Consider the following 57671-nt stretch of genomic DNA (forward strand, 5'->3'; position numbering starts at 1 on the left):
ATCAAGAGTACGGGATCAGGAAGTATGGTTTCCATGGTACTTCTCACAAGTATGTATCAGAGCGTGCCTCTGAAATGCTTGGGCGCCCTGTAGACCAGCTGCGTCTGCTTTCCTGCCACCTGGGTAACGGAGCAAGTATTGCGGCGATCGAAGGCGGGAAATCTATAGATACGTCTATGGGATTCACTCCACTTGCAGGGGTAACAATGGGCACACGTTCTGGTAACATTGATCCTGCTTTAATTCCTTTCATTATGGATAAGACAGGGAAGACAGCAAACGAAGTCATGAACGTATTGAATAAAGAAAGTGGCATGCTCGCTCTTTCCGGATTCTCCAGCGATTTAAGGGACATTGAACAGCGTGCAGAAGAAGGGGATGAGCGGGCCGAGTTAGCACTGGAAGTATTCGCCGCGCGTATCCACAAATATATTGGATCATATGCTGCAAGAATGCATGGAATCGACGGAATCATTTTCACAGCGGGGGTCGGTGAAAATAGCACTTCTATTCGTGAGCGTGTATTGAAAGGTTTAGAGTTCATGGGTGTTTATTGGGACCCTGCTCTTAACCAAGTACGTGGTAAAGAAGCGTTCGTCAACTATCCGCACTCACCGGTTAAAGTCATGATCATTCCGACGAATGAGGAAGTCATGATTGCTCGTGATACAGTTGAAAAAGGACTATAATGTAGTAAAAGCAATTGCTCTTTGTTTTGACATCGAGCAATTGCTTTTTTTTAAGCTTTCAGGCTACAATATATGGTAAGACACAAAGTCCAAGGGGGAAGCGCTTTGTCACAAAAACGTATACGTGCGGAATTGGATATATGGCTGGAACAATATCAAAATTACCAACCGAATGATTTTGAAATGATGTACGATGATTGGATCCGTCAAAGCTTCACCAACATAGACCCTGGAGTCAGAAAGAAGCTCTTTTCCAAGTTAGATGACTGGTTCTTCCATACACATGCTTTTTTACAAGGTACCTCCTACCAGTATGAAGCAAGAGAAAGAATTTTGATGGTAGGTAGGATTTTTTCTCCCCGTATTGAGCGGATTGAAGATATGGAAAGGGAGCTGACGGTCGAACAGTTAACTTACATAGCAGAACAACAAATGGCGAGAGGCCGTCTCTATTCTTTTGCCCAAGGGGGACTGACGGGTGCTGGAGGGTGGTTTTTACTCGGTATCGATTACCCGCTGATGATGCTTATGAACATTAGGGCGATCCAGTTAATCGGGTTAACATTTGGCCACGAGATGAATCATCCTTATGAGATGATGGTATCCCTGAAAGTTTTTCACGCAGCGACTTTGCCGAAGCGTCTTAAAGCAGGAGCCTGGAATGAGTTGATGCGGGAAGTTAATGAGAAACAACACCCCTATATTTTTGAAGGGGATGATCAATTGACGGACGAAGCATGGCTTGAGCAACCGATGAAGCAATGCTTCAAGTCTATGTTCATTCTTATGTTTCGGAAAAAACTTGTTCAGGGATTGCCATTTATCAGCATTGCTATAGGTGCTTATTCGAATTATCATCTAACCAGACAAGTCACTGAATTTGCTATGAAATTTTATCAATATCGCCATCTTATCAATCAGGAAGGTGAAAATTAATGTCACAAGAACATCTTACGACACACCTCAGGGACCCTATAGGGTGTATGGTACTTACAGTAAGCGATTCCCGAAACGAAGAAACAGATAAAAGCGGTCAAATAATGATAGAAATGTTGAAAGCGCAAGGGAACGAACTTGTGCATTATAATATTGTTGCGGATGATAAGCAGGAGATACAGAAATGGGTGAAAGCAGGTAAGAAGCATCCTGAAGTGGAAGTTATCTTATTAAATGGCGGAACTGGAATAGCAGGACGTGACGTCACGATAGAATCACTCTCAGAGTTGTTGGAAAAAGAGATCCCTGGTTTCGGAGAGCTATTCAGAATGTTAAGTTACAATGAAGATATTGGTTCAGCGGCTATTCTATCACGAGCAATGGCAGGTAGCATCGCAAATACAGCTGTTTTTTCTACTCCTGGTTCTTCAGGCGCTGTAAAACTTGCAATGGAGCGTTTGATTTTACCAGAACTTCCTCATGTTGTACATGAATTGAAAAAAGATCAATAAAAAGGGAGCCCGAAATTCGAAGGGCTCCTTTTGTCAATCATTCTCAATTGTTGCAGGGCTGTCCGGTCTAACGACAAGCACATCACAAGTAGCGTAACGGGTAATGTGTTCAGAAACACTTCCAATGAAGAAACGTTCCATAGCATTCAACCCGGTCGCACCACATATGATTAAATCGGCTTTGTATTTCGGAGCGACATCTTTAGCAATTTTCACTTTTGGTGATCCATATTCGATATCGACAACAACGTTAGTTACTCCTGCCTTTTCTGCTTTCTGCTGGTAATCATTTAATAGCTCTGTTGCATATTGCTCTGCCCGAACCGCTAGTGAGCGGTCGTAAGCTTCTACAGTAGCAAAAGCACGGGTATCAACGACATGAGCTAAGATCAACTTGGCATTATTTCTATTGGCAATGTCAATGGCTTTATTAAACGCGACCTCTGCTGTTTCTGATCCATCCACAGCGACTACGATATCTTTATATTCAAAAGTCATGCTTGATGCCCCCTTCCTAATGGTTACTTATATTATATCATGCTAAAAAGCTTCATAGATATATGATCCATGCATAATTCAAAGAATTTTGTGAATATTAAAGAAGAGGTGATGATTTGGAAAAGCCAAAAGACCAGCTGCAAAAAGAGGATGAGAGGTCACAGAAGGTGTTGACATCCTTAAACGAGAGTTATCAGTCAGGTCAAAAGAAAAAAGATGACCATTAATAACATACCCCGACAGCCTGAAAATTTGTCGGGGATGTCAAAATCGGATCGTTGTGTTCATAATCCAAGTAAAAGAGATGAAGACTGAGGGGAATTGTATGCTTCCTACATATTGATAATAGCTGATTTGCCTTGGGACTACATTATAGATGACCATAGAAAATCCTCAGGATGAATCCCCAGCAGTGAAACCGATTGGTGTTTTATAGTAAAGTGAATATAAGAAGAGATTTCTATAGATGGCAGGAAGTGGAGGGGCGGTCAATGAGACATGCAATTATTACAGCCGGGACGAAAGGTTTGGGGCGAAAAGTCACAGAACGCATGTTGGCCCGAAATTGTTCTGTTACTGTGACTTATTTGAATGACGAAAAAAAAGCCTTCTCATTACTGGAGGATTTTCCTTTGAAGAAAAACCGGATACAACTTGTAAGAGCTGATGTAACGGATCAAAAAGATGTAGGAAATATTGTCCGACGTGCAATTGATGAGTTTGGCCGTATTGATTACTTAATCAATAATGCCGGTCCATATATATTCGAACGTAAGAAATTGATGGATTATTCTAATGATGAGTGGAACGCTATGATCAGAGGAAATTTGGACGCAGTTTTTCAATTATTGAAACTTACTGTGCCTTATATGAGAAAACAGCAATTCGGGCGAATCATAAATTACGGCTATCAAGGGGCATCATCTGCTTCAGGGTGGATTTACCGCTCTGCATTTGCTGCAGCTAAAGCAGGCTTAGTTTCCTTGACTAAGACTATTGCCTATGAAGAAGCAGAACATGGCATCACTTCCAATATGATTTGCCCTGGTAACATCGTAGGACAGTGGAAGGAAGCCTCTATTGAAGAAAGCAGAGGGAGCGAAGATCTAGAAACACCTATTGGACGACCAGGGACTGGAGAAGATATTGCAAGAATGATCGAGTTTTTGTGTCATGAAGATTCTGACATGATTACCGGGACAATTCATGAAGTAACTGGTGGGTTAGATGTCATTCACAGACACAGGTAAAAGCCTGTAAAGTCTTAAGTGCAAGGAAAAACTATAGTTTTTCAGTTGTGTTTGATACAATGAAAGGGCTTTCATTGATTTTCTATCAATATAATTTTGGATCATTCACGCTCTAATCGGATGGTCATTCATAGTGGAATGGAGGTTGGCTCATCATGAAAATCGGAGTACCAAGAGAAATTAAAAACAATGAAAATCGTATAGCTATGACACCGGCTGGAGTTGTTAGCTTGACGAACGCAGGACACCACGTTTTCGTTGAAACCAACGCAGGAAACGGCTCAAGTTTTACAGACGAGCAATACCAAGAGGCAGGGGCAGAAATTGTGGGCTCAGCTAAAGAAGCCTGGAGTCAAGAAATGGTTATGAAGGTAAAAGAACCACTTCCGGAAGAGTTTGGATATTTTTATGAAGGACTGATTCTATTTACTTATTTACATTTAGCACCTGAACCGGAATTGACAAAAGCTCTTGTAGAAAAGAAAGTGATATCGATTGCTTATGAAACAGTGCAACTATCCAATGGTTCTTTGCCATTGCTCACACCCATGAGTGAAGTGGCAGGGCGTATGGCATCACAAATCGGTGCACAGTTCTTAGAGAAGTCGCGAGGTGGAAAAGGGATTCTGCTTGGAGGAATTCCAGGTGTACGTCGTGGTCGCGTCACTGTAATTGGCGGGGGTGTCGTAGGGACTAATGCTGCCAAAATTGCTATGGGATTGGGGGCAGACGTTACTATTATCGATGTAAACCCTGAGCGATTGCGGCAGCTTGACGACATCTTCGGGTCTGATATCAATACATTGATGTCCAATCCATTAAATCTCCAGGAATCTTTGGAAGAATCAGATCTTGTCATAGGAGCTGTGCTTATCCCTGGTGCTAAAGCGCCAAGTTTAGTGACAGAAGATATGGTCAGATCAATGAAAGAAGGTTCTGTGATTGTGGATGTAGCAATTGATCAGGGGGGATTTTTGCTACCACTGATCGGATAACCACACATGATAATCCAACATATGAGAAACATGGGGTGCTGCATTACGCTGTAGCGAATATGCCTGGAGCTGTTCCTCGGACTTCTACAATCGGGCTGACGAATGTCACCGTCCCCTATGCCTTGGAGCTTGCCAATAAAGGTTATATGAAAGCCTGCCAGGATAATGAAGCTTTGTTTAAAGGAATTAATACACTTGAAGGTTATGTCACCTATAAAGCAGTGGCTGAAGCGCAGGGGCTTGCGTTTGCAGATGCCAGTGAATTGATTAATCGATAAATAAGGAGGTTGTACCAAAAGAATTTTCCCGCTAGAAAACCCGACAATTCGTCCGGGTTTTCTTTATGAAGCAATAAACATACGCCGCTCCGGCAACATACATCGCTTGCCGCGGGTACGGCCTCAGCCTCCTCAAAAAGCAAAGACCGCTTTCTTCCGGGATCTTCGCCTCGTGCTGTTGCCTACGCTCCATTTGATCCATTCCGCCCTATTGTTCGTCTTTCCAGTGGCAGGTAGTGTTTTGCCCCAGCCCCCTTATTTTTTCGTGCCCATGACACATATGCCCTCGCCCATCCTTTTTAAGCAGAGTTTCTGTGTTGTTCCTGAGTTGTTTCATTTTGCTTTTGTTTACGAAAATATAAAGCTATAATCGGTCTGGGAATGTTATGCCAAACACGGAAAATAGCACTTGGTACAGCAGCCGGTGGACTGAAGTGTACCGCCGTGAGAGAAGGATCCAAGCATGAATGATATTGGTTATACTCGATTTTCTGAATTATCAAAGTTCGTTTGAAGGAAAAAAATGAAAAAAACGTGTTATCCTAAGAATAGAGTGTAAATAAGGGGCATGATTTGAGTTTCCTCAAGATAATCCGTAAAATAAAAGAAAAAGTGAAACCTTTAAATAAAGTCAGCCGTATATACAGTTACACAAGGTCATAGTTGAAGGAGAGGTGAGGATTTGGGATTCTTTTCAAAGTTGTTTTCAAAAAATGAACAGCAAAAACCGGAAGTGGAAGAACGACATGCATTGAACATTCAAGTAGGAGACATCGTTACTTACGATCTTGTGGATTATGAAGTTGTCGGTAAGATCACCTACAGAGATGGCTCCTATGAATGGTTTTCTTATCAACTATTAGAAGGCAATTCTACCAAATGGTTAGCTGCTGAAATGGATGATGAGCTGGAATTAGGGGTTTATGAAACCATTAAATTGCCAGTGAGTATGCCTTTTCCGAAAGAATTGACCCATGACGGGAAAACCTTCCATAAAGACGAAGAGGGGGAAGCTCGTGTCACAGGGGAAGGCCGAAGCAGTAATATTAATGGACGCACGGCGAGGTATGCCGAATATGTTTCCGAGGATGAGGAAATGTACCTTAGCTTGGAGTCATGGGGAAGCGAAATAGAAGCAAGTATCGGTTATGATATCGAACCATTCGAAATTAAAATTATTGCAGGTTCTAAATAATAAGGAGGAAAAATAATGTTCAAATTTTTTAATCGTGTCAAAACAGTTGTAGGTTCAGAATTGAATTCAATGTTAGATAAAGCAGAAGATCCAGTGAAAATGTTGGATCAGTTTATGCGCGACATGGAGAATGATATCCGTGAGGCTGAAAGTGCAGTAGCTAAGCAGATTGCTAACGAGAAAATGCTGAAACGTAAATATGATGACTCCCAAGCTTTAGTCGATAAGCGAATGCAGCAAGCAGAAAAAGCGATTGAATCCGGGAATGAAGATTTAGCTAGACGCGCCCTGGAAGATAAGAAAAATCATCAAGAACAAGCGGATCAGTTCAAAGCTTCATGGGAACGTGCACAACAAGATGCGGGCAACCTCCGTCAAAAACTTGATGAAATGAAAAAGGAATATCAAGAAATGAAACTGAAAAAAGATTCCTTGAAAGCTCGTGCCGAGTCTGCTAAAACCCGTACGAAAATGAATCGTACGATGTCCAGCATCGGAGGAGATGAATCCCGTCAAGGCTTTGAACGTATGGAAGAAAAAGTTATGCATTATGAAGCAGAAGCAGAAACAAGTGAAGACATGTCCTCTCAAAGTCGTTCTTTGGATGACGAATTCGATGAGTTGGACAATAAAGATAGTGTAGATAGCGAACTGGATGCTTTAAAGAAGAAAATGAATAAAGAGTAAGATCACCCTGTGATCAAACGTGCCTAACTCATCAGTTAGGCACGGCTATTTTTTGCGAAAGGAGGATGTGTCGTGAAAGATTTTGCGGGGATCATAGTTGTCGGCATCATCGCTTTCTTTTTATTATTCAATATGTTTGGAAGTGGAGACGACCAAAGAGGAATGTCCGGCTCTTATACAGAAGATACATATGAGGAGCTTCCTTCAGAACCCAGCCGTTCAGAAATACTGAATACGATAGAAAGTTCGGATGCAAATTCTATAGAATCGCTGGTTAAAGAAAGCTTTCCGCTGCTGGATACGGTTCGTTCAGATCAAGGGCTTTCCCGTATATATATGACAAAAGAGCTTACACTGCCAGAAGTCGCTGATTCGCTGTCCGAAGCGATTAAACCTGAAGAAATAAGTGAAAGGCAGGAAGAGAAACAAGTATTGATTTATCCGGATCATTTTGTCATTGTTCAGGAAAGTGAAGAAGAAGCAGGTGTGGTTACAATTGAACTTGCTTCTGATGAGTTTGTCAGGAATAATTATTCTCCAGGCTTTTTTAATGGCTTGTTTGCGGGTTATCTCTTGAACAGAATGTTAGGATCAAATGATTGGTATGATCGAAGAAGGGCTAACTGTCAGCAAACAGGAAATTGTTATGGTGGTTATGGGATGTATGGCAATTACAATTCCGGAGGATCAGGTTCAATCAGAGGTTCCTCTAATCGTGGTGGAGGACCAGGTACAGGAAAATAAAGGAGGTAATAGAATGGAACCATTTTTGGCTACTTTAGGTTATTTTGCGATTGCAATTATTGTTGTTGTCATCGGTTTAGTTATTTTTGAGTGGTTGACAAGACAGTATAAAGATTGGGATGAGGTGAAGCAGGGAAACCAAGCGGTTGCGATGTCCATCTCTGGTAAAATTATTGGAATATGTATTGTACTTTCGTTTGCTATCTACCATAGTTTTACTGTGTGGGATACGTTGATTTGGGGAGCTTTCGGAATGGTTTTACAAATGATCGCTTACTTACTGTTTGAGTTATTTACCCGTAAATTTTCAGTGGAGACGAAGCTTAAAGAAAACAACACTGCTGTGGGAATCATTTCCATGGGTGTATCGATCGGTTTAGCGTTTGTCATTGGTGCTTCTATAACCTAATGACTTTGCATGACTGAGAAAAGCCACTATGATGAGCATAGTGGCTTTTCTGAATATTGAGATTCATAAAAAGTGGAGTGAACATATTGGAAGCAAATATTAAAAAAAGCCATTTCATATACTGGGCCTCAGGCATTGTTTCCATTTGCGGCATCATATTTGAGGTATTGTTCGGTGCGTTAGGGTCTTACATATTGGGAGATGGTGTTAAACAGTATACACTCACAATCAGTTTATTTTTAACTGGAATGGGAATCGGAGCTAGTATCAGTGAACGTGTGATGAAAAACTTGATCGTCACTTTCATATGGATTGAATATCTCGTAGCATTGATTGGTGGTTTCTCGAGTTTTACAATGTTCGGTATGACCGCTTTTGCACCTTCAGGAACGGATGCCTTTTTCTTGTACTTAGTGACTTTCACCATCGGTGCGTTAACAGGATTGGAATTGCCTATCTTAATTCGTAAAGCCAATGAAATAGGAGTAGAGTTGAACCGGAGTACAGCTCGAGTGCTGTTTTCTGATTATGCAGGTGGCTTGATAGGTGGTTTGCTTTTTGCATTTTATTTACGTCCTCAAATGGGGATGGTGAAAAGTGCTTTTTTTGTTGCATGCATCAATTTAGCTGTAGCTGTAGCGGTCCTGTATTTATTCCGCTCAGAGATTAACCGATACTTTATTCATGTAACAGGAGCTGTCGTGATTGGTGCTCTTTTAATAGCAGGTTTATTTTTTGGTGAAGAGATGGCCTTTTCCTTTGAACAGAAACTTTATAAAGATCCGATTATCCATATGGAAGATAGCGCTTATCAAAAAGTCATTCTAACCAAAGAACAAGGAGATACACGCTTGTATTTGAACGGTTCCCTTCAATTCAGTTCAACAGACGAGCATCGTTATCACGAAACGCTCGTTCACCCACCTGTTTCGTATGCCGAAAGCAGGGAGGATGTGTTGATACTGGGTGGAGGAGACGGTCTTGCCGCAAGGGAGTTATTACGTTATGAAGATGTGGAAAATATCACACTCGTGGATTTAGACCCGGCGGTCACAGATCTGGCCATGAACAATTATCATTTGCTGCAAATCAATGAGGACTCATTGTCAGATGAGCGTGTCGATGTGTTAAACCAGGATGCTTTTAAATTTCTGGAGCAGTCAGATAAGTTCTATGATGTCATTCTTGTAGATTTGCCGGACCCCAATAATGAGAGTTTGAATAAGCTTTATACAAAGGAATTTTATTCATTATTAAGAAATCATTTAATACCAGGTGGAGCTGCGATGATTCAGGCCACCAGTCCATTATTTGCAACTGATGTTTATTGGACTATAGATGAAACGGTAGCATCAACAGGACTTTATACAGAGAATTTCCACGTGGATGTCCCTAGCTTCGGCAACTGGGGATTTGTTATGGCCAGCCGTTCTCCTATTGAGGTGGATGATATAGAGCTTTCTTTAGAAACACGTTTTTTGACTGAAGATGTACTTCAATCAATGACTGTGTTTGGAAAAGATGAAGACAGGGAAATCTTGAATAATGAAGGCGAACCTATTCCATTGGAGCCTAACACATTAATCGATCCTCATTTAATCCAGAAGTACGAGAAAGCATGGCAAAATTATTGAATGAGGAATCTTTATTAGAGGAGTGGTATGGATGGAAGTATCTTATCATGGTCATTCAGTAGTAAAAGTGAAAGCGAATGGTAAAACGATTTTATTTGATCCGTTCATTTCAGAAAATGGCAATACGGATTTGAATGCAGATCAAGTGGAAGCAGATGTCATCTTGCTTACCCACGGTCACAATGATCATGTCGGAGACACTATAGATATTGCAAAACGAAATGATGCCCAAGTAATTGCACCGTTTGAATTAGCTACTTACTTAGGGAATAAAGGGTTGAACGCTCATCCTATGCATATTGGTGGAGGGCATGAGTTTGATTTCGGTCATGTCAAATTCACCCAAGCCTTCCATGGTTCTGCATATACAGAAGAGGATGGAACGATCGTTTATACAGGTATGCCCACAGGAATTCTTCTTACCGTAGATGGAAAAACCATCTATCATGCTGGAGACACTGGGCTCTTTTCTGATTTGAAGTTGATTGGTGAGCGTAACGATATAGATTTAGCCTTTTTACCAATTGGAGACAATTTCACGATGGGACCAGAGGATGCTTTGACAGCTGCTGAGTGGGTTGGAGCAAAACAGGTGGTTCCTATCCACTACAACACATTTGATTTAATCAACCAGGATGGTGAAGCGTTCGCTGCCAAGGTAAAACCTGGAAAAGGGACAGTACTGGAACCGGGTGATTCATTAGAACTGTAATTTAGGATTATAGAAACCGTCTGTCTTCTAAAGACAGACGGTTTCTCTATTTGCTGGCCAATGAGAGGCACTGGAAAATAATTCATGAATTTGGTGGAGGTTTGTGTGTTAAGTTGATGTACTATATGTCGTACAATTCTATCATGGAAGAAATTGCAGAAAAACTGTATCAGTTGTATAATAACAATAACAGAGGATTTGATTAGTACAGTTAGAAAGATTGGTGGACATATGGCTACAAAACACGAACAAATACTTGAGCACATTGAGTCGCTTTCTGTTGGAAGTAAAATTTCTGTCCGACGCATTGCTAAGGCATTGAATGTCAGTGAAGGTACTGCCTATCGGGCAATAAAGGAAGCGGAAAATCAAGACCTGGTCAGTACCATGGAACGTGTAGGGACCATCAGAATTGAAAAAAAGAAAAAGGAAAACATCGAGCGTTTGACGTTTGCAGAAATCGTCAATATCGTTGATGGTCAAGTCCTAGGTGGTAGAGAAGGCTTGTATAAAACATTAAGCAAATTTGTAATTGGTGCCATGAAGCTTGAAGCCATGATGCGATATACAGAAGCGGGTTCATTACTTATTGTCGGTAACCGCACAAATGCTCATGAACTCGCCGTTAAAGAAGGTGCGGCTGTCTTAATTACTGGTGGATTTGATACAAGTGAGGCAGTTAAAAAGCTTGCAGATGAGAAACAACTGCCTGTCATATCTACAAGCTATGACACTTTTACTGTGGCAACAATGATAAACAGAGCGATCTATGATCAACTGATAAAAAAAGAAATTGTACTTGTGGATGATATCTATACGGCATTTGACGACTCGAAATATTTGTTGACCACAGATCCTGTAGCTCGCTGGCACAACTTCAACGATGAAACAAACCATAGTCGATACCCGGTTGTAGATCAACAAAATCGGGTGGTAGGGATTGTTACATCTAAAGATGTGATCGGTAAAGACAAAGAAATGAAAATAGATAAAGTGATGACTCGTAATCCGATGACTGTGCACGCAAAAACATCCTTGGCTAATGCCGCCCATGTCATGGTATGGGAAGGGATCGAATTGATGCCTGTCGTGGATCCATCACAAAAATTACAAGGAATCATTTCGAGACAGGATGTTTTGAAAGCATTACAAAATATTCAACGCCAACCACAAGTGGGTGAAACCATTGATGACCTGGCTACGAACAGGATGGAAGCAATTGAAACGGAAGAAGAGGCTCATAAATGGAGCACACGAGTGACGCCGCAAATGACGAACCAATTGGGGACGATGTCTTACGGTGTTTTTATATCATTAATCACAGAAGCATCCAGTCGGTTACTTAGGAAATATAAAAAAGGGGATTTAGTAGTAGAAAATATTTCTGTTTACTTTATCAAACCTGTGCAAATCGAAAGTGAAATCGAAATTAAGCCGCAAATTTTAGAGGTTGGTCGTAAATTCGCTAAAGTCGATATTGAAGTCCATCATGGTAAATCTATTGTAGGTAAGGCTCTCTTGATGGCTCAATTGATCGATCGATAAGAAAAAATACGAGAAGCCTCGTCCAACCTCGACAAGCTTAAGAACGTCCGTAAAGTGAAGTGGTTGATCTTCACGGAAGGGACGGACTTAAGACCTCGAGAGGTCAGGCGCTGTAGCTGGAAGATTCAAATGCGAAAGCGCCTCGTTCAACCTCGACAAGCTTAAGAACGTCCGTAAAGTGAAGTGGTTGATCTTCACGGAAGGGACGGACTTAAGACCTCGAGAGGTTAGGCGCTGTAGCTGGAGGGGATGGGCAGCCTGAGGTGCAACCGTGTTTTATTCTGGACCAAAAAAAGTCGCTGAGAGAACAGCGACTTGAGAAAGGCCTTTACGATTGCGGACTTGCTTGCTGCTTTTGATATTCTGCTTGATAATGTTTACTTGCTTTCCATCCTAAGCGTGATTGGGATATGCCTATGAGAATGAACAAGATTCCGATAAACAAAGAAATTTTTGTTTGGTAGAATACATATTGGTTGATACCAAAAAAGAAAATGAAACTACCTAGAAATATCTTTGATTTGCTATTCAAATATTGTTGTGTCAAAGAGTCTTTGGATCGAATAATCATCACTTTGTAGTAAATATAAAGCAGCAAGGACACTAATATAAGGATTGGAAAAATAATCATATTTAATCGACTCCTGAAGTTAAAGATTTTCTATCTTATTGTAGCTTGTTTGAGGTAAAAAGGCTACCAGTGTGCTGACTTATATAATTTAATATCGACTAATAATAGAGAGGGAGCGCTTTTCTATGTGTAAACAATCAATTGTAAAGGCCATTAAAGGTCACTCAACCATCGTCATACATCGTCATGTTCGCCCAGACCCTGATGCTTATGGGTCTCAAGCCGGTCTTGCGAAATTAATTCAGGCTACATTTCCAGAGAAAGACGTCTATATCACAGGAGCAGGGGAGCCTACTTTAGATTTCCTGGTCACTATGGATGAAGTTCCAGATGAAGCATACAGTGGTGCGCTTGTGATCGTATGCGACACTGCCAATCAAGCTCGGATTGATGACCAGAGATATGATAAAGGGGATATGCTTATAAAAATCGACCACCACCCCGTGGTTGATGATTATGGAGATATTCAATGGGTCGATACAAATGCAAGCTCTACATCTGAAATGATTTTTCAGTTATATACGGAAATGTCAGACGCAGGTTTTGTATTGCATGATGAAGCAGCCCGTTTGATTTATGCTGGAATAGTCGGAGATACAGGGCGCTTTTTGTTTCCAAGCACGACCAAAAGGACGTTATCCTATGCTGCAGAATTAGTGAATTATAAATTTGACCGCCCTTTTCTTTACGACGAAATGTACAAAACCCCTATCCATGTAGCAAAACTGAAAGGATATGTACTCCAAAACTTTACGGTTCACCCAGAAGGTTATTCCACGGTACGTTTAGATAAAGAAACATTGGATAAATACGGCGTCGCTCCTTCTGAAACAAGTCAGTTAGTTGGTCTACTTGGCGATATTGAAGGGATTTTAGCGTGGGCATATTTTGTAGAAGAAGAAGATAATATACGGGTAAGGTTACGTTCTAAAGGCCCCGTCATCAATACCGTGGCGGCTAATCATAATGGTGGCGGGCACCCGATGGCTTCTGGGGCTTCTGCTTCTTCCTGGGAGGAAACAGAGGAAGTTGCCGCAGAGTTAAAAGAAGTGTGTATTCAATACAAAAAAGAGCAGGGTTAATTGTCCATCCTGCTCTTATCATTACTTATCTAACTAATTTAATCTCTAAATTCAAAGTTACAACTTCTGAAACAATCAACCTGGTGACTTTCAATTCATAAGTGAAGTCGTCTACCACATAATTTTTATTTTCTACGGTAGAGATCATCAAATCCACCTGATCGGCTATAACCGTGATGTCTTTGCCTGGTATAGTAGAAAGTTGGTCTTTGACCAGTGTGGTAAGTTGATGTTGTGTCAGTAAATCGACTTCAAGTTTTTTAGCATTTGTATAAGAGACGGCCAGGTCTGTTACAGTCAAAGGCTTCTGGTCTGTCCCTTGTTCTTGATTATTTAGTAACCCTTCGTATTTCGCCTCCAATTCACTCATTTTTGCTGTCATTTCGATATGCTCTTCTGTGTATTTTTCTTGAAGCTCGCCGTGGATGTAAATAAAGACTGCATACCCGATTACAGCTCCCAGTACTATTCCTGCAAATAAGCGTCTCCATTCTTTTTTTTTGTGATAATGAGGAAAATGCAATTAAATCACCTCATCCCCCAACAACCATTCAAAAAGAAGCAATGCTGCTTTTACTCCACCCATTGCTGCTACGATAATCATAATTTGTTTAAAAATATCAAATGTGGAACCATCAAAGATCCCCTTCTCAAAATTACTGATTGCATCGAAAGTCCCCCCGATTGCCGCTACAATTGCCCAAATTCTCAAACCTTTAGCTATACGGAACATAGAAGTAAGGGGGGCTTCTCCTGTGATATAACTCCCGATACTTCCGATGATTGTTCCTCCTACAATGACGCCGAAAGCGATAAAGAAGCATTGGATCATGGATATAACTAAACGATCTTCCATCTTGTCCCTCTTTTCGCCAGCTTGATTTGGTCCTCTATAGTAAGAATTATTCTTCTCTCTCTCTATTTATGCAGAAGTCTTTCATCATGACTCAAGACTAGCTATAATTTAAATGAAAGAAGGTGTACGTAAATGACTTTTACCCATTTGAATGTTCAAAGCGGCTATAGCCTGATGAATAGCACGGTAAAAACCCGCTCATTGGTGCAGAGGGCTAAAGAATTAGGGTTTGGTGCGATTTCTTTGACCGATGAAAACACCTTGAGCGGCGCGGTGTCTTTTTATCAAGAATGTAACAATCAAGGTGTCAAACCAATCATAGGTTTGAAAACAACGGTCGAGGATCGATCTCTTCTTTTCCCTGTGATTATGTTGGCTAAAAACTCACAGGGATATCGAAATTTATTGAAAATCACCACTTATGTTCAAACAAACGCCACAAACATATCTCTTGAAGAACTGGGTTCACGGAAAGATGGTTTGATCGTCATCCAAATGACTGCCTCATCACCGTGGGCAGACACCATAGCTAATCGGATGTTTTCAAGGATTGACGATTCATTGATTCGGTGGTTAGACATGTTTGGAGAAGACCATTTTTATATGAGTATTCAGGATCGTGATTTGCATGCTGAACGACAAATGCATCAGCCTTTGCAGGAATGGGTAGAATCTAAGGGGATCCGTGTGGTTGCTATTGGAGATGTGCGTTATTTACATAGCGAAGACGCAGCAGCTTATCAATGTTTGAGAGCAATCGATGAAGGGGCTCGTTACAGCCCGCAGGTTAACCGCAGCTATCAGTATTTGAAATCTGGCGAGGAAATGGAAAATTTCTTTGGTGAATGGTGGCCGGAAGTTTTATCAGCCACACAAGAGATTGTGGAGCGTTGTAACTTGGAATTGAACTTGAATCAACAACTCCTTCCAGCTTACCCCACCCCATATGGCGAAACCCCGGATGCGTATTTGCAAGATTTATGTGAGAAGGCATTGGTGAAAAAATTCGGATCTGAAGATGAGAAAGCTGTAGAGAGGCTTAGTCACGAGCTGAATGTGATTCAATCAATGCAATTCAGTGACTATTTTCTCATTGTCTGGGATTTTATATCCTATGCAAGAAAGCAAGGAATTCATGCAGGTCCAGGACGTGGCTCTGCGGCTGGTTCGATTGTCGCTTATTTATTGGATATCACTCAAGTAGATCCATTAAAGTATGGCTTGTTGTTTGAACGGTTCTTGAATCCTGAGCGTGTTACTATGCCGGATATTGACATTGATTTCCCCGACTATCGCAGAGATGAAGTGATCGCATATGTGAGTGAAAAGTACGGAAAAGATCACGTAGCTCAAATCAGTACATTTGGGACTTTTGCTGCGAGGAGTGTTTTGAGGGAATTATTTAAAGTTTTGGCGGTTGATGAAAGTGATGCCTCCTTCATTCTTTATCAAATTCCTAAAAATACCAGTGATACACTAATTGAAATCGTAAAAAAGTCGGAGGAATTGAAAGATTATATCCGAAATTCAGATCAGCTTCAGTTTCTCTTTAAAATTGCGACAAAGTTGGAGGGGCTTCCGCGTCATATATCAACACACGCAGCAGGTGTTGTATTAAGTGAAGAGCCGTTAACTGAGTACACTCCTCTTATGAATGGCCAGGGGGACGTTCATCTTACTCAAATGGCTATGGGTGATTTAGAAAAGATCGGTTTATTGAAAATTGATTTTCTGGGTCTCAGGAATCTTTCGTTTATAGAGAAGTTGGAAAATACAATCAGGAAATATAGTAAACAAAAGTTTTCAGTGAAAGATCTCCCTCTTAATGATGGGAAAACATTCGATTTACTTAAACAAGGCCGTACAAATGGTGTTTTTCAATTAGAATCCAAAGGAATGAAAGGGGTTCTAACCAGACTTAAACCCTCACACTTTGAAGATGTTGTTGCCGTGAATGCTTTATATAGGCCGGGCCCTATGGATTATATACAAGACTATATCAAGAGGAAACATGGAAATATGGAATATGGTTTTCCACATCCTGACTTAAAAGGGATATTAGGTCCGACTTTTGGGGTGTTGATCTATCAAGAGCAGATCATGCAGGTAGCCAGACGAGTTGCAGGGTACTCATTAGGTGAAGCGGATCTATTAAGGAGAGCTATCAGTAAAAAACAAGGGGATATATGGTCGAACGAGCGGGATAAGTTTATTGCCGGTTGCAAAAAGAAGGGTTATGAAGAATCTGTTGCCACCGAACTTTTTGATTGGATTGTGAAATTCTCGAACTATGGTTTTAACAGGAGCCATGCGGTGGCATACAGTTTGATTTCATATTGGTTAGCTTTCATTAAAGCCCACTATCCTTCTCATTTTTTAGCAGAGTTGATGAATGCTAATATCGGAGACCGGGATAAAGGGACTATATATATTCGAGAAGCCCGGGAGATGAATGTGAAGGTGAACGCTCCCTCGATCAATCGCAGTCATATCTTGACTCGGGATGATAAAGGAGAGATAAGAATGGGGCTCTTGGCCATCAAAGGACTCGGCTACCAAGCTGCTCAGGCTATCGTTGATGGAAGGGTTGATGGACCATACAAAAGCCTGAACGACTTCTGTCTAAGGCTGGATGATAAAGCTGTTTCAAGGTCAGTCATCGAAGCATTGATCATATCCGGCGCCTTTGATGAATTGCATCAAAATCGGGCGAGTTCTCTGGCAAGTATTGATCAGGCCCTCGAGCAGGGGGAATTATTTAAAGAATTTCAAGATCAACCAGGCTTTTTCGGTACAGATATTGAGATGGGGATGGTAGAGGTGGATCCATTTCCTCCTTTGAAGGAGTTATCGATGGAAAAAGAAGTGCTTGGTGCTTATATGTCTGAACACCCATTGGGACATCACCGCAATGCGTTACGCAGCAGAGGAATGATTTCCCTCTATAAGGCCGATCAGTTGAAATCAAAGAGGAAGTTAGTCACAGCTGTTGTTCTCGAAAGTTTCCGTGAGATCAGAACAAAAAGAGGAGACTCGATGTCCTTTGTAACCATTAGTGATGAGACTGCTGAAATGGAGGCTGTTTTGTTTCCTGAGGCATATCGAAATGTGAAACCGTGGTTGAAGGAGCAAATGCTTGTTATTGCAGAAGGGAAAATTGAAGAGAGGAACAACCGTAAGCAAATGATTATCAATCAGCTTAAGCCGTTTGAATTGAGTGAAAGAGAGAATAAGGCAGAAAGGCGTCTATTTGTGAAGGTAACAAAGGATACGGAGCATACAGCTATTGATAAGCTGAAAGAGGCAGCAGAATATTTCCCGGGGAATACACCTGTGTTGATATTTCGATCAGAAGACCGAAAAATCTACCATTTAGATCAGGACTATTCATTAGAAGTCAGCAGGGAATGTCTGAATATGTTGAATGACTTTTTCGGTTCTCAATCAGTGGCTTTACGCACACAGGATAAACACATGGATGTCTAAAAAGTCAGTCCATGGTTTTGAAGTTCTTTACACACTATCTTCATCTGTTATAATTAAGAAGTTAATAGGTGGTCAGACCACCTAGGTCGGTTAAATTAATAGTTTAAAGGAGCGTGTCGTCGTGTCTAATTTGCGAGATGAAGCATTGCATATACACCGTGTCAATAAGGGTAAGCTGGAAACTCATTCGAAAGTTCCTATAAGAAATGCAAAAGATTTGAGTTTAGCATACTCTCCGGGAGTAGCAGAACCATGTAAAGAAATTTATGATCATAAAGATACTGTCTATGATTATACGATGAAAGGCAACATGGTAGCAGTAGTCAGCGATGGATCAGCTGTTCTGGGACTTGGTAATATCGGCCCTGAAGCCTCATTGCCTGTAATGGAAGGTAAAGCGGCTTTGTTCAAAAGTTTTGCTGGTGTAGACGCTTTTCCTATCTGCCTGAACACAAGAGACATCGACCAAATAGTGCAAACTGTAAAATTAATGGAACCTACATTTGGTGGAGTGAATCTGGAAGATATCGCTGCTCCTAACTGCTTCATCATCGAGGATCGTTTGAAGAAAGAAACGAATATCCCGATTTTCCATGACGATCAACACGGGACAGCTATCGTTACTGTTGCGGGTTTGATGAACGCATTGAAAATAACAGGGAAGTCGTTTTCAGAGATTAAGGTTGTAGCGAATGGTGCAGGTGCAGCAGGAATTGCCATTATCAAACTGCTTTATCATTTCGGTGTAAGAGATATCATCATGTGTGACTCAAAAGGTGCGATCTTCGAAGGACGCGACTATGGAATGAATGACGTGAAAGATGAAATAGCTAAGATTACGAATAAAGAGCGGGCAGAAGGCAAGCTTGAAGAAGTGATGGAAGGCGCTGATGTTTTTATTGGAGTATCTGTTGGCGGGTTGCTGTCTAAAGAAATGGTTTCTCGTATGAATGACGACTCTATCATCTTTGCCATGGCCAACCCAGAGCCGGAAATCATGCCGGAAGATGCCAAAGAAGCAGGGGCGCGTGTGATCGGCACCGGGCGTTCAGACTTCCCTAATCAAGTGAATAATGTCCTGGCTTTCCCGGGAATCTTCCGAGGAGCTCTTGATGTAAGAGCAACACGAATTAATGAAAAAATGAAAATAGCAGCAGCCGAGGCTATCGCTTCACTTGTAGGTGAAGATGAACTTAGTGAAGATTATGTCATCCCTGCTCCATTCGATCCCCGGGTAGCACCGGCAGTGGCAGCCAGTGTAGCCAAAGCAGCAATGGAGTCCGGAGTGGCACGTCACCATGTGGATCCTGAAGAGGTAGCTGAAAAAACAAGACAACTCACTCTAATTGATGAAGAATAATGCTAAGGAGAAAAGCGTATGCTTTTCTCCTCTTACATAACGCCCTGGATGGGAAAGGAAAGAGGTGTTCATTAAACGTGACCCGAGTGCAACAAGAAAAAGTCTACGAAGGTGTTCTTTACCAATTGAAATCATATATAGAGGAGAATCAATTGAAACCTGGTGATAAGTTGCCATCTGAACGGGAACTAAGTGAACAGCTCAATGTTGGAAGGTCCTCCATCCGAGAGGCTTTCAGGGCGATGGAGCTCCTTGGACTGATCGAAACCCGACGTGGGGAAGGTACCTTTATGAGAGCTTATCGTCCATACCATATGGTTGAATTATTATCTAACTTCTTACTTAATGAAACACGGACAAAAGAAGAATTGATGACAGCTAAACAAATGATTGAAAAAGAAGTATTATTAATTGTAAAAGGGAAGCTCTCAGACCATCAATTTACTGAAATCAGAAAAATATTAAAGAACCATCCTTCAGGAGAACGCCACCAACAGCTGTTTCAATATTTTTTTGAAATAGGTGATCAGCCCTTGCTGTTATCCATGTGGCAATTCATCTCCGGCTTTACCCACACGGTTCATAATATCCATTATGAAGATGAATGGTATGAGGAGATGCTTAAAGCTCTTGAAAGAAGAGAAGCCCTTGAGATCCTGCAATTATTTCGATGAGAGATGCTGTCAATAACACTTTCGACAAAAACAGTGATATTATCTTAATGGATATTATGTATATTGGTAAGAAAGGAAGCTTTGTCCCAAAGGAGGAATCACCTTGCTAAGAGATTTTTTCAGCAAGAAAAAAAGATATGCATCTATTCCTAGTCAGGAAGCTAAGCAGGATGTGCCTGAAGGTTTGATGCAAAAATGTCCGAACTGTCAAAAGATCTTCTACAGAAAAGAACTTAATAGAAATTTGAATGTTTGCCCTCATTGTGATCACCATCATCGTTTAAGCGCTTATGAACGAATTCAGCACCTTTTTGACGAGGAATCCTTCATTGAGTGGGACAAGCAAATGATATCTAACAACCCCCTCGGTTTTCCTGAATATGAGGAAAAGTTAGAAAAAGATCGATTGAAATCCGATCTTAACGAAGCTGTGGTGACGGGGAAAGCGAAAATGAACAACATAGAGACTGCAGTAGCCGTAATGGATTCCCGCTTTCGCATGGGTAGTATGGGGTCTGTTGTTGGTGAAAAAATAACCAATGCCATTGAAAATGCCAGAAAGGAAAAAATACCTTTCATCATCTTCACTGCTTCAGGCGGTGCAAGAATGCAGGAAGGTGTGCTCAGCTTAATGCAGATGGGTAAAACTTCTGTTGCTTTGCAGCGCTTACATGCGGATGGAGGTCTGTTTGTGTCAGTAATGACTCATCCAACGACAGGGGGGGTCTCTGCGAGCTTCGCCTCTCTTGGAGATTATAACTTTGCTGAACCAAAAGCGCTAATTGGATTTGCCGGGAGAAGGATTATTGAACAGACAATCCGTGAAAAATTACCAGATGATTTCCAAACCTCGGAGTTTTTACTTGAACATGGACAGCTGGATAGAGTAGTCCATCGCCATGATTTGAGGAAGACTTTGTCAACTGTCCTGGATATCCATTCATCAGGAGGTGAGAAACAGTGAAACATGTGCTTGATTTTGAAAAGCCGGTTATAGAACTGCGTGAAAAGATCGTAGAATTGAAGAGGCTTACAGAAAATAGTGAAATGGACCTTAGTGATGAAATCGTGACACTAGAAAGCCGGTTGGAAAAGCTGGAAACAGATGTATATGATCGGATGGCCCCTTGGGATCGTGTGCAAATGGCCAGACATCCCGAGCGCCCAACGACACTTGATTATATCGATCAGCTTTTTACGGATTTTTTAGAACTTCATGGTGACAGAAATTTCGGAGATGATGCTGCGATTGTTTCCGGGATTGCGAAATTCAAAGGGAAGCCGGTCACTGTTATCGGTCATCAACGAGGGAAAGATACAAAGGAAAATATCCATCGTAATTTCGGTATGCCGCACCCGGAAGGGTATCGGAAAGCGCTTCGTTTGATGAAACAAGCTGAAAAGTTTGGACGTCCGGTTATTACATTCATCGATACAAAAGGGGCTTACCCAGGAAAAGCCGCTGAAGAAAGAGGGCAGAGTGAAGCGATAGCCCGCAACTTAATGGAAATGGCAGGGCTCACTGTACCTATCATCTGTGTCGTTATTGGAGAAGGTGGAAGTGGCGGTGCTTTAGGTCTCGGCATCGGTGATCGAATATTCATGTTGGAAAACTCCACATACTCTGTGATTTCGCCGGAGGGAGCTTCCTCTATTTTATGGAAAGACTCAGGCTTAGCTCAAGAGGCAGCAGAGTCAATGAAAATCACATCTTATGATCTTCAAAAACTTGAAGTGATTGATGGGGTGATACCGGAAATCAGAGGTGGAGCCCACAGGGATATAAAAGCCCAGGCGGGTGAAATTGAGAAAGTATTGCTCGAATCCCTTGATCAATTAGAAACGCTTGAACAAGAACAACTTCTTGAGGAACGTTTTATGAAATATAAAAATATTGGCGATTACACATATCTTGATTTATAATGATATGGTTGAAAAAAGTATAAACCCATAAAAGAAAGGTCGCACATATGGTGCGGCTTTTCGCATCTTATCTGATTGGTAACGCTATCATTGATAAATTAAATGTTGATGTTGCTATGAATTGTATAGACTAAGTACCAACTATCCATTGAAAAGCACTGAGGTTTCAACTCCTCTTTGATTGGGGACAAAATAACTAGAAATACATTTGAGGTGATGAGAATGAAGAAAATAGGAGTTCTTACTAGCGGAGGAGACGCCCCTGGTATGAATGCTGCTATACGCTCTGTTGTCCGTAAAGCGATTTACCATAACGTTGAAGTATATGGCATTAAATACGGTTACCAAGGCTTGATTGATGGCAATATAGAAAAGATGGAGCTGGGTTCAGTTGGTGATATTATCCAGCGGGGAGGCACCAAACTTTACTCCGCCCGCTGTGAAGAATTCAAAACAGAAGAAGGCCAACTGAAGGGCATTGAACAAATGAAGAAACATGGTATCGAGGGCTTGATAGCCATCGGCGGGGATGGTACCTTTATGGGGGCTAAGAAAATTACCGAAAAAGGGTACCCATGTATAGGTGTACCAGGGACCATTGATAATGATATTCCTGGAACTGATTTCACAATCGGCTTTGATACGGCTTTGAACACGATCATTGATGCGATTGATAAAATTCGTGATACAGCCACATCTCATGAACGTACTTATGTGATTGAAGTGATGGGGAGAGATGCTGGTGATTTAGCCTTATGGTCTGGATTGGCTGACGGCGCTGAAAGTATCCTTATCCCTGAAGCAGAAGACGAGTTCGGAGACGTCATCGATCGATTAAAACGAGGCCATGACCGTGGTAAAAAACACAGCATAATCATCGTTGCAGAAGGTGTAGGAAGCGGTGTGGATTTCGCTCGTAAGATAAAAGAGGCGGCGAACTTGGAAACTCGCGTAACAGTCCTTGGTCATACACAACGCGGAGGTTCTCCAAGTGCTTCAGATCGCGTTTTAGCCAGTCGATTAGGTGCTTATGCCGTTGACTTGCTTTTAAATGGTCATGCAGGTCGCATGGTAGGTATACAAGAAAATAAATTGGTTGATCATGATATTGTAGATATCCTGAATACAGACCACAAAGTTGATCTTGATATGTACCGTCTTTCCAAAGAATTATCTATATAAATGTAAGAGGCAATTGAGGAGGAAATAAATATGTTTAGAAAAACAAAAATCGTCAGCACGATCGGGCCTGCGTCTGAATCAGTAGAGAAATTGACGCAGCTGATTGAAGCTGGAATGAATGTGGCTCGCTTGAACTTTTCCCATGGGGATTTTGAAGAGCATGGTGCGAGAATCAAAAATATTCGTGAAGCATCAAAAGCTACGGGCAAAACAGTTGCGATACTGTTAGATACCAAAGGTCCGGAAATCCGTACAGGGAAACTGAAAGAAGGAGAAGTTTACCTTGAAAAAGGGTCCACTGCCTATGTTTCTATGGAAGACATTGAAGGAGATGCAGAACGTTTTTCAGTCACTTATCCAGGTCTGATTAATGACGTACATCCTGGCTCTAAGATTCTTCTGGATGATGGGCTGGTAGAACTGCAAGTTGAAAAAATCGATAAAGAGAATAATGAAATTGAAACAACTGTCTTGAATAATGGTCCACTTAAGAATAAAAAAGGTGTTAACGTACCTAATGTTAGTGTGAACCTTCCAGGAATTACAGAAAAAGATGCTAAGGATATCGAATTCGGTATCGAACAAGGGGTAGACTTTATTGCTGCTTCGTTCGTACGTCGTGCATCTGATGTCCTGGAAATTAAAGAATTGTTAGAAAAACATAATGCTAATCAGATTCACATCGTTCCTAAAATTGAAAATCAAGAAGGTGTCGATAATATTGATGACATCCTGGAGGTCAGTGATGGTTTGATGGTTGCACGTGGAGACCTAGGTGTGGAAATTCCGGCTGAAGATGTTCCACTTGTACAAAAACAACTGATCCGTAAGTGTAATAAAGCAGGCAAACCTGTTATTACAGCTACTCAAATGCTTGACTCCATGCAGCGTAATCCGCGTCCTACACGTGCGGAGGCATCTGACGTTGCAAATGCTATTTTTGATGGTACGGATGCTATCATGCTTTCAGGTGAAACAGCTGCAGGTGATTATCCGGTAGAATCTGTGCAAACGATGCATAACATTGCGAGTAAAACAGAAACAGGATTGAATCATGTTTCCTTACTGCAAGAACGTTCCAAGCACAGTGATATGACTATTACCGATGCGATCAGCCAATCGGTGACACATACAGCAATCAACCTTGACGCTGCAGCAATTGTGACACCAACAGAGAGTGGACATACAGCAAGAATGATTTCTAAGTATCGTCCAAAAGCTCCCATCGTAGCTATTACTTCCGATGATGAAGTGAATCGCAAACTGTCGCTTGTATGGGGTGTGTATGCTGTAATGGGGCCACGCTCTTATTCAACTGATGATATGTTGGACGTAGCCGTAGATCGCAGCTTGGCTTCTGGCTTGGCGATTCGTGGAGATCGTGTCATCATCACCGGTGGTGTGCCTGTTGGTGAGAGTGGGACCACAAACTTAATGAAAGTGCACGTCATTGGTGATGTACTTGTCAAAGGCCAGGGTGTTGGCCAGAAGAGCGCGTTCGGACGAGCAATCGTTGCTAAGAATGCACAAGATGCAATTGAACGTTTAGAGGATGGAGATATCTTAGTTACACATGGCACAGATCGTGATATGATGCCTGCCATCGAAAAAGCAGCAGGAATCATTACACGTGAAGGTGGTTTGACTTCCCACGCTGCAGTTGTTGGTTTGAGCTTGGGAATCCCAGTGATAGTTGGGGTTAATGATGCTCTAGAACTTATCAAAGATGGGGCAGATATTACAATCGACAGTTCACGCGGAGATATCTATGAAGGTCATGCAAGCGTTCTATAATATTTAGTGATAGAAGGCAGGGGAGATTATCTTCCCTGCCTTTTCTTTTATCATTTCTCCAAATACAGTTATAATAAAGGTAAGAAGATGAAAAAGAAGGGAAGATGTTATGTTTCGCTGGTTGTTGTTATTCATATTGATTGTACCCGCTCTTGAAATAGGCTTACTGATTTGGGCTGGGAGTTATATAGGACCATGGTGGGTTATCTTACTGATTATTTCCACAGGGGTTCTCGGTGCCTGGTTGGCTAAACAGCAGGGGTTAGAGACAATAAGAAACCTGCAGCGATCCATGTCTGAGGGTCAGATGCCGAAAGATGCTCTTTTGGATGGAGCTTGTATTCTTGTCGGCGGTGCTGTGCTTTTAACGCCCGGTTTTATTACGGATGCTGTCGGATTCCTGTTACTCATTCCAACTACGAGAGCCCCAATCAAGCTTTTTGTCAAAAGGGCTATTGAGAAAGCGTTACAGAAAGGCACAATTACTATCTATAGAAAATAATTGCTGACCTCCACATAAAAGGGTGGAGGTTTTTAATTTCCTTTTATGAATGACCATACATCATTTGTCAGACCTGTTTTATTTAATGTTTGAATAACCATCAGAACTATTGGACTGATTATCATTCCATAAGCTCCAAAGATTTTAAAACCGACAAAAAGACTTATTAACAGCAGCACAGGAGGTACACCAAAATGGTTCGCTAATAGTTTAGGTTCTAGTACTTGACGGGTAAGTATTACTATCATATAAAGGACAGTTAAACTGATCGTCATGCTGAATTCACCACTGAAAAACTGGTAGATAATCCATGGAAGAAATATTGCTCCTGTCCCCACATAAGGGATAAAGTCAACGATAGCTACAAGGAATGTAATCGTCATGGCGTGAGATGCTCCAATTACGAAAAGCCCCACCCCTATGATAAGGGTTGAAATAGCGACAAGCGTACATTGGGCTTTAATAAGTCCGTGGAAAGTATTTTTCATTTCTACGCGCATCATATGAATTTTTAAGAGAAGGGGCTCCGGTCCTCTTTGCTTGATTCGGTGCTTCATCCATTCCCAGTCTTTACATATGAAAAAAGTAGCGAGTAATGTGATGAATATAGCAGTCATGGAGGACGGCAGGGTAGTAAGGATACTCACCAGACCTTCAAAAGCACTGTTCAGAAACTGGACTCCTGTCTGCGTGACTTTATCCTGCATAAGGTTTAGATATTCATCAACAGATTGCTGTTGCTGCACACTTAACTTCTGAGATATCGCTTCTATTTTATTCAGCAACGGGCGGATGATCGATTTCGTTTGAAGTGTAATATGGGCAGTAAGTCTTTCAAAGTGCTCTGGAACGCCAGTGGACAGGTATTGGATTCCTTTGATTAATTCTGCAACTAGGAGGACTGCTAATGCCCCGATTAAACCGACGAATAGACAGAGAACTGAAAGAATGGCGAGCACTTTAGGAAAATGAAAATGTTTCACCAGTAATTGTATAAATGGCTGCAGTATAGAGGATAGTAAGAACGCAATGATGAACGGATACAGGTAGGTCCATGACCAGAACAAAGAAATAATTAACCCGATAATCGTCAATAGGATGAACAGAAAACGAAAAGTAGAAGAAATAAAATGGTTGTCCAAAACGGATAGCTTCCTTTCTACTCGCTATTTCACATTTTTAGGTGGAATTTTTCAGCAAAATTTGTTTTTTAAAGAAGGATTAATAGAAACGAGATTCGATAAAATCCACCAATTTAAACGGTTTCAATTCACATTCTCTTCAGAATACTTTATAATTGTTTGTGGGGTGTTTTCCTATAAAGGTAAAGAGCAAAAAGTAAAGCGTTTTCGCGTCGAAAACAGGTAAGAATCATTGGAATTTTTAAAAGGAGAGATTGTATGTCATCATCAACAAAAGGTCTTGAAGGAATTACAGCAACAGAATCATCCATTAGTTCCATCATCGACGATAAATTGACTTATGTCGGTTATGATATCGATGATTTAGCGAATAACTCAAGCTTTGAAGAGGTCGTCTATCTTCTGTGGAATCAGAAACTTCCTAACCAAGAAGAACTGAAAGAATTTAAAACAGAACTTATCTCAAATATGGATATACCGACTGAAGTTGTCGATCATTTGAAATCTTATGATTTATCGACAGTCCACCCTATGGCTGCTTTGAGGACTGCGGTTTCCATGCTTGGGCTTCATGATCCTGAGTCTGATGTCATGGAAGAAGAAGCGAACAAGCGTAAAGCACTTAGACTTCAAGCGAAGATCCCTACAGTAGTTACTGCTTTTGCACGTATTCGTAAAGGGGAAGATCCTGTATCACCTAAGAAAGAATTGAGCTTCGCCGGAAACTTCCTATACATGTTGAATGGGAAAGATCCTGAGGACTTGGAAGTAGAAGCTTTCAATAAAGCACTTGTCCTTCATGCAGATCACGAATTGAATGCTTCAACATTCACAGCACGTGTGTGTGTAGCGACTTTATCAGATGTTTACTCTGGTGTGACTGCAGCAATCGGCGCATTAAAAGGTCCACTGCATGGTGGGGCTAATGAGCGAGTAATGAAGATGCTTACAGAGATCGGCAGTGTCGAAAATGCTGTCCCGGCTATAGAGAAAAAGCTGGAAAATAAAGAAAAAATCATGGGAATGGGCCACCGTGTCTATCAATCCGGAGATCCCCGTGCCAAGCACCTGAAAGAGATGTCCCGTGAACTTACAAAATTGACGGGTCATTCTAAATATTACGAGATGTCTATTAAAATAGAAGATTATATTAAAGAAAACAAAGGTCTTCCTGCTAATGTGGACTTTTATTCTGCCTCTGTTTATCACAGCCTTGGAATCGATCACGATATCTTTACACCTATTTTTGCAGTTAGTCGAGTTTCCGGCTGGTTAGCACATATTTTGGAGCAGTATTCAAACAACCGTCTCATTCGCCCGAGGGCCGAATATGTGGGGCCAAAAGGCCAATCTTACACAGCAATTGAAAATAGGTAAGCAGCTGCCGGGTAGACCGGCCTCTTCCTATACTTTTTATTCGACCTAGTTTAACGTATGATAGAAGAGGATGATCCATCCGTCATTCATACAAAATTTTTAGGAGGGTTTATTTTGACACAATCACAGAAAATCACAGTAGAACAAAATGGAAAATTAAACGTACCGGATCGTCCAGTGATCCCTTTCATCGAGGGTGACGGAATCGGTCCTGATATTTGGGCTGCAGCAAGCCGCGTAATTGAAGCAGCTGTTGATAAAGCTTATAACGGCCAGAAGTCTATCGAATGGAAAGAAGTGCTTGCTGGACAGAAAGCCTATGATGAAAAAGGGGAATGGCTTCCTGAAGCTACTTTAGATACGATTCGTGATTATAAAATTGCAATCAAAGGACCTTTGACTACGCCAATCGGCGGTGGAATCCGTTCCTTGAACGTAGCGCTCCGTCAAGAATTAGACTTATTCACTTGCCTTCGCCCAGTTCGTTACTTTGAAGGTGTGCCTTCTCCGGTCAAACGTCCTGAGGATACAGACATGGCAATCTTCCGTGAAAATACAGAAGATATATATGCTGGAATTGAATGGCAAAAAGGAACACCGGAAGTTAAGAAAGTAATCGACTTTTTACAGAATGAAATGGGTGTACATAACATTCGTTTCCCTGAGACTTCCGGTATTGGTATTAAACCAGTATCTGAAGAAGGTACGAAGCGACTTGTCCGTGCAGCGATTGATTATGCATTGAATGAAGGGCGTAAGAACGTCACACTAGTCCATAAAGGGAATATCATGAAGTTCACTGAAGGCTCTTTCAAATCTTGGGGCTATGAAGTAGCACAAGAAGAATACGGCGATAAAGTATTCACATGGGCTGAATATGACCGCATTGTGGAGAAAGAAGGAAAAGACGCTGCGAATAAAGCTCAAGATGCAGCTGAAGCAGAAGGCAGAATCATCGTAAAAGATGCCATTGCGGATATCTTCCTGCAGCAAATACTGACTCGTCCGAAAGAATTTGATGTCGTAGCTACAATGAACTTGAATGGTGACTATATTTCTGATGCCTTGGCAGCTCAAGTAGGTGGAATCGGAATTGCTCCTGGAGCGAACATCAACTTTGAAACAGGACATGCTATTTTCGAAGCTACACATGGTACTGCTCCGAAATACGCTGGAATGGATAAAGTGAATCCTTCCTCTGTCATCCTTTCCGGTGTTTTAATGCTCGAACACTTAGGCTGGAGAGAAGCGGCTGACTTGATCGCTAAATCCATGGATAAGACAATCGGAAGTAAGGTCGTCACTTACGACTTTGCACGTATGATGGAAGGCGCGACTGAAGTGAAGTGTTCTGAATTTGGTGATGAATTGATCAAAAACATGAACTAAACCTTTTTTAGGGAGGGGATCATTATGGCTGTTCGTAGAAACAAAATATCTGTAATCGGTGCTGGTTTCACAGGTGCCACAACAGCACTTATGCTGGCGCAAAAAGAGCTTGGTGATGTTGTTCTTGTTGATGTTCCAGATATGGAAGATCCGACAAAAGGGAAAGCGTTGGATATGTTGGAAGCTAGTCCTGTACAAGGTTTTGATGCGAAAGTGACAGGCACTTCTGATTATGCAGACACGAAAAATTCAGATCTTGTTATCATTACAGCGGGTATCGCCCGAAAGCCTGGCATGAGTCGTGATGATCTTGTTAATACCAACTCTAAAATCATGAAGAGTGTGACCAAAGAAATAGTCAAAAACTCGCCTGAGTGCTATATTGTGGTATTGACAAACCCTGTTGATGCGATGACTTATTCCGTTTTCCAAGAAGCAGGTCTTCCTAAGAACCGTGTCATTGGTCAGTCAGGGGTGTTGGATACAGCGCGTTTCCGCACCTTTGTCGCTGAAGAGTTGAATGTTTCTATCAAAGACGTAACTGGATTCGTATTAGGTGGACACGGTGATGATATGGTTCCGCTTATACGTTACTCTTTCGCTGGAGGCATTCCTCTTGAAAAACTAATCTCGAAAGAGCGTTTAGATTCCATTGTTGAACGTACACGTAAAGGTGGCGGTGAGATTGTAGGCCTGCTTGGTAACGGAAGTGCATACTATGCACCAGCCGCATCCATTGTGCAGATGGCTGAAGCCATTTTGAAAGATCAGCGTAGAATCCTACCATCTATTGCGTATCTCGAAGGTGAATATGGATATGATGGCATTTACCTTGGAGTGCCCACTATTCTAGGTGGAAATGGAATCGAAGAAATAATTGAACTGGAATTAACAGAAGATGAAAAAAAACAGCTTGATAAATCAGCGGATTCTGTTAAAAATGTTCTCAATGTATTAAAATGAAAATGAAGGGATTCGAGGCAGTCCTCGAATCCCTTTTTTTAAAAACATATCAGAAAACGCTTCCAAGAGGTGATGACCATGTTAGGAAAGAAAAGAAAACTGGGCAGGAAAATGAATGAAATCAAAATTGGTGAAAAATTCACCACTTCATCATCAGTAGAGGATCGGGATTTGTTGATGTACTTAGGGCTCACTGATGACTCGAATCCTTTGTACATTCAGCATGACTATGCATCTCAAACCCCTTTTAAGCAGCCGGTGGTACCGACGATCATGGTCTTTGGAATGGTATCCTCTATTGTATCCATGCACCTCCCTGGTCCAGGCAGCCATATTATCCAACAAACACTGGATTACCCTAAACCCGTATATCATTATGCAGAAGTCCGCTTCCATGTAGAAGTGACCGAAGTTAATAAGGAGGACCATACGGTAGGTCTTCAAGTCATTGGGTATGACGAAGAAGGAGAAGTAGTAATCAAGGGTGACTTAATAGTCAAACCGCCTTACGAACTGGATTCGATGAATGCAACTTCGCTGGAAAACTTTTATTGATCTTTTCATAAGTGAAAAACTAAAAAATAGTGGTTTATGGAAAAACTTCTGAATCTATAGGAGCTGTCAAAGTTTGTTGTAGCTTCTCACGACTCGCTTGTCGGTGGATGCTTGCCGCGGGCACGGCCTCAGCTAACTTTGGTCAAGAAGATCACTTGAACAAGTGGATCTTCGGCTCGCGCTGTTCCCGCAGGCGTCACCACCGAACGCTCCTCGTGGAATCAACTGTGGTCCATCTAAAAAGAGTGATTTTTTTGTCCTTGAAATAAGCCGAGTTGAACGATAAATTCGTCCAACTCGGCTTATTCATTTGATGCAGTACTTAAAAAGCTACAGTTAGCATGTCTAGAAAACTCCTCTGAAGTTCGTCTCGCCTTATAAAAAAACAAAATGTGTGTATGAATCCATTGGCAGCGGTATATTAAGATTAAGTAAAGATCGCTAAAGATCCGTATTCAAAATGTAAACTTAATTGTATGATGAATGTAAACTGTAGCAGAGGTGATGTTTATGGAACAAAGAATTTTGATTGTGGATGATGAGGAGTCTATTGTAACGTTACTTAAATATAATATTGAACAAGCGGGCTTTGATACGGAAGTAGCTTATAGCGGAATTGACGCCCTGGAAAAAGCTTCGGAAATTCCCTTCGACTTAATCGTACTGGATGTTATGCTTCCTGGTATGGATGGTATGGAAGTGTGTAAACAACTACGTCAAATGCAGGTGAATACACCGATTCTTATGCTGACAGCTAAAGATGATGAGTTTGACAAAGTGCTAGGGCTGGAGCTGGGGGCAGATGATTATTTGACCAAGCCATTCAGTCCTAGAGAAGTGGTAGCGCGGATCAAAGCTATTTTACGCCGAATGGTTCAAGTTAATAAAGAAGTGGAAGTAAAGAACCTGCAAATCGCCGATCTTTCTATTTACCCTGAACAATACGAGGCTACAATTAAAGGACAAGCTTTGACCTTTACCCCTAAAGAGTTTGAATTGCTCCTATATCTAGCTCAAAACCTTGGGCGGGTTTTATCTAGAGACCAACTGCTGAGTGCTGTGTGGAATTATGATTTTGCTGGAGATACACGGATTGTTGATGTCCATGTAAGTCACCTAAGGGAAAAAATAGAACCAGAAACAAAGAAACCTGTGTATATCAAGACAATCCGTGGCCTTGGTTATAAGATGGAGGCACCAAAATAAATGCCTTCGAACACCAGACCTTTATTGACTTATGCGATTCTCGTTATCATTGTAATGGTTGGAATAGGAATTCTCTTAGCGCAGCTCACTCGGGGTTACTTCATCAATATTTTTGAAGAACGGGTGGAAGTAGAGAGTCAGTATTTTATTACTTATCTTGAAAAATTCACAGAAGATTCCGAGGTGGATAAGGAAGAACTGTATAGCTTCAGTAAACAGCTAAACACAGGAATGGTTTTCATATCCGATTCTGGAGAAGTCATCTTAGATACTGTTGAGGCTATTCCATTAATCAATAATGAGGAAAAAAAGATTATTCTGTCGCGAGTCACAGAAAAACGTGCAGAAATTAGTGAAGGGAAGCTGATTGATGATATTTTCTATTATCCAGCATCTATTCAAGTGGATGATATTGAAGGTACATTGATTTTACTATCACCTGTAGATTCGTTGAGCAATGTTACAAAAAACATTTGGCTGCTTATTAGTTTTACTTTATTGCTCGGTTTACTGGTTATTTTCGTTATCGGTTTTAACGTATTCTCTAAATATATCCGTCCTATTAGAGCAGCATCCAATGTAGCAAAAGAATTAGCCAAAGGGAATTATAAAGCGAGGACATACGAGGGGCATTTCGGAGAAGCGGGACAACTCAGTCATTCCATCAATATCTTAGCGCGTAATCTCCAAGATATGACGAGCACGAAAGGGATGCAGGAAAACCAATTGGAAGCGGTCATTAATAATATGGGCAATGGTCTTGCACTTATTGATGAAAAGGGCTATATTCTTTTGTTAAATCGTGCCTTTCTTGAGACATTCGAGGGGGAACAAAAAGATTACATCGGCTATTTATATCATGATGCCATTCCATATCCTTCTATTCATGAAGCTGTAAGGAAAGTTTATATGTTTGAAGAAACTGTCAGTGAAACATTTGTACTCCCATTCCATATTGATCGAAAGCATTTAGAAGTGACGGGGGCTCCGATTTTTAGTGAAGAAGGTAAGTGGAAAGGTGTCGTTTTAGTATTCCATGATATTTCTGAGCTTAAGCAGCTGGAGCAAACCAGAAAAGACTTTGTAGCTAACGTATCGCATGAATTGAAAACACCAATCACATCCATCCGGGGCTTTTCGGAAACGCTGCTTGATGGTGCTATGAAAGACGAGAAAATGCTGGATCAGTTCTTGCAAATCATACTAAAAGAAAGTGGTAGATTGCAGTCCCTTATTAAAGACTTATTAGAACTCTCTAAATTAGAACGGGAAGATTTTCTGCTTAACGTTGAGCAAATCGACATACAAAGCTTATTGAGAGATCTCCTGCCAATTGTAAAACAGCATGCAGACCACAAAAATGTGGACCTTTCTATGGATATTGAAGGCAGCACAGTTATTCAAGGTGATTCGAGCCGTTTAAAGCAAGTTTTTATGAATTTGCTTGCTAATGCCATCAATTATACTAGTGATCAAGGTGAAGTATCTTTAACATTTGAAGAGTCAGAAAATCATATAATGGTTTCTATTACTGACAATGGTGTGGGAATTCCAGAAGAGGAGATATCCCGGATATTCGAGCGGTTCTACCGTGTGGATAAGGCGAGAAGCAGGAATTCCGGAGGGACGGGCCTTGGTTTGGCAATTGTGAAACATATTGTAGAAGCACATCAGGGTACGATTCATGTCGAAAGCGTATTGGAAAAAGGCACAACCTTCCATATAGAGATTCCGAAGAAGTTTACAGAAAGTTAATGTATCATTAAACCTCCGTTAATGTTACTGGGTTAGAATACCAATGAAACCCTTTCATCCAAGGTGTTTTCTCTTTAAGCAGAAGCTTCCCTCGCTTCTGCTTTTTTTTCTCTGTTAAATCCTTCTCCCATTTAGAAAGCGAGACGTTTCAGGCCTGCATCCTCTATCACAAGTGTATCGAACTAAGGTTCCTTATTGTTCAATTTATTATTACGTTTTTGAAACCTTTGTGTCATAAAAACGTAATAATATTGGACATACATAAAAGAGAGGGAGTCTTTATGAGTTTAAATCAGTTTTATAAATGGACGGGTCTAGTCATCGTCGGAGCTCTGTTGATTGTAATTTTACTTACTAGCTGGTATACGGTGGATGAATCCGAACAGGCGGTTGTCCTTACTTTTGGTGAAGCGGAGGATGGGATTACAGAACCAGGCCTGCATTTCAAAATGCCTTGGCCGATACAAGAAGTTGAAAAAATGTCAAAAGAGACTTTCAGTTTGGACTTCGGTTTCAATGATGGGGAGGAAGAAGCTGATAAAGTTACGATGATTACCGGTGATGATATGATTGTCCAGGCAGATCTGGTAGTACAGTGGAAAATCACAGAACCGGTCGGTTATCTATTTGCTTCCGAGGAGCCAGAGCAAGTACTTTTCAACGCGACTTCCTCCTCTCTACGAGGGGTTATAGGAAGTAGTGAGATTGATGAAGCGTTGACTTCGGGAAAAGCAGAAATTGAAAATGAAGTACGAGAAGTCCTTGTCCAGTTGATTGATCAATATGAAATAGGCATATCAATCATTGATGTGCGGCTTCAGGAGGTCGATTTGCCTAACAAGGAAGTGCGTTCAGCTTTTACTAAAGTGACGGATGCAAGAGAGCAGAAGCAGAGTAAAGTCAATGAGGCAGAAAAATACGCCAACCAAAAGCGTGAAGAAGCATTAGGTGAAAAAGATGCCATCATGCAGCGGGCAGAAGGAGATAAGGTTGAACGTATTCAGGATGCAAATGGCGCAGTATCCCGCTTCAATGCTCTCCTTGCTGAATACCAGGATAATGAAAGTATTACACGTGAGCGATTAGTTATGGAAACCTTAGAAAGAGTCCTTCCAGAAGCGAATGTTTACATCATGAATGATGACGGCAACACGATGAAACACCTCCCTTTGAATCAAGGTAATGTTCAAAACGTGACCCCTCCGGTTACTGATGAAGAAGAGGAGGAGAAAGAATCATGAACAACGAAAATACAGAAATCAACCAAAAACAACAAAAAGATTTCAAGAATTATATAAAAGGTGGAATCACTCTTGTTGTCATTATCGCTCTATTGCTCATTGGTATTAATTCAGTCATCATCGCTAAAGAGGGAGAATATAAAGTTGTCAGACAATTCGGGGATGTCGTCAGAATCCACGAAAATCCAGGGCTGAAATTCAAAATTCCTTTGGTTCAAGAAGTAACCACTCTATCTAAGAAAAAAATGGTTTATGATGTGGATGAAAAGGAAATCACTACCCTCGATAAAAAACGTATGATTATTGATAATTATGCGATATGGAGTATATCAGATCCTGAAAAAATGATAACGAATGCAAGAACAGTAATGAATGCGGAAGCAAGGATGGGAGAGTTCATTTTTTCTATCGTACGCTCAGAGCTTGGGAGAATGGATTTTTCAGAAATTATCAATGAGGAAGAAAGTTCACGCAGTTTACTGAATGAGGAGATTACAACGAAAGTGAATGAGTTCTTAGCTAGAGATAATTATGGAATTGTCGTCAATGATGTCCGGATTAAGCGGTCGGATTTGCCAGAAGCCAATGAAGAGGCCGTTTTTAATCAAATGATTACAGATCGTGAAAAAATAGCCCAGCAATATTTATCGGAAGGAGAAGCGGACAAAAGCAGAATAAGGGCGGAAGTTGATAGAGAAGTGCAAGAGATGCTTTCAACCGCAAGGGCTGAGGCGGAAAAGGTACGAGCAGAAGGGGAGCAAGAAGCCGCACAAGTATATAATACTTCATTTTCTCAAGACCCTGAATTTTACCAGCTTTATCGAACACTCGAGTCTTATGAAAAGACAATTGATGGAGAGACGACAATCATTCTCCCGCAAGATTCGCCGTATTCTGAATTGCTTCTAGGGTATTTCGAATAATAAAGATACACGTCTTTTTCTTCTCTACATCAATCATGGTAGAATGAAGAAAAGGCGTTTTCTTTTTCGTTAACGAATTTAAAAGGGACAAGTTTGAGCTGCAGCTGTCATTGAGACAAAATGGTCAGAAGTACATTTGTTCTATATTGAGGAGTGAGCCTATGGCGGAGAAAGTTGTTTTAATTGATGGAAATAGTATTGCATACAGGGCATTTTTTGCCTTACCCCTATTAAATAATGATAAAGGGGTGTACACGAATGCAGTGTACGGATTTACGACTATGCTTTTGAAGATCTTAGAGGAAGATCGACCAGATCATCTTTTAGTTGCTTTTGATGCAGGTAAAACTACGTTCAGACACAAAACTTACAAAGAATATAAAGGCGGTCGACAGAAGACGCCGTCGGAGCTTTCTGAACAGTTTCCTGTGCTGAAAGAATTGTTGGATGCATTTGAAGTCAAATACTACCAGCTTGAGCAGTATGAAGCGGATGATATTATCGGAACACTGGCTACCCAGGCAGGTGAAAAAGGATTGGAAGTCAAAGTCATTTCTGGTGATAAGGACTTGCTTCAATTGGTAAATGACCAAGTGTCAGTGAGTTTGACGAAAAAAGGGATCACAAATGTGGATACATATACCCCTTCTTTCATGTTGGAGAAGATGGAGATACGACCGGAACAAATTATTGATTTCAAAGCATTGATGGGAGATAGTTCAGATAATATCCCGGGAGTTCAAGGTGTAGGGGAAAAAACAGCCGTGAAATTATTGAAGCAGTTCGATACATTGGAAAAAATGTATGAACAGTTAGATGAGGTCAACGGGAAGAAATTGAAAGAGAAGTTGGAACTGAACAAAGACGATGCTCTAATGAGCCAACAGCTTGTAACGATTGAATGTAACGCCCCTATTGAAATCAATGTAACAGATATTGCCTATGAAGGATACCAAACACAAAAGGTCAGTCAATTTTTTAAAGAGCTAGGGTTTCAATCTCTACTTTCCCGAGTTCAAGAAGGTGGCTTGGAAGAGGACGTAGAAAAAGAAGATTTGCCTGAAATAGAGGTAGAAGTCTTAGAGGATATTCATGCGGAGTTGTTCACAGGAAAAGAAGCAGTTGTCATCGAAATGCTGCATGATAACTACCATACCTCTCCAATTGAGGGCATTGCCATCGTCAATGATGATAAAAAGTACGTCATATCTATTGAACAAGCTGAACAATCTGAAGCCTTCAAGGAATGGGCCGAAGATATGGAAAAAGAAAAATGGGTATTTGACGCAAAACGTACTTTAGTAGCACTTATGCGCCATGGAATTGAGATGAAGGGAATCTCTTTTGATTTGTTACTCGCTTCTTACTTGATCAACCCTTCAGAGAACAACCACGATATTCCAGCAGTCGGTCACAGGAGGGGGGCTGCTGAGGTGAAGTACGATGAAGAAGTTTATGGAAAAGGCGCTAAATTGAAACGCCCGGATAACGACGAAACCTTCCACGAGCATATAAGTAGAAAAGCATCTGCTTTATACCTGATGAAAGATGATATGGAAGAAGAGTTGAAACAAAATGAACAATACGAGTTATATAAAGATTTGGAAATGCCACTTGCTGTTATTTTGGGACGCATGGAACACCGGGGTGTAAGGGTTGATGTAGAGCGTCTTCAACAAATGGGTGAAGAATTAGAAGGCCGGTTGAACAAAGTTGAAGAAGAAATTTATCAGCTGGCTGGTGAATCATTCAATTTGAATTCTCCTAAGCAGCTCGGGCCCATTCTCTTTGAAAAACTGGAGTTGCCCGTAATCAAAAAAACAAAGACAGGATATTCAACTTCTGCAGATGTGCTGGAACAGTTGGAAGGACAACATGAGATCATTCCAAAAATATTATTGAACCGTCAGCTGAGAAAATTGAAGTCCACATACATTGAAGGGCTATTAAAAGTTGTGCATGAAGATACGAACAAAATTCATACACGGTTCAATCAAGCTCTTACGCAAACGGGGCGTTTGAGCTCAACAGACCCTAACCTCCAAAACATTCCGATCCGATTGGAGGAAGGACGTAAGATAAGACAAGCGTTCATACCATCGGAAGAGGGTTGGTTGATATTTGCAAGTGACTATTCTCAAATCGAGCTTCGGGTTTTAGCTCATATCGCTCAGGACGAGAAATTGGTGCAAGCCTTCAAGGCCGGAGAGGACATCCATACCCAGACTGCGAGTGAAGTATTCGGTGTAGCAAGTGATGAAGTAACTGGAGAAATGAGAAGACAAGCAAAGGCTGTCAATTTTGGTATTGTATATGGCATAAGTGATTATGGCCTTTCTCAAAGTCTCGGTATCACCCGTAAGGAAGCCCAGGCTTTTATCGATAAATATTTCGAGAGCTATCCAGGAGTGAAAGCTTATATGGATGAAACAGTCAGAGAAGCGAAGGAAGTCGGTTATGTGACAACGTTCATGAATCGACGCCGTTATCTTCCTGATATTAAAAGTCGCAATTTCAACATGAGAAGCTTTGCTGAGCGAACAGCGATGAATACACCTATTCAGGGTAGTGCTGCCGACATTATCAAAAAAGCCATGATTGACTTGGAAGAACGCCTGCAGAAAGAAAAGCTTCAAGCAAAAGTATTGCTTCAGGTCCATGATGAGCTTATTATTGAAGCGCCGAAAGAAGAAATCCCGGAATTGGAAAAAATCGTTGCCTCTGTCATGGAGAATACGGTAGAACTTGATGTACCTCTGAAAGTGGATTCCTCCTATGGAGACACATGGTACGATGCAAAGTAAGTAAGGAGAATGCAGCATGCCAGAACTACCTGAAGTAGAAACCGTAAGAAAGACTTTACACCAGATGATACTCGGTAAAAAAATTGAGCGGGTCTCGGTTTTTTGGGGGAATATCATCAAAAGGCCACAAGATCCAGAGGAGTTTGAACAACTGCTGATTAGTCAAACAATAGAGGGAATCGATCGTAAAGGGAAATTCTTAATCTTTCAAATGAATGATGTCTCCCTTGTTTCCCATCTCAGAATGGAAGGGAAATTTGGAGTGTACGATGCATCTGTAGATAAACCTAAGCATACCCATGTCGTCTTCCATTTTACAGATGGAACGGAATTGCGCTATAACGATGTGCGTAAATTCGGGACGATGCATGCATTTCAAAAAGGAAGAGAAGCTGTTAACAAGCCTTTGTTGCAGTTAGGACCTGACCCTTTTGAGAAAGCTTTCACTCTTGACTATTTCTACAATAAATTATTGAAAACATCACGTAATATGAAGGCTGTTTTGTTGGATCAGTCTATCGTAGCAGGCCTTGGGAATATTTATGTGGATGAAGCACTCTTCCGTGCTGGTATCCATCCTGAAAGAATAGCAAAAACTTTGACGAAATCAGAAGCTGAACAAGTGCGGAAAGCTAGTATCAACGTCATATTGGAAGCCATCGATCAGGGTGGGACCACTATTCGCTCTTACTTGAATAGTCAAGGGGAAATCGGTATGTTTCAACAGCAGCTCCGTGTCTATGGAAAGCAAGATCGAGAGTGCTTTAATTGCGGTACCGGCATTACGAAGCTTAAAGTGAGCGGGCGCGGTACACATATTTGTCCGCAATGTCAGCCATTACACATTCCCAGGTAAATACCCATATACTATCCCACAGCTTAAAGAGCAAAGGTGTGGGAATTCATGGGGATTGGTATGTTCATGTTTTTGTTTGTTACAGCCGTCAGCATCGACAGTTTTGGAATCGGTTGTGTGCTGGGGTTGAAGAAAGTCCGGATTACTATGAAAGGAATTGCCCTCATAGCAATGGTTTCTGGGGGGATGTTTTTACTCTCCTCTTATTTTGGTCACATTTTAATTAATTTTGTTGCACCAGAGGATGCTGAAAAAATCGGAGCGTCAGCATTGATTGGGATCGGCATTTATTTCCTGTGGCAGTTTTTTAAAAAGGATAAGACGACAACGGAAGAAGTTGAGCCTTGGCTGCACCCGACGAAAGTATTGAACGATCCTGTTGCCGCAGATGTTGACCGATCCGGAGGGATTCGCGGTAAAGAGGTATGGCTGCTCGGTGCGGCGTTATCGCTGGACACTATAGGTGCAGGCGTTAGTGGAGCTTTAATTGGAATACCGACTTTTCACACTGCATTATTGATTACAGCAGCTACCTTTTTGATGTTAGGGGGAGGGATGCTGAGCGGAACTAAGTTAAGTGATAAAGCTGAGAGCTTATCAATTCTGCCTGGTGTCCTGCTCATTATCATCGGCTTGATCAAGCTATCGTAAAGGAAGTGTATGATGACTTTAGTGATTGGATTGACTGGTAGTATTGCCAGTGGAAAAAGCACCGTTTCTAAAATGTTCTCAGAACTAAATATACCAGTAATTGATGCCGACCAAATTTCAAGGGATGTGGTGGAGCCTGGAGAGCCTGCCTACAAACAAATTGTAAATGTGTTCGGGCGAAAGGTTTTGCATGAAGATGGAACGCTTAACCGAAAAAAGCTCGGGAAGGTCATTTTCGCCAATGAAGATCATAGAAAGCAATTAAATGAAATCGTCCACCCTGAAGTAAGAAAAGAAATGGTCTTACAAAGAGATGGTTATAAAGATGGAGCTGCTCCGGCGGTGGTCTTAGATATTCCTTTATTATTCGAGAGTCAGTTAATGGATTATGTAGAACGGACACTTGTGGTTTATGTAGATGAAGGCACCCAACTGGAGAGATTAATGGAGAGGGATCAATCAGAACGCGTAGATGCCCTTGAACGAATCAAATCCCAGATGCCAGTCAGTAAAAAGGCGGAGCTGGCTGATGCAGTGATTGACAACAATGGAACGGTGGAAGAAAGTTTTCAACAATTAAAAGACATACTTCATAGGTGGAACATCGTATAATAACACGTCGAGGGTGACGTGTTATTTTTTGTGGAATGTTATAGTTCTAACTGTAAAAGCGCTTGCAATATGTTATACTATTTCTGAAAAAACGTTTTAAAGTATATCATATATAGGGGGCTGGAACATGGGGAAGACAAAGATCGCCATTAATGGCTTAGGAAGAATTGGTCGTATGGTTTTCAGAAAGGCAGTTGTCGATGAATCTGTAGAGTTGGTGGCGGTGAATGCCAGTTATCCAGCTGAAACAATTGCTCACATGTTGAAGTATGATAGCGTACATGGTCGTTTTGACGGCGAAATACACGTCATATCAGACGGTCTTGATGTGAATGGGAAGAAAGTTAAACTTTGTTCCACGAGGGATCCTTTAGATTTACCGTGGGATGAATTGGATATTGATATCGTCATAGAAGCAACAGGAAAGTTCAGAACAAAAGAGGAAGCGGCCTTGCATATGGAAGCAGGGGCTAAGAAAGTGATTATTACAGCTCCTGGAAAAGAAGTGGATAAAACCATCGTGATGGGGGTGAACGAAGAAAGCTATTCCCCTGGTGAACACGATGTAATATCAAATGCGTCTTGTACTACAAATTGCTTAGCTCCTGTGGTAAAGGTGCTTGAAGATAAATTCGGAATTGAAAATGGATTGATGACTACAGTTCATGCTTTCACGAACGATCAAAAGAATCTGGATAATCCTCATAAAGACTTGCGTAGAGCTCGTGGTTGCACTCAATCTATCATTCCGACCTCAACTGGGGCAGCGAAAGCTTTAGGTGAAGTGATTCCGAGTTTAAAAGGGAAATTGAATGGAATGGCTCTGAGAGTACCAACGCCGAATGTATCGTTAGTAGATTTGGTTGTAGATTTAAAGAAGGAAGTAACGGTTGAGGAAATTAATCAGGCGTTTTCAGCGAAAGCCAGTAAAGAAATGAAGGGAATCTTGGAATATAATGATGAACCTTTAGTCTCTATAGACTACACTACTTCTCCAGCGTCTGCGATTATTGATGGCTTGTCCACCCAAGTAATTGATGATCGTAAAGTGAAAGTGTTGGCTTGGTATGATAATGAGTGGGGTTATTCCTGCCGTGTTGTAGATCTTGCGAAATACGTGGGTAATCTAATGAAGCATGAAACGAAGGCGCGTGTCTCCTGACTAGAAAAGAAGCCCGTATGTATCTTATACTAGGGACCAGTGAGCAGGATTTATAGGGAAAATAAATCTTGCAAATTGGGGGTAAACCGTATATACTTTCTTTTGAACTTCTGAATTTCATTTATTATCATGTCTGCTCAAAGGGTTAGGACCTCTCAGGACTAACTTTCCCCCGTGGTAGTACATGGCTGTAATTTCAGAAGGAATGAAGTGAATGTACAAAGGGGGATCCTAAGTATGGATACAATGGGAAGACATGTAATTGCAGAACTTTGGGATTGTAATGAAAGTAAATTGAATGATATGTCGTATATAGAACAAGTTTTTGTTGATGCTGCACTGAAAGCAGGAGCCGAGGTAAGAGAGGTAGCTTTTCATAAATTCGCTCCTCATGGTGTTAGCGGGGTAGTCATAATATCCGAATCACATTTGACGATTCACAGTTTCCCCGAACATGGGTATGCAAGTATTGATGTGTACACTTGTGGAGACCGCATCGATCCTAATGTAGCTGCTCAATATATTGTAGATGCTTTAGAGGCAGGAAAGAATGAAACCGTTGAAGTGCCCAGAGGAATGGGGCCTGTTGAAGTGCAGGAATCCCGTGCTCTATAAAGAATGAATGTAGCCATGCAGGGGTTTCCTGCATGGTTTTTTTAATAGCAAAGGTTGTCTTGCATTCCCAATCCGGTAACTCCCTCTTCTGTCTCGGATTGAGTCTTCAAGAATACTGCCACGCTGTATTTTTGCTTATATTTATTGTAGCTCCCTGTTCACTTATACACTTTATAAATCATTTCTTATTTTGTTGAATCGTGTTAAAATGTAGGGAGTTAATGTCGAATGGACTGAAGGGGTTAGTTTAGTGAAAGCATTTATTTCCAGATATTTCAGCACTCACTCTGAAACTAGTGAAAAGCATAAGGATTCTGAGCTAGTCACACATTACTATAAAGCCAAGCGTGACGATGTTTTCCAGGCGGTAGAAGAGCTTTTTTCATCACCTTCTGAAATTGTTGCTGTTTCTAAAGACCGTGGGGAAGTAACGGTCAAATATAAAGGCAAAAGGCGGGCGTTTGTAGTAGCTACTATCATTATGGTAAGACCTTTCCGTACGGCAGTCGATTTCTCTGTGACAACAGACTCAGGCGGGCCAGTGGATTTTGGGTTCAGTCGGAACTTGATCGTCCAGTTTTATAAAAAGCTGGATAGTCAATTCGCTACTGTCGATCCATCTTAGTGCGATGTCGAAACGAAGACGATGTGGAGTTGATTAATTTTGAAATGTCCTAATTGCCACTACAAAAGTACGAAAGTCCTTGATTCGAGACCGATTGAAGAAGGTCAAGCCATTAGAAGAAGAAGAGAGTGTGAACAGTGCGATTTCAGATTTACGACCTTTGAACGGATTGAAGAGGTTCCTTTGATTGTTGTGAAAAAAGAAGGTACAAGGGAAGAATTCAGTCGTGAAAAGTTGATGCGAGGATTAATTCGTGCTTGTGAAAAACGCCCTGTTGCGGTAGAAGAACTAGATAATGTAACGATGGATATTGAAAAAGAACTGAGAAATCGCGGGGTTTCTGAAGTTTTGAGTAAAGATATCGGTGAAATGGTGATGGAACGTTTATCACAGATCGATGAAGTCGCCTATGTAAGGTTCGCTTCTGTTTATCGTCAATTTAAAGATATTAATGTCTTTATTGACGAGTTGAAAGACCTAATTAAACACGAGGATAAGGAATGAGCCAACCGCGGCTCATTTTCTTTTTCATAGATTCCGATTGACTCATTTAGAACAAAGGAGGTGGAGAACCATGAAGTATTCTATAGGTAAGCTCTTACCCGTTGATGGTTTTCGGATTTTGCGTCAGGGAGAGTTGCCAAGAAGTTTTCATCGTTCATTATCTCACCTTTACCAGCCAATAGTCGGACGACTAGCTATATCCTTATATCATCTCCTCATTTCTGAATCTGACATAACTGATGAAAGCCAAGTCCAGTCTCATCATACTTTGATGGCTTATTTATCAGCACCATTGGATAAAATATATGAAGCTAGAGGCAAGTTGGAAGCCATCGGACTTCTAAGAACGTTTCGTTCTACCGATGAAAATCAGCAGGCTGAATATGTTTATTCGGTCTATCCACCTTTTTCACCGGACGAATTCTTCCAGGATGATATGCTATCATTACTTTTATATCATGAACTCGGTTCTTCGAAATATGAACTATTAAAGGAACGTTTTGTGCCAACCGTCAAGGCTTTAGAAGGGTTTACTGAAGTTACCGCTACATTTGATGAAGTGTTTCACAGTAAGATGATTGAATCTGTCCGAGCCGAAACAGACCAATTATCAACTCAGAATGTCCAAAAAGAACATCGGGGGCCGACTACCTCCTCCAGCCGCGTTGATTTTGAGTGGTTGCATCATGCCTTGAAAAAACGTATGTATCCTACTGAGCGGATCCTGACAGGTCGAAACAAGAAATTGATCATTCAACTGGCCACTCTTTATGATTTATCTAATGTCGAGTTAGAAAAAGCGGTGACCTGGGCGATTGATGAGAACCACTACTTGATTGAAGAGGAGCTTAAATCTGCTTGCCATGATTTCATGAAAGAAGTAAATAATGAACGTGCTCCAGGCGGCAATATTGATGGCCGTGATAAAATGAAAGATGATTCAACTTCTGATCAGGGTAGTAAAGAGGACCAATTCATTGAGATGCTGGAGAGTATTTCTCCTAGGGAACTTTTAGAAGATGTGTCACAGGGGAATCGAGCTTCTGAGCAAGACCTGAAACTTATCCGGGATGTTATGACTGAACAAGGGATAGCCCCAGGTGTAATGAACGTTCTCGTACATTATGTTTTGTTGAAGACGGATATGAAGTTATCAAAGCCTTATTTAGAAAAAATCGCAAGTCACTGGGCGAGAAAGAATGTAACCACCGTCCGTCAAGCGATGAATTTAGCAAAAGCCGAACACCAAAAGTACCAGCAATGGGGGAAGCAGAAGTCCCAGAAACGCAAAAACAGCAAAGAGGAAGTTATCCCCGCGTGGTTTAATCAGGAATCCTCAACAACTAAAGAAGAAACAGGTTCTACAAATGTGAACACAGATAATATTGCAGAAAGAATCAAAAAGCTAACGAAAAAAGGAAATTGACATAAAGGGTGTGAAAACCATGGAACCCATTCAAAAGTCTTTGAAGAAATGGATGAGGGAGAATAAGCAGTTTCAGCAGCGCATGAATCAAATGAAAGAGGAAGTAATGCAGTCTTCTGATGTTAAAAAGCTCATGGAGGAGCATCCGGAAATAGATAATGAAGCTTTTGAGAAACAATTAATCAAACTATATGAATACCGGACACAGTCCAAAAATTGTGAGAAGTGCCCTTCCAGAGAAGAATGTATAAACATACTGCCTGGTTATGTCCCTCGCCTTGAAGTGGAAGGTTCAGATGTGAAACTGGCTTATGATAAATGCAGACGTCAACGACAGCATGAACAACAAGAACAACAGAAGTCGCTGGTTAAGAGTTTACACATGCCGCGGGAAATCTTAGAAGCTTCGCTTGAAAGATTGGACCTCAAGGATCCGGACCGTGGACGTGCTGTAGAGAAAACTGTGCATTATATTGAAAATCTTAATGATGAATTACCGAACAAAGGGCTTTATTTTCATGGCCCCTTCGGTGTAGGGAAGACTTATTTCCTGGGTGCGATTGCTAATGAGCTGAGTGCGAAAAATATCCCATCCATGGTTATTTATATGCCCGAGCTCGTTCGTGAAATTAAAGCGTCAATCAAAGATGATTCAATGAACGAAAAGATAGAAGCGTTCAAAGAGGTGCCAGTATTAATGTTGGATGATATAGGTGCTGAATCTCAATCTGCGTGGTTCAGAGATGAAGTTCTAGGTAGCATTCTGCATTATCGGATGATGGAACGTCTGCCTGTGTTTTTCACTTCCAATTATAATTTGGAGGAATTGGAAAAGGTTCTGATGACTAGTAACCGGGGTGATGTCGAGCAAGTGAAGGCCAAAAGGATTACCGAACGGATTAGACAGCTGAGCGATGGTGTTCTTGTGCACGGGAAAAATAGACGAGGTTGATTCGAAAGGTGAATGACAATGGCATGATTCTTCCCTCCCTCACATAAATATAACAAAGAATAGCACGCGTTATGCAAATAGGGAAGCGATTAAATACTTGAAAAACAGTCTGTGTGAAGACATTAAGGATAGAATTTGATTGAAAGTCGGGATGAGGGGGAATTTCGGTGTTTTGCATTCATTTTTCTAATCGTTCGGAAGCTGTGATTTTTTATAATGCGATAGTGTCTGAACAAAAACTTTGGCTATTCAAAGAACATGGTGATCGCTATGAAGTTAAGCTGATAAGCACTTCTTTAAGTGGGACAGCTTATGTTGAGTCAATCAGGGCATTTTTACAATTGATTCGGAAGCGGAAGATGTTAGGTTGGATGGAAGGTGTACTGAAGCATAAGTATTACTATCAAGATGATCAAGAAATTCAACGTATTCTTGAAATAGCGAGGGATTTTGAGGATAAACCCCCTTCAGGATTAAAGCTTCCGCCTATTTATCACTATATAAGGGCCTTCATCCAGGACTATTTAATAGCTCGTACTTTTGTGAAATTCGATGATATGAGTGCTGAGTGTTTGCAAGCCGCCCATGCCTGTATTATTGAGTATACAGGAAAGGTCATCGATGAATATAAGCAGGAGGAGTCTTACCAATTACTGTTGGATTCGTGGAGGCATAGAGTGCATGACCAGGATACAGGGATTCAGCTGATGCACTTACTGGATGAAGACGGTTTAATATATTTTCATGACGAAGGAAATCCGATCAGCGAATCAGAAACCCGTTTGTATATGAAGCAGTATCCTGATAAATCGATAGATGATTTGCCTTTGGAATGGCCAGTGACCACGGCACTTGTTCATTCACCAGACCAATTGGTAATCTATTCGGATGAGTCCAATGATTCTAATTTAGAATTGCTGATGAATATCTTTGAAGAAAAAGCCTCATGGCGACCTAAATCGCAATTTCCATTCAAAATGGCTTGATTTCCTTTTCGTTAATGGATATAATACGTACATATTAATTTAACGGCTTGGAAAAGGACTTGAACGATAAGTGACGCATGGCCAGAGAGAGGAGTCTTAGGCTGAAAACTCCTTCTTGACGACTTCTTCGTTTACCACCTTGGAGCCCTGCTTGTGAACAATTTTTAGTAATGAGCAGCGTTTGATCCGCGTTAAGGAATAAGAGCCGTACGGGTATTATACTCTGCGGGAATTTGGGTGGAACCACGAGTGACAACGCTCGTCCCTTAGCATTATGCTGAGGGGCGGGCGTTTTTTATTTTGGCTCGATGCATTCTGTGAATAAGTGTAAGGCAGACTTCTTTTGCACTGACAGAATATTGATCATAAGAAGAAAAGGAGTGATTCGCATGGCTAATGTGATTCAAGTCAAATTTCCAGATGGGAACATAAAAGAGTTTGATAAAGGGACCACAGGTGAAGAGATCGCGCAATCCATTTCGCCAGGATTGAAAAAACAAGCTTTGGCGATCAAATTGGACGGGGAACCCTATGACTTGAGACGTCCGATCGAACAAGACGGGGCAGTTGAAATATTGACATATAAGAACCCGGAAGGAATCGAGGTAGCAAGACACTCGACAGCACACTTGATGGCTCAAGCGGTCAAACGTTTATACGGCAATGTTAAATTCGGAGTAGGGCCTGTGATCGAAAATGGCTTTTACTACGATATCGATATGGAAGAATCACTGACTCCAGAAGACCTTCCGAAGATTGAAAAAGAGATGCAAAAAATTGTTGATGAAAACTTGGAAATCGAACGTATTGAACTTTCGCGAGAAGAAGCGAAAGAAAAGTTCAAAGAAATCGGGGACGACCTGAAACTGGAACTGATTGATGATATTCCAGAGGGCGAGCAAGTGACGATTTACAAGCAAGGTGAATTTTTTGACCTTTGTCGAGGAGTTCATGTCCCTCAGACTAGTAAAATCAAAGTTTTTAAGCTGCTTAGCATTTCTGGTGCTTATTGGCGTGGGAATAGCGATAACCAAATGCTGCAACGCATTTATGGTACAGAGTTTGAGAAAAAAGCGCATCTGGATGAGTACTTGAAGATGTTGGAGGAAGCGAAAGAGCGTGACCATCGCAAACTTGGTAAAGAACTTGATATTTTCACTGTGAACCAAAAGGTCGGGCAAGGTCTTCCGATGTGGTTGCCAAAGGGTGCGACGATTCGACGTACAATTGAACGTTATATCGTGGACACAGAAGAGCGCCTGGGTTATGACCACGTCTATACACCTGTTCTTGGCAGTGTTGATTTGTATAAGACAAGCGGCCACTGGGATCATTATCAAGATGATATGTTCCCGACAATGGAAATGGACAATGAAGACCTCGTTCTTCGCCCGATGAATTGTCCTCATCATATGATGGTATATAAAAACCAATTGTATAGTTATCGTAATCTTCCCGTAAGGATTGCTGAGCTTGGAATGATGCATCGGTATGAAATGTCTGGCGCATTGGCAGGCTTGCAGCGAGTACGGGCCATGACTTTAAATGATGCCCATATTTTTGCTCGTCCAGATCAGCTTAAAGATGAATTCAAGCGTGTAGTCCGGTTGGTGCAAGAAGTGTATCGTGATTTCGGAATCAACGATTATTACTTCCGCCTCTCTTATCGTGACCCAGAAGATAAAGAGAAGTATGTGGATAATGATGCCATGTGGGATAAAGCTCAATCGATGTTGAAAGAAACGATGGAAGATATGGAGCTTGAATATGTAGAAGCAGATGGAGAAGCTGCATTTTATGGACCTAAGTTGGATGTTCAAGTCAAGACAGCTCTTGGTAAAGATGAGACACTTTCCACTGTGCAACTTGACTTCCACCTGCCCGAGCGTTTCGACCTAACATATGTAGGGGAGGACGGGGAAGACCATCGACCTGTAGTCATCCACCGTGGTGTAGTATCCACTATGGAGCGTTTTGTAGCCTTCTTGATTGAAGAATACAAAGGTGTATTCCCGACGTGGCTGGCACCAGTCCAGGCGAAGATCATCCCTGTATCTGCAGATGCGCATTTAGAACACTCTAAAAAGCTTGAAGATGAATTGCGTGAAGCCGGTGTAAGGGTGGAAGTGGATGAACGTAATGAGAAAATCGGTTACAAAATCCGTGAAGCCCAAATGCAGAAGATTCCTTTCCAACTCGTTGTCGGTGATCGTGAAATTGAAGAAAATGCTGTTAATGTTCGTCGTTATGGAGAACAAAAATCCGAAACGAAGCCATTGAGCACTTTCAAAGCAGAAATCCGTAATGAAATCGATCAAAAGCTTTTAAGAAAATAATAAAAATCCCGTAAGCCTTCCCAAAGGTTTACGGGATTTTTATTATTTGGTTTTTTCAAAATATGGAATTATTCTAAAAGACTCGATTTCGAGGTGTTTGTGCGAATTAAGGGTCGGTGGGAGACAAGTCGCTTTCCCTGCCGCACCTATCCACTCACAAAAAGTCTCGAAACCGAGTCTTCAAGGTAAGGGAGTTTTTGTGATAGGTGGGAAAAGTGCACTTTGCTTGAAAAAGCCTTGATTTTTATGAGAACATCCCTTATTCTAATTTAAGTAGTCATGTCGACGGATTCCATTGTTGACATGTTTCATAAGGCATGCTATTATAATTTAGGTAACTGAATGAACGGATCTAGAGACAAGTAGGAGCACCCGCTTCTCACCTGATCGACGCATTGATGCAGTTGGCAGGTCACTATTCCTTTGATATTTTTAGGAGACGTGTGGGTGCATTATGTACCGACGCTTTTTTTATTTTATTAGGAAATCTTGTCGATGACAGATCTCATATAAGTTTTCTAAAATTTGTTGGAGGTGGCTCGATATTAGCAAGGATAACATGAACGTTAATGAGAAAATCCGTGCCCGTGAAGTTCGTCTGATCGACGTGAATGGTGAGCAACTTGGAGTTAAATCACGTAATGAAGCTCTCGATATAGCAGCAAATGCGAATCTTGATCTTGTTATGGTGGCCCCAAATGCGAAGCCTCCGGTTTGCCGAGTGATGGACTACGGAAAGTATCGTTTCGAGCAGCAGAAGAAAGAAAAAGAAGCTCGTAAGAAACAAACGGTCATCAAAGTCAAAGAAGTTCGTCTCAGCCCTGGGATTGAAGACCATGACTTTAACACAAAACTCCGTAACGCACGCAAGTTTTTGGAGAAAGGTGACAAAGTGAAAGCATCTGTCCGTTTCCGCGGTCGTGCGATCACTCACAAAGAACTTGGCCAAAAAGTACTTGAACGCATGGCGGAAGAGTGCAAAGATGTAGCCCAAGTTGAGACCAAGCCTAAGATGGAAGGTCGTAGTATGTTCTTAATGCTTGCTCCTCTTAATGAGAAGTAAGTAAGTGTATCAAGTAAAAGGAGGAAATTCACATGCCAAAAATGAAAACCCATAAAGGTTCTCAAAAACGCTTCAAAAAGACTGGAACAGGTAAAGTGAAACGTTCCCATGCATTCACTAGCCACTTGTTCGCGAATAAATCTACTAAACAAAAGCGTAAATTGCGTAAAGCGACACTAGTTTCTGCTGGAGACTATCGTCGTATCAAGCATATGCTTCCGAAAGACTAATAAAGAACGATTTAAATAGGAGGGATTACCATGCCACGAGTAAAAGGTGGAACAGTGACACGTAAACGTCGTAACCGTGTCCTTAAACTAGCAAAAGGGTATTATGGTTCAAAACATGCACTATTCAAAACTGCAAAACAACAAGTAATGAAATCAGGTCAATATGCTTACCGTGACCGTCGTCAGAAGAAACGCGATTTCCGTAAGCTATGGATCGCTCGTATCAACGCTGCAGCGCGTATGAACGACATTTCTTACAGCCGTCTAATGCACGGTTTGAAACTTGCAGGTATCGAAGTGAACCGTAAAATGCTTGCAGATCTTGCTGTCAATGATGAGCAAGGTTTCGCTAGCTTGGCTACACAAGCTAAATCTGCACTTAAATAATGATAGAAAAGAGCTATTTCCGATCGGTAGGAAATGGCTCTTTTTTTAAAATGGGGGATGTACATGGATGTCTTTATGTATCTTCTTATGTATGCAGTAGTGATGAACATATGGTTATTTTCCCTCATGGGTTTAGATAAGCGAAGATCTAAAAGAAAATCATGGCGTATTAAAGAACGTAATTTATGGATATTAGCGCTAGCAGGTGGCGCGGCAGGTGGCTGGAGTGGCATGAAGCTTTACCGTCACAAAACGAAGCATAAAACATTCAAGCTTCTTTTTCCTATCTTGGCAATCATTCATTTAGCAACCTTAGCTTACATGGCCAGTAAGTTCTATCTCTGATCGCTCTGTCATATTATGTAGACAGGGAGGGGAATGGTATGGGCGAAACACCTAATGCAATCCTTGCTTGGTTAGAACATCGAGAAGCCTGGGCACCGCTCTTATTCATAGGTATTCATTTGTTAAGACCTTTTTTATTTTTACCTGTGATGCTTGTATGCATTACTGGAGGTGTATTGTTCGGACCGATTGCAGGCACTGCCTATTCCGTCGTAGGTACGATGTTATCCAGCTTATTGTTCTACAGAACCATTAGACTTGTGCCTTCAGGGTTGAAGAAATTGAAAGGTTTAAAAGAACGTTGGCTAAAGAAACATGCTAATCTTACTGTAAAGCAAGTGGCTGTTTTGCGCCTGGTCCCTTTTATACACTTTCATTTGTTATCTTATTGTTTGTTAGAAATCAGTGCAGATTTCAAGGAATATACAAAGTCTTCGTTATTTGCGAATCTTCCTTTAGCACTCGTATATACGTCAGTAGGGCAGTGGATTACATTATTTTCTATACCGATGATGTTTGCATTTTCAGGTGCTTTGATCGGTTTGTGTTTTATGATCAGAAAAAGATACGAAGTTTTTGTATGGAGAGATTTCTTCCAGACATCTGCTTAAAGAATATATTTCAGGAAGAAATTGAAGAACATCCTCAAAAACAGCTGAACATGTATGTCGGGGAACCTTACGTCCTTATATAATAAATGTGAGAGGGAGAGGGAGACGAGTCGACTTGACTCATCTCCCTCTCACATTCTTTCCAGATATAGAGGCTTTTCCTAATAGGAACAATGAATAATCTTTAGTTATTGTAACGTCCATTTCACTCGTTTTTTGGGGTACCTCTGCCTCAATACATGGGTGGATCACAATAGCGCCCTGTTATATCATTGAATTACAACAAATGATAGTACTCAATCATTTCCGCCTTTAAGTGGGTGGATGATCAGTCTGTTGACAGGATATTTCCACTCGATTGAGGCATGGGGGTAGCGTATTAAAATTTCCTGTTCCATGAAATAGATATCTTCACGATCAAGCCCTTGCAGTTTTTCTGGATTGTGGGCACTCACATTAATGTTAACCACTTCAAATGAATCCTCAGTCGTCCCTAAGTATTTTTCCCCTTCAAAAACATTCCCCTTTAATGTGATCAGGAAATTTTCCTTAGTGTTGTCCTTATTGTCATGAAAATAAAATTCCCTCTTGTCCCTGGCTAACTCTAACTTTCTTCGTGGATTTACAATGAATTTATAGGCTGTATAAATGATGAACGCGATTGCTATCAATAATAGTAAACGGAACAAAATAATTATCATATCGATCGTCTCCCTAATTGTAGGTTCATAGCATACATACGAATAGGCGTGTCCATTTGTTTCAAAAAATGATACATTATTGGAGAGAATTTTTGAAAAGGAGATCCATAATATGAATTGGGAACCATTATATCTCATGCAAAGGCGTCTAGACCAGTATATTGAAAATCAGCACCAACTTCAAAAAGGTGAGAAAGTGGAAGAAAAAATCTTAGCACTCCTTGTGGAAGTCGGAGAACTGGCAAACGAAACCAGATGTTTTAAATTCTGGAGTACTAAAGGTCCCAGTGAGAAACAAGTCATTTTAGAAGAATATGTAGATGGAGTTCATTTTTTGCTTTCTTTAGGTATTGATTTAGAGTTCATGTACCATTCTGAACATACTGAAGCTTATGACTCTCAAACTGATGCATTTTTGAGCATATATAAATCCATTGAGCAATTTCGTCTCTATAAAAATGAAGAAACCTATATGGCCCTTTTCCATGAGTATTTGCAATTAGGTTTGACTCTTGGGTTAACAGAGGGAGAACTTATCAAAGCCTATGAAGATAAGAATCAAGTCAACTTCAAGCGTCAAGATGAAGGTTATTAAGAGGGTATTTGATGGAAGTGTTTGAAGAGGAGGAAATGACCGGGATAGGAGTGAGCTGAGCGGTTGTATTTCTTCTTGATATTGGATAGCTTCCTGCAATGGCTATCTAACGTGATTTAAGGAAACCAGATGATTAAAAGACGCAATTTTTTGTGAAATCGCTTCAAAAGGTTTATAATATCATTGGAAACGAAAAGGAGGAAACATACATATGGCAAAGACTGATGAAACGTTGAAAATGTTGAAAGATTTGACTGATGCCAAAGGTGTGCCTGGTAATGAAAGAGAAGCTCGCGATGTGATGAAACAGTATATCACTCCGTATGCAGATGAAGTATTTACGGATAACTTGGGCAGTCTGATCGCTAAAAAAGTAGGAAATAAAAAAGGGCCTAGTATCATGGTAGCCGGCCACCTTGATGAAGTCGGTTTTATGGTGACGAGAATTGATGATAACGGCTATATCTACTTCCAAACTGTCGGTGGATGGTGGAGCCAAGTGATGCTCGCTCAACGTGTTACGATCATGACACGTAACGGTGACTTGACTGGTGTGATCGGTTCAAAACCTCCACATATTCTGCCTCCAGAACAACGCAAAAAAGCCGTAGATATCAAAGACATGTTCATTGATATCGGTGCTTCAAGTAAAGAAGAGGCGCTCGAGTTTGGTGTGAAGCCAGGAGACTCTGTTGTTCCTTATTTTGAATTCACCCAAATGAAAAATGAAAAAATGTTGCTTGCTAAAGCATGGGATAACCGTATCGGTTGTGCAATTGCTATAGAAGTATTGAAGCAGCTGAAAGGTGAAAAACATCCGAACATTGTTTATGGAGTGGGTACGGTTCAGGAAGAAGTAGGTTTACGTGGTGCTCGTACTTCAGCTAACATGATCAACCCTGACATTGCTTTCGGTGTTGATGTTGGAATTGCCGGAGATACGCCTGGTGTCTCAGATAAAGATGCATCAAGCAAGATGGGGGATGGACCGCAAATCATCCTTTATGATGCTTCTATGATCTCTCACAAAGGTTTGCGTGATTTTGTGACAGATACAGCTGATGAGCGTGAGATTCCATATCAGTTTGATTCCCTGGCAGGTGGAGGGACGGATTCAGGTGCAATCCATTTAAGCCACGATGGCGTACCAGCACTATCAATCACTATAGCTACCCGTTATATCCATTCACATGCAGCAATGCTGCACCGGGATGATTTTGAAAACGCGGTACGATTGATTGTAGAAGTGATTAAAGGTATGGATGCAGATACAGTACAACGCATTACTTTCAAATAAGTCGAAAGCCAACCCTCTCTAAATGGGTTGGCTTTTTCGTTCTTACCCAGGTAAGGATGGATTACCAGGCTGGGAAGACCTTATTTTTGGTTGAAGCTATATCCAGTACCAGTGTCTCTCATGAGGACGTAAGTGACCCCTTTTCGTGGAAACCTTGGCGGGGATGAATTCTGCTTTGGGTTTTTACAGGCTGGACCCCTCCCATAAGCCACTTTACCAAACTTATTACTGGTTGGATTGCTTAAGTCCTTGTTCCAGCGTACCCAGGATTTCCTGTTTTTCCGATTCATCTGATTCTTTCCACAACATTTCAAAAAAGACTCCCAGCCCTGGGAGCATTTTCTCTTCCCCTTTTTGCAGGGCATCATCAATCGTAGCTTCAAGCTGTTGGGCATCGTGGCCACTGACATTTGAAAGGATTGCTGCTCTTAAGTTCAGATTCATGTTGAATCAACCTCCTTTTTCTATACTTAAATCGTAATAATATTCTTTCTTAGTTTGACCAACACGGCTTCTGCTATGTATGATAAATGAGAAATAAACACGTAAATGAGGGACAAAAATGCTGACTTCCTTACAAAATGCAAAAGTGAAGGAATGGAAAAAACTACATAAGCGGAAGTATAGAGACATGAAGGGCCAGTTTCTTGTTGAAGGTGTTCACCTGGTAGAAGAAGTACTTAAAAGCGATTGGGATGTTGTTGAACTTATCTTTCGTGAAGGAACTGAATTCCCGTTTCCAGAGGGTATTAGGGTTACAGAAGTAAGTGGACAGGTTTTTGCAGCCATTGCCGAAACGGAAACCCCTCAAGGAATTGCCGCTCTCGTAAAACAGAAAAAGTTGTCATATACTCCTGGTAATTTGACCTTGATGATAGATGCTGTGCAGGATCCCGGAAACATCGGTACATTAATCAGAACGGCTGATGCAGCAGGGTTTGATGATGTCATTTTGGGTACAGGTTGTGTGGATCTTTATAATGATAAGGTCATTCGCTCAACTCAAGGTTCCATTTTCCACGTACCTATCCATACCGGAGACCTTCAAAAATATATAAACCACATGAAAAAACACAATGTAGAGATATGGGCAGCTGCTTTACAAAAGGCAACGCCATTTCAACAGCTTGAGACTCCCGGGAAGGCTGGATTGATTGTCGGGAATGAAGGGCAAGGTATAAAAGAAGATTTGATTTCACAATCAGATCAGCGGGTCTATATTCCAATTTACGGTCAAGCGGAGTCATTGAATGTTGCAATTGCTGGCGCGGTCTTGATGTATCATTTGAGAGGCTAAGGTTGCATCGATCATCGTCTTTGTCTATAATGTACTCAGTTGAAAGAATTTCATTATTGAAAAGCGTTGAAAGAGCAAAGTAAATGAATGTAAATCATTTCAGGAAGGAAGCACCTTGGACTGGAAGTGCTTCTAATGTGACATTTATTGAAATTTCACTCTGGAGCTGACCATTTTTTGGTCCGGATTCCATATCCGTTATTGTTTCGAAGTGGGCACATTCAACATGTGTCAACAAGGGTGGTACCGCGAATCGACCATATAAGTCTCGTCCCTTTTTTAGGGATGGGACTTTTTTATTTTCATATAAAGGAGGAAAATGAGATGAAAGAACGTTTAGAACAGTTGAAGCAGGAGGCTTTACAGAAAGTTGAAAATGCTGATTCTGTCCAAAATCTAAAAGATGTCAGAATTGAATACTTAGGAAAAAAAGGGCCGATTACTGAGGTTCTTCGAGGTATGGGCAAGTTATCAAAAGAAGAGCGACCAGTCATTGGTCAATTGGCCAATGATGTCCGTGAGAATATAGCCGAAGCGATAGAAGTGAAGCAAACTCGTTTAGAGGATGAAGCAATGGAAAAACAATTGGAGGAAGAGAGTGTTGATGTCACTTTGCCTGGTCGTCCAGTTCAAGTAGGAGGACCGCATTTATTGACGAGCATCGTTGAGGAAATTGAAGACCTGTTTATAGGAATGGGCTTTGAAATTAAAGAAGGTCCAGAAGTGGAGACTGATTATTATAACTTCGAAGCTCTGAATTTGCCAAAAGGTCATCCAGCTCGAGATATGCAGGATTCATTCTATATTACAGAAGAATTGTTATTGCGTACGCATACATCTCCTGTACAAGCACGTACTATGGGAGCGAAGAATGGCAGTGAACCGGTTAAAATGATTTGCCCCGGTAAAGTATACCGCCGTGACACCGATGATGCCACTCACTCTCATCAATTTACACAAATTGAAGGTTTATTAGTGGATAAACATGTACGGATGAGCGACTTGAAAGGTGTTTTGAATGCTTTTGCCAAGCAAATGTTCGGTTCAGACCGTGAAATCCGTCTTCGTCCAAGTTTTTTCCCTTTTACAGAACCATCTGTAGAGATGGACATCTCATGTAAAGTTTGTGGAGGAATAGGGTGTTCAGTCTGTAAGGGTACAGGTTGGATAGAAATTTTAGGTGGCGGCATGGTCCACCCTAACGTTTTGGAGTTGGCAGGTTATGATTCTGCAGAGTACTCTGGATTCGCTTTCGGTATGGGACCAGAGCGGATTGCTATGCTGAAATACGGAGTGGACGACATCCGGCATTTCTATACGAACGACATCCGATTCTTAGAACAGTATCATAAGGCATAAAGGAGGAATAGAGAAATGCTTGTATCATTAAATTGGCTGCAAGAATATATAGACGTGAGTAATTACTCTCCAGAAGAGTTAGCAGAAATCATTACTAAGACAGGGATTGAAGTAGAAAGTGTTGAACCTGTG

The 57671-nt window shown here is 41.2% G+C and carries 57 protein-coding genes, 1 pseudogene and 2 other annotated features (2 of these 60 cut by a window edge); of the genes and pseudogenes, 51 read left to right on the forward strand and 7 right to left on the reverse strand.

Annotated features, from left to right (window positions below):
* From HLI_RS17560 to HLI_RS17570, 3 genes are all read left to right on the forward strand, one after another.
* Positions 1-689, forward strand: the 3' portion of a protein-coding gene (locus HLI_RS17560) for an acetate kinase (protein ID WP_241656017.1). Its footprint begins 439 nt before the window's first position; only the last 689 of its 1128 coding nucleotides appear in the window; the start codon falls outside the window, past its left edge; its stop codon occupies positions 687-689.
* Positions 690-794: 105 nt separating this feature from the next.
* Positions 795-1625 (forward strand): EcsC family protein, encoded by an 831-nt coding sequence (locus tag HLI_RS17565; protein WP_128526209.1) that lies wholly within the window; start codon positions 795-797, stop codon positions 1623-1625.
* On the forward strand, positions 1625-2137 hold the full coding sequence (locus tag HLI_RS17570) for a MogA/MoaB family molybdenum cofactor biosynthesis protein (protein ID WP_128526210.1): 513 nt from the start codon (positions 1625-1627) through the stop codon (positions 2135-2137). The genes HLI_RS17565 and HLI_RS17570 overlap by 1 nt, the downstream gene beginning before the upstream one ends.
* Before the next feature lie 33 nt (positions 2138-2170).
* On the opposite strand, the gene HLI_RS17575 is transcribed toward HLI_RS17570, so the two are convergent.
* Positions 2171-2635, reverse strand: coding sequence for a universal stress protein (locus tag HLI_RS17575; RefSeq protein ID WP_128526211.1), 465 nt, complete (start codon positions 2633-2635; stop codon positions 2171-2173).
* Between the two features lie 491 nt (positions 2636-3126).
* On the opposite strand from HLI_RS17575, the gene HLI_RS17580 reads away from it, so the two are divergent.
* From HLI_RS17580 to HLI_RS17625, 9 genes and pseudogenes are all read left to right on the forward strand, one after another.
* Positions 3127-3885 carry an SDR family oxidoreductase gene (locus tag HLI_RS17580; RefSeq protein ID WP_128526212.1) on the forward strand — a complete coding sequence of 253 codons (759 nt, stop codon included), beginning with the start codon at positions 3127-3129 and terminating at the stop codon, positions 3883-3885.
* A 155-nt stretch (positions 3886-4040) separates the two neighbouring features.
* Positions 4041-5158, forward strand: a pseudogene (gene ald, locus HLI_RS17585) (alanine dehydrogenase).
* Between the two features lie 682 nt (positions 5159-5840).
* Complete coding sequence (locus HLI_RS17595; RefSeq protein WP_128526213.1) at positions 5841-6353, forward strand: DUF4178 domain-containing protein; 513 nt, start codon at positions 5841-5843, stop codon at positions 6351-6353.
* Positions 6354-6368: 15 nt separating this feature from the next.
* Entirely contained in the window at positions 6369-7040 is a 672-nt protein-coding gene (locus tag HLI_RS17600; RefSeq protein WP_128526214.1) for a PspA/IM30 family protein, read from the forward strand.
* 72 nt (positions 7041-7112) lie between these two features.
* Positions 7113-7784 carry a DUF4247 domain-containing protein gene (locus HLI_RS17605; RefSeq protein WP_128526215.1) on the forward strand — a complete coding sequence of 224 codons (672 nt, stop codon included), beginning with the start codon at positions 7113-7115 and terminating at the stop codon, positions 7782-7784.
* Positions 7785-7797: 13 nt separating this feature from the next.
* A complete protein-coding gene (locus tag HLI_RS17610) occupies positions 7798-8193 on the forward strand; it encodes a DUF350 domain-containing protein (RefSeq protein WP_128526216.1) in 396 nt (131 codons plus the stop codon).
* A gap of 83 nt (positions 8194-8276) precedes the next feature.
* Complete coding sequence (locus HLI_RS17615; protein ID WP_128526930.1) at positions 8277-9827, forward strand: polyamine aminopropyltransferase; 1551 nt, start codon at positions 8277-8279, stop codon at positions 9825-9827.
* Between the two features lie 31 nt (positions 9828-9858).
* Positions 9859-10539 (forward strand): metal-dependent hydrolase, encoded by a 681-nt coding sequence (locus tag HLI_RS17620; RefSeq protein WP_128526217.1) that lies wholly within the window; start codon positions 9859-9861, stop codon positions 10537-10539.
* Between the two features lie 231 nt (positions 10540-10770).
* Positions 10771-12084 carry a CBS domain-containing protein gene (locus tag HLI_RS17625; protein WP_128526218.1) on the forward strand — a complete coding sequence of 438 codons (1314 nt, stop codon included), beginning with the start codon at positions 10771-10773 and terminating at the stop codon, positions 12082-12084.
* Between the two features lie 328 nt (positions 12085-12412).
* Here HLI_RS17625 and HLI_RS17630 read toward each other — a convergent pair whose 3' ends face one another.
* Positions 12413-12715 carry a YtpI family protein gene (locus tag HLI_RS17630; protein WP_128526219.1) on the reverse strand — a complete coding sequence of 101 codons (303 nt, stop codon included), beginning with the start codon at positions 12713-12715 and terminating at the stop codon, positions 12413-12415.
* Between the two features lie 125 nt (positions 12716-12840).
* On the opposite strand from HLI_RS17630, the gene HLI_RS17635 reads away from it, so the two are divergent.
* Positions 12841-13797 (forward strand): DHH family phosphoesterase, encoded by a 957-nt coding sequence (locus HLI_RS17635; RefSeq protein WP_128526220.1) that lies wholly within the window; start codon positions 12841-12843, stop codon positions 13795-13797.
* 25 nt (positions 13798-13822) lie between these two features.
* Here HLI_RS17635 and ytrI read toward each other — a convergent pair whose 3' ends face one another.
* A complete protein-coding gene (gene ytrI, locus HLI_RS17640) occupies positions 13823-14320 on the reverse strand; it encodes a sporulation membrane protein YtrI (protein WP_128526221.1) in 498 nt (165 codons plus the stop codon).
* Positions 14321-14653: a sporulation membrane protein YtrH gene (locus HLI_RS17645; protein WP_128526222.1), complete on the reverse strand. Its 333-nt coding sequence runs from the start codon at positions 14651-14653 to the stop codon at positions 14321-14323. It lies immediately after the preceding gene.
* 132 nt (positions 14654-14785) lie between these two features.
* On the opposite strand from HLI_RS17645, the gene dnaE reads away from it, so the two are divergent.
* The 8 genes from dnaE to HLI_RS17685 all read left to right on the forward strand — a co-directional run bounded on the left by dnaE (position 14786) and on the right by HLI_RS17685 (position 25574).
* Positions 14786-18139: a DNA polymerase III subunit alpha gene (gene dnaE, locus HLI_RS17650; RefSeq protein ID WP_128526223.1), complete on the forward strand. Its 3354-nt coding sequence runs from the start codon at positions 14786-14788 to the stop codon at positions 18137-18139.
* Between the two features lie 121 nt (positions 18140-18260).
* A complete protein-coding gene (locus tag HLI_RS17655) occupies positions 18261-19499 on the forward strand; it encodes an NADP-dependent malic enzyme (RefSeq protein WP_128526224.1) in 1239 nt (412 codons plus the stop codon).
* 77 nt (positions 19500-19576) lie between these two features.
* On the forward strand, positions 19577-20173 hold the full coding sequence (locus HLI_RS17660; protein WP_128526225.1) for a FadR/GntR family transcriptional regulator: 597 nt from the start codon (positions 19577-19579) through the stop codon (positions 20171-20173).
* 103 nt (positions 20174-20276) lie between these two features.
* Positions 20277-21137, forward strand: coding sequence for an acetyl-CoA carboxylase, carboxyltransferase subunit beta (gene accD / locus HLI_RS17665; protein ID WP_128526226.1), 861 nt, complete (start codon positions 20277-20279; stop codon positions 21135-21137).
* Complete coding sequence (locus tag HLI_RS17670; protein WP_128526227.1) at positions 21134-22096, forward strand: acetyl-CoA carboxylase carboxyltransferase subunit alpha; 963 nt, start codon at positions 21134-21136, stop codon at positions 22094-22096. The genes accD and HLI_RS17670 overlap by 4 nt, the downstream gene beginning before the upstream one ends.
* Positions 22097-22318: 222 nt before the next feature.
* Positions 22319-23278: a 6-phosphofructokinase gene (gene pfkA / locus HLI_RS17675; RefSeq protein ID WP_128526228.1), complete on the forward strand. Its 960-nt coding sequence runs from the start codon at positions 22319-22321 to the stop codon at positions 23276-23278.
* A gap of 30 nt (positions 23279-23308) precedes the next feature.
* On the forward strand, positions 23309-25072 hold the full coding sequence (pyk, locus tag HLI_RS17680) for a pyruvate kinase (protein WP_128526229.1): 1764 nt from the start codon (positions 23309-23311) through the stop codon (positions 25070-25072).
* A 109-nt stretch (positions 25073-25181) separates the two neighbouring features.
* Complete coding sequence (locus HLI_RS17685; protein WP_128526230.1) at positions 25182-25574, forward strand: FxsA family protein; 393 nt, start codon at positions 25182-25184, stop codon at positions 25572-25574.
* Between the two features lie 32 nt (positions 25575-25606).
* Here HLI_RS17685 and ytvI read toward each other — a convergent pair whose 3' ends face one another.
* Positions 25607-26716 carry a sporulation integral membrane protein YtvI gene (gene ytvI / locus HLI_RS17690; RefSeq protein ID WP_128526231.1) on the reverse strand — a complete coding sequence of 370 codons (1110 nt, stop codon included), beginning with the start codon at positions 26714-26716 and terminating at the stop codon, positions 25607-25609.
* 258 nt (positions 26717-26974) lie between these two features.
* Here ytvI and citZ point away from each other — a divergent pair, with 258 nt between their 5' ends.
* The 25 genes from citZ (at position 26975) to HLI_RS17815 (ending at position 52290) form a co-directional block, all read left to right on the forward strand.
* Positions 26975-28093 (forward strand): citrate synthase, encoded by a 1119-nt coding sequence (gene citZ, locus HLI_RS17695; protein ID WP_128526232.1) that lies wholly within the window; start codon positions 26975-26977, stop codon positions 28091-28093.
* Between the two features lie 114 nt (positions 28094-28207).
* The gene (icd, locus tag HLI_RS17700) at positions 28208-29482 is read left to right on the forward strand and encodes an NADP-dependent isocitrate dehydrogenase (RefSeq protein ID WP_128526233.1); all 1275 of its coding nucleotides are present in this window, start codon (positions 28208-28210) and stop codon (positions 29480-29482) included.
* Between the two features lie 24 nt (positions 29483-29506).
* Positions 29507-30445 (forward strand): malate dehydrogenase, encoded by a 939-nt coding sequence (gene mdh / locus HLI_RS17705; RefSeq protein ID WP_128526234.1) that lies wholly within the window; start codon positions 29507-29509, stop codon positions 30443-30445.
* Between the two features lie 78 nt (positions 30446-30523).
* Complete coding sequence (locus tag HLI_RS17710; protein WP_128526235.1) at positions 30524-31000, forward strand: MaoC/PaaZ C-terminal domain-containing protein; 477 nt, start codon at positions 30524-30526, stop codon at positions 30998-31000.
* Between the two features lie 510 nt (positions 31001-31510).
* A complete protein-coding gene (locus tag HLI_RS17715; protein WP_128526236.1) occupies positions 31511-32206 on the forward strand; it encodes a response regulator transcription factor in 696 nt (231 codons plus the stop codon).
* A complete protein-coding gene (pnpS, locus tag HLI_RS17720; protein ID WP_128526237.1) occupies positions 32207-33961 on the forward strand; it encodes a two-component system histidine kinase PnpS in 1755 nt (584 codons plus the stop codon).
* A gap of 281 nt (positions 33962-34242) precedes the next feature.
* On the forward strand, positions 34243-35202 hold the full coding sequence (gene hflK, locus HLI_RS17725) for an FtsH protease activity modulator HflK (RefSeq protein WP_128526238.1): 960 nt from the start codon (positions 34243-34245) through the stop codon (positions 35200-35202).
* Positions 35199-36125, forward strand: coding sequence for a protease modulator HflC (gene hflC / locus HLI_RS17730; protein WP_128526239.1), 927 nt, complete (start codon positions 35199-35201; stop codon positions 36123-36125). Before hflK ends, hflC begins: the two co-directional genes overlap by 4 nt.
* A 161-nt stretch (positions 36126-36286) precedes the next feature.
* The gene (polA, locus tag HLI_RS17735) at positions 36287-38929 is read left to right on the forward strand and encodes a DNA polymerase I (protein WP_128526240.1); all 2643 of its coding nucleotides are present in this window, start codon (positions 36287-36289) and stop codon (positions 38927-38929) included.
* A gap of 16 nt (positions 38930-38945) precedes the next feature.
* The gene (gene mutM / locus HLI_RS17740; RefSeq protein WP_128526241.1) at positions 38946-39785 is read left to right on the forward strand and encodes a DNA-formamidopyrimidine glycosylase; all 840 of its coding nucleotides are present in this window, start codon (positions 38946-38948) and stop codon (positions 39783-39785) included.
* A gap of 48 nt (positions 39786-39833) precedes the next feature.
* Positions 39834-40436, forward strand: a complete 603-nt coding sequence (locus HLI_RS17745) for a manganese efflux pump (RefSeq protein WP_128526242.1) — start codon at positions 39834-39836, stop codon at positions 40434-40436.
* A gap of 12 nt (positions 40437-40448) precedes the next feature.
* On the forward strand, positions 40449-41048 hold the full coding sequence (gene coaE / locus HLI_RS17750) for a dephospho-CoA kinase (protein WP_128526243.1): 600 nt from the start codon (positions 40449-40451) through the stop codon (positions 41046-41048).
* A 127-nt stretch (positions 41049-41175) separates the two neighbouring features.
* A complete protein-coding gene (locus HLI_RS17755) occupies positions 41176-42210 on the forward strand; it encodes a glyceraldehyde-3-phosphate dehydrogenase (RefSeq protein WP_128526244.1) in 1035 nt (344 codons plus the stop codon).
* A 237-nt stretch (positions 42211-42447) separates the two neighbouring features.
* Positions 42448-42825, forward strand: coding sequence for an adenosylmethionine decarboxylase (speD, locus tag HLI_RS17760; RefSeq protein WP_128526245.1), 378 nt, complete (start codon positions 42448-42450; stop codon positions 42823-42825).
* A 250-nt stretch (positions 42826-43075) separates the two neighbouring features.
* Positions 43076-43450 (forward strand): cytosolic protein, encoded by a 375-nt coding sequence (locus HLI_RS17765; RefSeq protein ID WP_128526246.1) that lies wholly within the window; start codon positions 43076-43078, stop codon positions 43448-43450.
* Positions 43451-43489: 39 nt separating this feature from the next.
* Positions 43490-43954: a transcriptional regulator NrdR gene (nrdR, locus tag HLI_RS17770; RefSeq protein WP_128526247.1), complete on the forward strand. Its 465-nt coding sequence runs from the start codon at positions 43490-43492 to the stop codon at positions 43952-43954.
* Positions 43955-44024: 70 nt separating this feature from the next.
* Positions 44025-45380 carry a replication initiation and membrane attachment family protein gene (locus HLI_RS17775; protein ID WP_128526248.1) on the forward strand — a complete coding sequence of 452 codons (1356 nt, stop codon included), beginning with the start codon at positions 44025-44027 and terminating at the stop codon, positions 45378-45380.
* 19 nt (positions 45381-45399) lie between these two features.
* A complete protein-coding gene (dnaI, locus tag HLI_RS17780) occupies positions 45400-46332 on the forward strand; it encodes a primosomal protein DnaI (RefSeq protein WP_128526249.1) in 933 nt (310 codons plus the stop codon).
* Positions 46333-46499: 167 nt separating this feature from the next.
* A complete protein-coding gene (gene ytxC, locus HLI_RS17785; RefSeq protein WP_128526250.1) occupies positions 46500-47318 on the forward strand; it encodes a sporulation protein YtxC in 819 nt (272 codons plus the stop codon).
* A 389-nt stretch (positions 47319-47707) separates the two neighbouring features.
* A complete protein-coding gene (gene thrS, locus HLI_RS17790; protein WP_128526251.1) occupies positions 47708-49654 on the forward strand; it encodes a threonine--tRNA ligase in 1947 nt (648 codons plus the stop codon).
* Between the two features lie 354 nt (positions 49655-50008).
* Positions 50009-50132 (forward strand) — a sequence feature (ribosomal protein L20 leader region).
* A gap of 81 nt (positions 50133-50213) precedes the next feature.
* Positions 50214-50717 (forward strand): translation initiation factor IF-3, encoded by a 504-nt coding sequence (gene infC / locus HLI_RS17795; protein WP_128526252.1) that lies wholly within the window; start codon positions 50214-50216, stop codon positions 50715-50717.
* 32 nt (positions 50718-50749) lie between these two features.
* Positions 50750-50947 carry a 50S ribosomal protein L35 gene (gene rpmI / locus HLI_RS17800; RefSeq protein ID WP_128526253.1) on the forward strand — a complete coding sequence of 66 codons (198 nt, stop codon included), beginning with the start codon at positions 50750-50752 and terminating at the stop codon, positions 50945-50947.
* Between the two features lie 30 nt (positions 50948-50977).
* Positions 50978-51334 carry a 50S ribosomal protein L20 gene (rplT, locus tag HLI_RS17805; RefSeq protein ID WP_128526254.1) on the forward strand — a complete coding sequence of 119 codons (357 nt, stop codon included), beginning with the start codon at positions 50978-50980 and terminating at the stop codon, positions 51332-51334.
* 63 nt (positions 51335-51397) lie between these two features.
* On the forward strand, positions 51398-51679 hold the full coding sequence (locus HLI_RS17810) for a DUF1294 domain-containing protein (protein WP_241655883.1): 282 nt from the start codon (positions 51398-51400) through the stop codon (positions 51677-51679).
* Between the two features lie 38 nt (positions 51680-51717).
* Entirely contained in the window at positions 51718-52290 is a 573-nt protein-coding gene (locus tag HLI_RS17815) for a TVP38/TMEM64 family protein (RefSeq protein ID WP_128526255.1), read from the forward strand.
* A 296-nt stretch (positions 52291-52586) separates the two neighbouring features.
* Here the strand turns inward: HLI_RS17815 and HLI_RS17820 are convergent, their stop codons facing one another.
* Complete coding sequence (locus tag HLI_RS17820) at positions 52587-52991, reverse strand: sigma-w pathway protein ysdB (protein ID WP_128526256.1); 405 nt, start codon at positions 52989-52991, stop codon at positions 52587-52589.
* A gap of 112 nt (positions 52992-53103) precedes the next feature.
* Here HLI_RS17820 and HLI_RS17825 point away from each other — a divergent pair, with 112 nt between their 5' ends.
* Together HLI_RS17825 and HLI_RS17830 are read left to right on the forward strand one after the other, a co-directional pair.
* A complete protein-coding gene (locus HLI_RS17825; protein ID WP_128526257.1) occupies positions 53104-53586 on the forward strand; it encodes a dUTP diphosphatase in 483 nt (160 codons plus the stop codon).
* A gap of 211 nt (positions 53587-53797) precedes the next feature.
* The gene (locus HLI_RS17830) at positions 53798-54883 is read left to right on the forward strand and encodes a M42 family metallopeptidase (protein ID WP_128526258.1); all 1086 of its coding nucleotides are present in this window, start codon (positions 53798-53800) and stop codon (positions 54881-54883) included.
* Positions 54884-55108: 225 nt separating this feature from the next.
* On the opposite strand, the gene sspI is transcribed toward HLI_RS17830, so the two are convergent.
* A complete protein-coding gene (gene sspI, locus HLI_RS17835) occupies positions 55109-55327 on the reverse strand; it encodes a small acid-soluble spore protein SspI (RefSeq protein WP_128526259.1) in 219 nt (72 codons plus the stop codon).
* Positions 55328-55445: 118 nt separating this feature from the next.
* Between sspI and HLI_RS17840 the strand changes: the two genes are divergently transcribed.
* The 3 genes from HLI_RS17840 to pheT all read left to right on the forward strand — a co-directional run.
* Positions 55446-56180 carry a TrmH family RNA methyltransferase gene (locus HLI_RS17840; RefSeq protein ID WP_128526260.1) on the forward strand — a complete coding sequence of 245 codons (735 nt, stop codon included), beginning with the start codon at positions 55446-55448 and terminating at the stop codon, positions 56178-56180.
* Positions 56181-56237: 57 nt separating this feature from the next.
* Positions 56238-56459: a binding site (T-box leader), on the forward strand.
* A 45-nt stretch (positions 56460-56504) separates the two neighbouring features.
* Positions 56505-57539, forward strand: a complete 1035-nt coding sequence (gene pheS, locus HLI_RS17845) for a phenylalanine--tRNA ligase subunit alpha (RefSeq protein WP_128526261.1) — start codon at positions 56505-56507, stop codon at positions 57537-57539.
* A 15-nt stretch (positions 57540-57554) separates the two neighbouring features.
* Positions 57555-57671, forward strand: partial view of a phenylalanine--tRNA ligase subunit beta gene (gene pheT, locus HLI_RS17850; RefSeq protein WP_128526262.1) — the 5' portion only. Its footprint extends 2310 nt past the window's final position; only the first 117 of its 2427 coding nucleotides appear in the window; the start codon lies at positions 57555-57557; its stop codon lies beyond the right edge, outside the window.

The sequence above is a fragment of the Halobacillus litoralis genome (assembly GCF_004101865.1).
In the GTDB taxonomy this organism is placed as follows: Bacteria; Bacillota; Bacilli; order Bacillales; family Halobacillaceae; genus Halobacillus; species Halobacillus litoralis_A.

Excerpts from the sequence above, each read along its gene's own strand:
- HLI_RS17570 (WP_128526210.1), top strand. The coding sequence starts at position 1,625 with ATGTCACAAGAACATCTTACGACACACCTCAGGGACCCTATAGGGTGT.
- HLI_RS17575 (WP_128526211.1), bottom strand. The coding sequence starts at position 2,635 with ATGACTTTTGAATATAAAGATATCGTAGTCGCTGTGGATGGATCAGAA.
- HLI_RS17580 (WP_128526212.1), top strand. The coding sequence starts at position 3,127 with ATGAGACATGCAATTATTACAGCCGGGACGAAAGGTTTGGGGCGAAAA.
- HLI_RS17600 (WP_128526214.1), top strand. The coding sequence starts at position 6,369 with ATGTTCAAATTTTTTAATCGTGTCAAAACAGTTGTAGGTTCAGAATTG.
- HLI_RS17610 (WP_128526216.1), top strand. The coding sequence starts at position 7,798 with ATGGAACCATTTTTGGCTACTTTAGGTTATTTTGCGATTGCAATTATT.
- HLI_RS17620 (WP_128526217.1), top strand. The coding sequence starts at position 9,859 with ATGGAAGTATCTTATCATGGTCATTCAGTAGTAAAAGTGAAAGCGAAT.
- HLI_RS17625 (WP_128526218.1), top strand. The coding sequence starts at position 10,771 with ATGGCTACAAAACACGAACAAATACTTGAGCACATTGAGTCGCTTTCT.
- HLI_RS17630 (WP_128526219.1), bottom strand. The coding sequence starts at position 12,715 with ATGATTATTTTTCCAATCCTTATATTAGTGTCCTTGCTGCTTTATATT.
- HLI_RS17635 (WP_128526220.1), top strand. The coding sequence starts at position 12,841 with ATGTGTAAACAATCAATTGTAAAGGCCATTAAAGGTCACTCAACCATC.
- HLI_RS17645 (WP_128526222.1), bottom strand. The coding sequence starts at position 14,653 with ATGGAAGATCGTTTAGTTATATCCATGATCCAATGCTTCTTTATCGCT.
- dnaE (WP_128526223.1), top strand. The coding sequence starts at position 14,786 with ATGACTTTTACCCATTTGAATGTTCAAAGCGGCTATAGCCTGATGAAT.
- pfkA (WP_128526228.1), top strand. The coding sequence starts at position 22,319 with ATGAAGAAAATAGGAGTTCTTACTAGCGGAGGAGACGCCCCTGGTATG.
- pyk (WP_128526229.1), top strand. The coding sequence starts at position 23,309 with ATGTTTAGAAAAACAAAAATCGTCAGCACGATCGGGCCTGCGTCTGAA.
- HLI_RS17685 (WP_128526230.1), top strand. The coding sequence starts at position 25,182 with ATGTTTCGCTGGTTGTTGTTATTCATATTGATTGTACCCGCTCTTGAA.
- citZ (WP_128526232.1), top strand. The coding sequence starts at position 26,975 with ATGTCATCATCAACAAAAGGTCTTGAAGGAATTACAGCAACAGAATCA.
- mdh (WP_128526234.1), top strand. The coding sequence starts at position 29,507 with ATGGCTGTTCGTAGAAACAAAATATCTGTAATCGGTGCTGGTTTCACA.
- HLI_RS17710 (WP_128526235.1), top strand. The coding sequence starts at position 30,524 with ATGTTAGGAAAGAAAAGAAAACTGGGCAGGAAAATGAATGAAATCAAA.
- HLI_RS17715 (WP_128526236.1), top strand. The coding sequence starts at position 31,511 with ATGGAACAAAGAATTTTGATTGTGGATGATGAGGAGTCTATTGTAACG.
- pnpS (WP_128526237.1), top strand. The coding sequence starts at position 32,207 with ATGCCTTCGAACACCAGACCTTTATTGACTTATGCGATTCTCGTTATC.
- hflK (WP_128526238.1), top strand. The coding sequence starts at position 34,243 with ATGAGTTTAAATCAGTTTTATAAATGGACGGGTCTAGTCATCGTCGGA.
- hflC (WP_128526239.1), top strand. The coding sequence starts at position 35,199 with ATGAACAACGAAAATACAGAAATCAACCAAAAACAACAAAAAGATTTC.
- polA (WP_128526240.1), top strand. The coding sequence starts at position 36,287 with ATGGCGGAGAAAGTTGTTTTAATTGATGGAAATAGTATTGCATACAGG.
- mutM (WP_128526241.1), top strand. The coding sequence starts at position 38,946 with ATGCCAGAACTACCTGAAGTAGAAACCGTAAGAAAGACTTTACACCAG.
- HLI_RS17745 (WP_128526242.1), top strand. The coding sequence starts at position 39,834 with ATGGGGATTGGTATGTTCATGTTTTTGTTTGTTACAGCCGTCAGCATC.
- coaE (WP_128526243.1), top strand. The coding sequence starts at position 40,449 with ATGACTTTAGTGATTGGATTGACTGGTAGTATTGCCAGTGGAAAAAGC.
- HLI_RS17755 (WP_128526244.1), top strand. The coding sequence starts at position 41,176 with ATGGGGAAGACAAAGATCGCCATTAATGGCTTAGGAAGAATTGGTCGT.
- speD (WP_128526245.1), top strand. The coding sequence starts at position 42,448 with ATGGATACAATGGGAAGACATGTAATTGCAGAACTTTGGGATTGTAAT.
- HLI_RS17775 (WP_128526248.1), top strand. The coding sequence starts at position 44,025 with ATGAAGTATTCTATAGGTAAGCTCTTACCCGTTGATGGTTTTCGGATT.
- dnaI (WP_128526249.1), top strand. The coding sequence starts at position 45,400 with ATGGAACCCATTCAAAAGTCTTTGAAGAAATGGATGAGGGAGAATAAG.
- thrS (WP_128526251.1), top strand. The coding sequence starts at position 47,708 with ATGGCTAATGTGATTCAAGTCAAATTTCCAGATGGGAACATAAAAGAG.
- infC (WP_128526252.1), top strand. The coding sequence starts at position 50,214 with ATGAACGTTAATGAGAAAATCCGTGCCCGTGAAGTTCGTCTGATCGAC.
- rpmI (WP_128526253.1), top strand. The coding sequence starts at position 50,750 with ATGCCAAAAATGAAAACCCATAAAGGTTCTCAAAAACGCTTCAAAAAG.
- rplT (WP_128526254.1), top strand. The coding sequence starts at position 50,978 with ATGCCACGAGTAAAAGGTGGAACAGTGACACGTAAACGTCGTAACCGT.
- HLI_RS17810 (WP_241655883.1), top strand. The coding sequence starts at position 51,398 with ATGGATGTCTTTATGTATCTTCTTATGTATGCAGTAGTGATGAACATA.
- HLI_RS17815 (WP_128526255.1), top strand. The coding sequence starts at position 51,718 with ATGGGCGAAACACCTAATGCAATCCTTGCTTGGTTAGAACATCGAGAA.
- HLI_RS17820 (WP_128526256.1), bottom strand. The coding sequence starts at position 52,991 with ATGATAATTATTTTGTTCCGTTTACTATTATTGATAGCAATCGCGTTC.
- HLI_RS17825 (WP_128526257.1), top strand. The coding sequence starts at position 53,104 with ATGAATTGGGAACCATTATATCTCATGCAAAGGCGTCTAGACCAGTAT.
- HLI_RS17830 (WP_128526258.1), top strand. The coding sequence starts at position 53,798 with ATGGCAAAGACTGATGAAACGTTGAAAATGTTGAAAGATTTGACTGAT.
- sspI (WP_128526259.1), bottom strand. The coding sequence starts at position 55,327 with ATGAATCTGAACTTAAGAGCAGCAATCCTTTCAAATGTCAGTGGCCAC.
- HLI_RS17840 (WP_128526260.1), top strand. The coding sequence starts at position 55,446 with ATGCTGACTTCCTTACAAAATGCAAAAGTGAAGGAATGGAAAAAACTA.
- pheS (WP_128526261.1), top strand. The coding sequence starts at position 56,505 with ATGAAAGAACGTTTAGAACAGTTGAAGCAGGAGGCTTTACAGAAAGTT.